Source organism: Pseudoclavibacter sp. AY1H1 (genome assembly GCF_002931055.1).
Lineage (GTDB): Bacteria > Actinomycetota > Actinomycetes > Actinomycetales > Microbacteriaceae > Pseudoclavibacter.
The window spans coordinates 56,908-113,627 of sequence record NZ_PSXX01000007.1; the positions used below are offsets into that span (position 1 = coordinate 56,908).

Consider the following 56,720-nt stretch of genomic DNA (forward strand, 5'->3'; position numbering starts at 1 on the left):
AGACCCTCCCAGTCATAGTCCCAAGCCTCTCGACGTTCCGGCCGAACCCTCGGCCGCCACAGTCTGGAGGCACCACGCATGAACGAATGGGTGATGCTCGGCATCGGCCTCGTTCTCACAGTAGGAACCGGGTTGTTCGTCGCGAGTGAATTCGCGCTCGTCAACCTCGACCGAAACGAACTCGAAAAACGGCAAAGCCGCGGAGAGAAGCGACTCGGGCCCACCATCAAGGCCCTGAAGATCACGTCGACGCACCTCTCCAGCGCGCAGCTCGGGATCACGCTCACGACCCTGCTCACGGGATACACGTTCGAGCCGGCCGTCAGCTCCCTCCTCGAGGAACCCTTCACCGGTTTCGGCGTTCCCGCGGGCCTCGTGCCCGTAGCGGGAGCCATCGTCGGCATCATCCTCGCGACGCTGTTCTCGATGATCATCGGCGAGCTCGTCCCGAAGAACTTCGCACTCGCCCTCCCCAGGGCGACCGCGAAGGTCGTCATCCCGTTCCAGGCGCTCTTCACGACGGTGTTCAAGCCCGTGATCCTGCTCCTGAACAACACCGCGAACGCCATCATCCGCTCCATGGGCATCGAGCCCAAGGAGGAGCTCTCCGGTGCCAGAAGCGCCGACGAGCTGTCGTACCTCATCCGCCACTCCGCGCTCTCCGGCCTGCTCGAGGAAGACGACGCGGCCCTGCTGCGACGCACCCTCAAGTTCGCCGAGCACGACGCGTCCGACGTCATGACGCCCCGCGTGCGCATGGCGAGCGTGGAGGTCGACGACACGGCGCAGGCGATCATCGCCCTCGCCATCGAGACCGGCTACTCCCGGTTCCCGGTCGTCGACGGCACCCCGGACAACATCACGGGGTTCGTGCACGCCAAGCAGGCGTTCGCGGTCGCCGTGGAGCGCCAGACCGAGGTCACCGCCGGAGAGCTGCAGACCGAGGCGCTCCGCGTGCCGGAGTCGATGGGCGCATCCGCCCTGCTGACCCTCCTGCGCGCCGAACGCCACCAGGTTGCCGTCGTCGTGGATGAGCACGGCGGCACCGCTGGCATCGTCACGCTCGAAGACCTCGTCGAGGAGATCGTCGGGGAGCTCGAGGACGAACACGACCGACACCAGACCGGGTTCATCCGGCGCGGCCGGTCCGTCACGTTCGACGCCTCCTGGCGCCCGGACGAAGTCCTCGACCGCCTCGCCATCGAGGTGCCGGAGGACGGCGACTACGACACCGTCGGCGGATTCATCACCGACACCCTCGAGCGTCTCCCCGAACTGGGCGACGAGGTCGCCATCGAGTCGGGCATGCTGCGCGTCGAGCGCATCGACGGCACGCGCATCGTGCGGGTCCGCTACCTGCCCGACGAACCGGACGGCGACCAGAGCCTCATGACGAACCAGGAGCTCGCGCTCGACAGAGCCCACGACCGAGTCAAGGAGGTGATGACCAATGAGTGAGTACCTGCCAGGAATCCTGTGGCTGTTCGTCCTCCTCATCGGCAACGCCTTCTTCGTCGGCGCCGAGTTCGCCGTCATCTCGGCGAAGCGATCCCAGATCGAGCCCCTCGCCGAGCGGGGCAGCCGCGCCGCGAAGACCACCCTGTGGGCGATGGAGCACGCGACGCTCATGCTGGCGACGAGCCAGCTCGGCATCACCGTCTGCTCGCTGCTCATCCTGAACGTCTCCGAGCCGGCCATCCACCACCTGCTCGAGATCCCGCTCGGGCTCACCGCGCTGTCGGCCGAGGCCATCAGCGTGATCGCGTTCGCGGTCGCGCTCGTGCTGGTCACGTTCCTGCACGTCGTGTTCGGCGAGATGATCCCCAAGAACCTCGCGTTCTCGGTGCCTGACCGCGCGTCGCTCCTTCTCGCCCCGCCGCTCGTCGTGGTCTCCAAGATCTTCAACCCGATCATCTGGAGCCTCAACACGATTGCGAACGGCGTGCTGCGGCTCTTCAAGGTCGAGCCGAAGGACGAGGCGACGAGCACGTACACGCTCGAGGAGGTGGCCGGAATCGTCGAGCAGTCGACCCGAGAGGGAACGCTGAGCGACACGTCCGGCACGCTCGCTGGCGCGTTCGAGTTCACCGAGAAGAAGGTCAGCGACGTGGATGTGCCCATCGCCGAGATGGTGCTCCTGCCGGCAGGCGCGCGCCCCATCGACGTGCAGAAGGCCGTCGCCGAGCACGGCTTCTCCCGCTACGTCGTCACCGACGAGCGAGGAGAGCCGACGAGCTACATCCACATGAAGGACGTCATGGACCTCATGGGTGCTGACGCCTTCACATCGCCCATCCCGCAGAAGCGACTGCGGAGCCTCGTCTCCGTGTCGCGCGACGCGGAACTCGAGGACGCCATGGCGGTGCTCCGCGACCGCGGCGCGCACGTCGCCAAGGCGCTCGACACCGACGGCAGGGTGACGGGTCTCCTGTTCCTCGAGGACGTCCTCGAGGTGCTCGTCGGCGAGGTGAACGCGACCAGCGCGGCCGAGTAGCCCACCGCTTCGATCCCGCAGAAGGGATGCTCCCGCTCGGAAACGGGCGGGAGCATCCCTTTTCCGCATCCGCTGCCGCATCCACCGCCGCTTCTCGCCGCGTTGCTCGCGTTTCTTTGACAGGACGCGTTCGGTGACGCCAGGCTGGAACGGTGCAGACGACAACGCCGACCAGACCGTCCACCCGTGACAAGCTCTCCGCCGGGGTCTTCCTTGCGTTGGCGTTCGGCCTCTCCTGGCTGGTCGCGCTCCCCCTCTGGCTCGGCGATGGGCTCGCCAACCCCTGGTTCCCCGTCATCTCGATCGCCATGATGCTGACCCCGGCCATCGCCGCCCTCGTCACGGTGTTCGCCATCGAGCGCCCTGCACGGCCGTGGCGCGCGCTCGGCCTCGTGCCGCTGAAGCCGGCGGGCAGACTCATCGCGTATCTGGCGCTCGCCGTCGTCGTCCCGGTCGCCCTCATCTTCGCCGCCCTGCCCATCGGCGCCCTCTTCGGCGTCTACTCCATGGACCTCGTGAACTTCTCCGGCTTCCAGGCGATGCTCGACGAGCAGCTCGCCGCCGAAGGCGTCGGCAACCTCGAGCTCCCCCTCCCGGTTGTCGTGCTCGTGCTGCTGCAGCTCGTGAGCATCCCCGTCGGCGCGTTCCTCAACCTCATCCCCGCCCTCGGCGAGGAGCTGGGGTGGCGCGGCTGGCTGCTCCCGAAGCTCCTGAGGCTCGGCACCGTCCCCGCGCTGCTCATCTCGGGCCTCATCTGGGGCCTCTGGCACGCACCGCTGATCCTCCTCGGCTACAACTACGTGGATGCGCCAGGCTGGCTCGGGCTGACCATGATGACGGGGATGTGCATCCTCGTCGGGGCCGTGTTCGCGTGGCTGCGCATCCGCTCGGAATCGGTGTGGCCGGCCGCGCTCGCGCACGGTGCCTTCAACGCCGCAGCCGGCTCGTACCTGCTGTTCGCCGCGGCCGGCGAGCGGGTCGACACGACGCAGGCCACGATCCTCGGCTGGACCGGATGGATCGTGCCGCTGATCTTCGTGGCCGTGCTCCTCGCGACGAAGCAGTTCGCGCCGTCCAAGCCCGCGCCGACGCAGGTGGCGCCGCAGCTGCACCAAGGCAACCCGCAGGTGCACCCGTAGCGGAGGGCGCAGACTTGGCGGATGCAGACTTCACCGCCAGCAGACCACCGACCGGCCGGCTCCAGCGCGCCACAGGACGCGCGCACGACGCACGCGGGGCGCACGCCCCGGACCTCGGTGGCGCGGACGATCGCGCGCGTGGTGCTCGGCGGATTCCTGCTGTTCGCGGGGGCCGCGCACCTGTCGTTCGCACGCGCCGAGTTTCAGGCGCAGGTGCCGACGTGGCTGCCGCTCGACGCGGACTTCGTCGTGCTCGCCTCCGGCGTCGTCGAGGTGCTGCTGGGGCTGGCGCTCATCGCGGCGGGCCGCTGGCGGGTCGCCGTCGGCTTCGTCGTCGCCGCGTTCTTCCTGGCGGTCTTCCCCGGCAACATCTCCCAGTACGTCACGGGGAGGGATGCGTTCGGCCTGGATACCGACGCGGCCCGGCTCATCCGCCTGCCGTTCCAGGTGCTGCTCATCGCGCTGGCGCTCTGGTCGACCGCCGCGTGGCGCGACCGACGCGAGCTGCTCACCCCGTTCCGGCGCGACGACGCTCGGGGCCAGCGCTGAACCACGCCGTCGTGGGCGATCGAGCGAGCCGATGCTCTAGATTCCATGTATGACTGATTCCGGCAGCGCAGCCCCGCCAGCCACCGGAAACTCGGGCGTCGCTCCGCTGCTGGTGCTCGGCAAGATCACGGACATCCTCGACAGCTTCACGCTTGAGTCGCCCTCACTGTCGCTCGCGGAGATCCGCACGAAGACCGGTCTCCCCACCTCCACGACGCAGCGCCTCGTGACGAACCTCGTCGCGCAGGGCTTCCTCGACCGCGACGACGACCGGTTCCGGATCGGGCTGCGGATGGCGTATTGGTCTGCGCCAGCCGTTCGCGGCATCAAGGCGATCGACCTGCTCGCGCCGCTCCTACGCGAGCTGCGTCAGGCGACCGGCGAGAGCGCGACTCTCTTCCGCGCCGACGACGACTACCGCGTCTGCATCGCCGTCGACGAGACGCGGCATGAGCTGAAGCAGGATGTCCACGTCGGCAAGGTCGCGCCGCTCACGGTCGGTTCCGCGGGGCGGGTCCTGCTCGCCTGGAACGCTGACCTCCGCGAGAGCATCCTCGCCGGGCCGATCCCCGACCTCGCGGCGAGCACCATCACCGACCCGGTCGAGCTGCGAGCCGTGCTCGAGCAGACCAGGGAAGACGGGTTCGCGATCACCCGCAACGAGCGCATCGACGGCCTCGTCGGGGTGGCAGCCCCGGTGTTCGAGCCGAGCGGACGGGTGCGGATGGCGCTGGGAGTGAGCGGGCCGGCCGCCCGCATCCAGCCGAAGATGCTCGAGGACTGGGCTCCGATGCTCGTCGAGACGGCCGAACGCGCGACGCGCCTCATCGGCGGTCGCGCTCCCGCCGAGTAGCGGCGCAGCCTACGCCGGCACGACCCATTCGAACGTGGGGGCCTTGGAGCGAGCGCCCTGGCGGGCCTTCGATCGGTTCGGCTCTTCGAGGTCGACGAGCAGCGCCTCCGATTCGCGGACGATCTGGGCGAACGCCGCCGGAGTGAGCCACTCGGGGCGCATCGCGAAGAGCAGGTCCTCCGTGGCCGTGTTGCCGCTGGCCCCCGGAGCGAACGGGCATCCGCCGAGCCCTCCGAGCGCGCCGTCGACGACGCTCGCACCCGCGAGGACCGCCGCGATCGAGTTCGTGACGCCCGCACCCCAGGTGTCGTGGCCGTGGAACACGATCTCCCGCTTCGGCGACTCGGCGACGACCCTGGAGATGAGCGAGGACACCTGTCCGGGGTGCGCCTGGCCCAGGGTGTCGCAGATGACGATGTCCTCAGCGCCCTCGGCCCTGGGGTCGTTGGCGATCCGGATGACCCGGTCCGGGTCGACCTGCCCGTCGAAGGGGCACGTGAAGGAGGTCGCGAGGCACAGCTGGATGCGCCCGCCGGCCTGATGGGTCAGGGCGACGGCGTCCGGCATGGCCGCGAGGCTCGTGTCGGTGGTCCGCCCGATGTTCGCCTGGTTGTGGGCGTCGGAGACCGAGAAGCAGTACTGGAAGTTCTTCGCCCCGGCGGCCGCGGCCTTCTCGATGTGCCGCGGGGTCGCGACCCACACCCAGCTGTGCTCGAGCTCCTCCGGGGTGAGCGCCTCGATGACCTCGAGCGTGTTGGCCATGGGCGGGACGAGGTCGCCGCGCGCCATCGAGCCGATCTCGAGCTCTGGCACCCCGGCCGAGAAGAGCTCGCGCGCGAGCTCGACCTTGCGCTGGGTCGACAGCAGCTTGCCGGTGAGCTGCAGGCCGTCGCGCAGGGTGACGTCGCGCAGACGCGCGGAGGTGATCGGGTTCTGGCTCATCGTGCGTCCACCTTGCTGTTGTCGTCGGTCTGAGTCTGCCCGCTGCGGCCCGCGTAGGCCGCGAGCACCGCCTCGGTGTCCTGGCCGAGCCCGGGGGCGAGCGTGCGAATCGGCAGGGAGGCGCCGCCGAGGACCGGGACGATGCCGGGGAAGCCGACACCCTCGACGGTGGTGTCTCCGTCGGTCACATCGAACTTCTGGATCATGTCGCGGGCCGCGTACTGCGGGCTCGCGCTGATGTCCTCGGCAGTGTAGATCGGGCCGGAGGGGACGCCGGCGTCGTCGAGGATGTCGAGCACCTCCTCGGCGGGGAGCGTCGCCGTCCACGCGCCGATCGCGGCGTCGAGCTCGTCGCGCCGGTCCCAGCGGAGATTGTTGGTCGCGAGGCCCGGGTCGCGGGCGAGGTCGTCTCTCCCGATGATGCCCATGAAGCGCACGAAGATCGCGTCGGCGTTGCCCGCGATCACGACGCTCTTCGCATCCCCGCACACGTACGCATTGGTGGGGGCGATGCCCTCCATCCGCCCGCCGACCCGCTCGCGCACCACCCCGTGCGCCTGGTAGTCGGGGATGAGCGACTCCATCATCGAGAACATGGCCTCGTTGAGGGCGACGTCGATGACCCGCTCCTCCAGTGGAGCCGGCTCGAGGCCGGCGCCGCGGCGCTGCTCACGCTGGAACATCGCCATCATCACGCCGTAGGCGGTGTACACGCCCGCGATGGAGTCGCCGATCGAGACGCCCACGCGGACCGGGGCGCGGTCGGGGTCGCCGACGAGGTTCCTGAACCCGCCCATGGCTTCCGCGACGGCGGCGAACCCCGGCCGGCTCGAGAGGGGCCCCGTCTGCCCGAAAGCGGAGATACGGCCGATGACGATTTCCGGGTTAATCTCGTTGAGCACGTCCGGCCCGATCCCCCACCGCTCGATGGTGCCCGGACGGAAGTTCTCGAGGACCACGTCGCAGTCGGCGGCAAGCGCGCGCACCGCATCCCGCCCCTCCTCGGTCCGGAGATCGAGGGTGATCGACTTCTTGTTGCGGTTGATGGTGTGGAACAGCATGGACGTCGTCGCACCGGGATGCAGGCGCCACGAGCGCAGCTCGTCTCCCGTTCCGGGCCGCTCGACCTTGATGACCTCGGCGCCGAAGTCGGCGAGCATCCGCCCTGCCGTCGGGGCTGCGATGAAGTTCCCGAGCTCGAGCACGCGGACTCCCGCGAGCGGGGCGATCTTGGCGTTGGTGTGCATGTCGGTCCTTTCCGGACGTGATCGGTCGGTGCGTGCGGGTCAGATGAAGATGCTGAGGACAAGGGTCACGAGCAACGCGACCACCGAGGCGACGGACACACCGACGGTGCATGTCTTGAGCGTGCCCCGTGTCGTCTGTCCGAGCAACGACTGCAGGAGCCAGAACGTGTTGCTGGTGACGTGCACAGCGAAGAGCGAGCCGGCTCCCGCCGCGAGGGCGATGAGGATCGGGTCGAGGCCGATGACGGACGCGATGGGCGCGAGGATGCCTGCGGCGGTGATCGCCGAGATCGTCACCGAGCCGACGGCGATGTGCAGCACGGCCGCGATGGCCCAGACGATGAGGAGTGGCGCGAAGCTGTTGGCGCTGAACGCCTGCCCGAGGATGTCGCCGAGGCCGGTCGCCGCGACGGTCGCCGCGAGCGAACCGCCCACACCCGTGAGGATGAGGATCTGACCGCTTTCGCGGAAGCCCGCGACAACCGACTTCTCGACCGCCTTGCCGCCGACCGTGAGCCTGCCGATGATGCTCGTGCCGAGCACGGCGAGGAGCAGCGCGAAGACGGGGTCGGTCACGAGGACAAGCGCGTCGATCTCGACGCCGACGATCTGCAGGATCGCGCCCGTCGCGATGAGGCCCAGGCAGAGCAGGAGCGGCGCGAAGAGCAGGATGAGCTTCGGCTCGGAGGTCGTGGTGCGCTCGGCGACGGCGACGCCGCGGGGGACGCCGCCGACCTTGCTGAGTCGATCGTTGACTGGGATGCTCTCGGTCTTGAGGGGCTCGACGGGCTCTGGGGAGGCGTCGATGCTGTCGTCCGCTCCGTCCTCACCTTCGACGGGCTGCGTCTCGTCCAGCTTCTCCTTCCAGAAGCCGATGCGGAACAGCAGCGTCATGATGAAGATCGAGATGACGATGGTCGGCACGATCACGATGAGGCCGAAGAGCAGCATCTGTCCGAGGGGAACGCCGAGCACGCCCGCGAGCGCGAGGGCTGCGACGCCGGGCACCATGAAGACGATCCCGCATTCGAGGCCGATGGCGAGGGCCGTCGCGATGCGTGGCGTGCCGTGCTTGCCGATGAGCGGCGCCATCTTGCGAGCGAGCGGCGCGGAGATCACGAGGAGCACGTCGAGGAAGATCGACTGGAGCACGGTGCCGATCGTGAGCCCCATCGCATACGGCAGCCCCTTGGGGCCGAAGATGCGCAGCAGATGCGAGACGAGTCGCTGGATGGCGTTCATCTCGCTGAGCATCGAGCCGAGCAGCACGCCGAAGGTGATGAGGAGGCCGACCTCGGCCATGATCTCCCCGAAGCCGCCGGTGATCGTGCCGATGGTCTCGGTCGGCGGATGCCCCGTGGCGAGTCCCAGGTAGAGGGAGCCGATCACGAGGGCGACGGCGGGGTTCAGCCGGAAGCGCGTGATGAGCACGACGACGCCGAGGATGGCGATCGCCGTGTGGATGATCGTGATGATCTCTGACGTCATTGTCGTCCAATCGAGGTGGGGTCTCGCGCGGTCTGGGCCTCACTGGTGGAGAACAGGAGTTGCTTGGCTTGAGACCGCGTCTGGCTTACATTATGTGCATGAACTCAGTATGTAAGCAAGAGCCCGTATCGTGACCCGCAGCGAACAGCTCCTCGTCTCGGTGCCGACCCCCGCCCTCGCGGCCTCGATCACGCAGCTCGAGATCGCCGCCAGCCTCGAGTGCATCACCTGGGATCTGACGACGCCGTCACCCGCCCCGCACATCGACCTCGTCGTGCTCCCCTATCAGCAGGACCCGAGCCTCACCGCGAGCCTCGGGCGCACGACGACGCGACTCGTCCAGGCCCAGACGATCGGGCACGAGGACGTGCTCGCCCACCTGCCCGCTGGTCACACGGTTGCCAACGCGCGCTCCGTGCACGAGGCCTCGACGGCCGAGCTCGCACTCGGGCTCACGCTCGCGTCGCTCCGCCGCATCCCCGAGTACACGACGGCGGGGCAGCGGCACGTGTGGCACCAGCAGCCCGGCCAGAGCCTCGCCGACCGCACGGTGGCCATCGTCGGATACGGCGGCGTCGGCAAGGCCATCGAGCATCGACTGAGCGGCTTCGAGGCGAACGTGCTCCGGTTCGCGCGCTCCGCCCGCGCAGCCGATGGCGGGCCCGACCGCGTGCATCCCATCTCGAGCCTCGAGGCGCTGCTCCCCGGGATCGACGTGGTGATCCTCACGGTGCCGCTGACCGACGAGACCAGACACCTCGTCGATGCGAGCTTCCTCGCCGCGATGCGACAGGGGTCGCTCCTCGTGAACGTCGCGCGCGGACCAGTCATCGACACGGAGGCGCTCATCGCCGCGCTCGAGGCCGGCCGCATCCGGGCCGCCCTCGACGTCACCGACCCCGAGCCGCTGCCGCCGGGGCACCGGCTCTGGGATCTCGACGGCGCACTCATCACCCCGCACGTCGGGGGCGCTTCCTCGGCGATGCATCCGCGCATGGTCGCACTCATCGACCGCCAGCTGCGCGCGCTTCTGGCCGGCGAGGCGCCGGAGAACGTCGTGGCGCACCCATGACGGCGGGAAGCGAGCACGCTCGGCGTCGCCGGCCCGGCTGACCTCCTATCGCCAGCGCGGCTCGAGGAAGCCGAGCGCCACGAGCTCGCGCACGTCGGGCACGAGGCTCGCGCGCAGGGCCTCTTCCTCGACGTCGACGAGCGATGCGATGGCGGTGACGATCTGCGACCCGACGAGCTCCCCGTCGCACACCGACACGAAGCCGGTGAGTTCCGTCGACATCGACATGGTGCGGCGGAACCCCGCGCCCTGGCGGAGCATGATGATGCTCGGGTCCTCGTCGCCTGGCCGCGAGTGGCGCTCCTCGGTCACGTCGGCGGCCACGACGAGCGGCTCGTCGAAGAGCTCGTCGTCGTCGACCCCGCGCAGCCAGGTGATGGCCTCGAAGCCGTCGCGGATGTGCGCGGCGAGCGGGTGGCCGAGCGCGTGCGTGAGGTGCTCGAAGCGGCGCAGCGGACCGCCGACGGCGCCCTCGTGGGTGCGGCGGAGGAAGAACATGCCCATGCCGATGCGCTCGACATCGCGGCTCGCGAAGTCCTGCAGGTAGCGGCGGAATGCGTGCTGCCAGCTCGAGAGCTCGGCGTTCTCAGCCGCATCCTTCAACCACATGTCGGCGTACTCCACCGGTGTCGCGTCCTCGCGCTGCACGACCCACAGGTCGACATCGTTCGCGGGCCACGTCTCGAGGCGCGAGTGCCAGTTGGCGTCGCCCTCCCGCACCTCCCAGTTGCCGAGCATGCAGGCGACGCCGCCCGGAGCGAGCACCGTGCCGAGGTCGCGCACGAGCCCCTCGACGATGCTGTCACCCGGCTTGCCACCGTCACGGTACGTGTACTGGTCGCTTCCGCCTTCGCCCTCGCGTCGGGGCGTGATGACAAACGGCGGATTCGACACGAACAGGTCGAAGTGCTCGCCGGCGACGGGCTCGAGCATGTTTCCGAGGCGCAGGCTCACGCGGTCCTCGAGGCCACCGGCGGCGATGCCGAGCGCCTCGGCGTTGAGCAGCAGGTTGAACTTCGCGAACGCGAGGGCGCGCTCCGAGATGTCGGTCGCGACGACGTGCCTGGTGTGGGCGAGCAGGTGCATGGTCTGCACGCCCATGCCGACCCCGAGGTCAAGCGCGCGGGCGACGGGTTCCCGCGGGGTGAGCTGGGCGAGCAGCGTCGTCGCCGGCCCGATGCCGACGACGTGGTCGCGGCGCAGCGGCTGGTCGCGGCCCAGCTGCACACCGCCGAGGTCGGAGGCGACCCACATCTCGACGCTGCCGTTGACGCCCTCGCTCGCGTACGGGCGCACGTCGACGAGTGCGACCACGAGCTCGTCCACGAGCTCCTCGGCGCTGGCCTCCTGAGCCGATTCCGTGGGGCTCAGGCGCGGGACGCGAGCAACGAGGCGGGCCGCGAGCAACTCGTCGAGTGCCGGGACATCGCCCGCCTCGACGGTCTCCGCGAGCACGAACAGGCGGATGAGCGCGGAGAGCGCGTCGTCCGGCTCACGCGAGAGGGCGAACGACGCGGGCTCGAGCAGGTCACGGTGCAGCGCATCCGCCGCTTCGGCCCCCAGACGCGACTCGACCCCGTCGACGGTGAAGCCAGCGCCGGCGAACGTCACCGCGAGCGCGCGGAGCAGCGCCTCGTCGGTGCTGTCGGGGGCGTCGCTCGGGTCGTCGAACGTGAAGTCGTCAGGAGTGGAGGCGGAAGAGGCATGGCGCGCGTGGGAAGTCACCCGTCAATTATGCGGATGTGCACCGACAGTCGCGCGCGGCTCCCAGGCTGCCGGGTCGCGCAGCTCCGCGAGCGCCTCGATCGTGCGGATGCGCACCTCCACGTCGTGCGTCGTGGCGGCGAGGATCACCTCGTCGGCCCCCGTGCGCTCGATGAGGCGGTCGATGCCGTCGGCGACCATCTCGGGGGTCCCGACGAGCTGCGTGCCGGTCGTCGCGTCGTAGAGGGAGCGGTCCTGCATCCGGTCCGCGTACGCGGCGGCGCCCTCTGGCGAGAGGACCCTCGTAGGGCGGCCGAACCGGATCTGGTGCATGGCCGCCCTGCTGGGGAGCGCGAGGCGGGTGGCCTCATCGACCGTCTCCGCGGCGATCGCAGAGACCGACACCATGAAGTGCGGTTCGGCGAGCACGGGCGACGGCACGAAGTGGTCGCGGTAGTGGTCGGCGGCGGCTTTCGGGTCAGCGTGCATCGCGAAGTGGTGCGCGAAGGTGTACGGCAGGCCGAAGGCGGCGGCCAGCTCTGCCCCGTAGAGGCTCGAACCGAGGAGCCAGATCTGGGGATTCGTCTTCGCCCCCGGGCTGACTCGGAGGCGATTGAGCACCTCGCGGTCGTGCTCCGCCCTCACATCGCCCAGGTAGCCCATGAGCTCGAGCACGTCGTTGGGGAACTCGTCGACGCGATCACGGGAGAGATCGCGACGCATCGCGGCGGCGGTGAACGGGTCGGTGCCGGGCGCGCGGCCCAGTCCGAGGTCGATGCGCCCGGGGTAGAGCGACTCGAGGGTCGCGAACTGCTCGGCGATGACGAAGGGTGCGTGGTTCGGCAGCATGACGCCGCCCGAGCCGAGGCGGATACGCTGCGTTCCCGCGCCGAGAGCCGCGAGCAGCACGGGCGGTGTCGTCGAGGCGACGAGTTCGGTGTTGTGGTGCTCGGCGACCCAGTAGCGGTGGTACCCGAGCTCGTCGGCTCGCCGCACCAGGCGGGCGGATGCGGCCACGGCGTCGGCACTCGACTGCCCTTCGGCGACGGGGATGAGGTCGAGCACGGAGAGCGTGGGCGTTCCTGGCATGGTCGGGGCAACGCGCACCATCCCGCCGCTATTCCTGGATGGCCTCGGCAGCCTCACGGGGAGAAGTCCCCACCACCGGGGTTTTCGGCAGGTTCGCGGCCTGAGTGTCGGTGGCTCTGCGTAGCATGACAACGAACGGCATACCCAGCGTGCCGAAGGAGACCCCATGACCCGACACCGTCGCCGACCACGGGCTCTGCTCGCGAGCATCGGCGCGCTCGCTGCGGTCGCCTTGCTCGCGGGGTGCTCGGTGAGCGCGACGGCGACTCCCTCGGCAAATGGGTACGACGCCGTCGACGCGCCCATCGAGGGCGGCACGGTCAGCCTGCGCGACTCGTTCGAGTCCTCGGCGCAGGAATCGCACGACTTCTGGTCAGACCCCGACATGTTCAAGAACGCCGAGGGCTTCGACTACACGGCACCAGACAACGGCATCACGGTCGGCGTCGGCGACCCGGCGACCGGCGCGTTCGTCCCGCCGACCACCCCGGTGCCCGCTGCCGAGTCGGCGAACGGCTACGGAGATGTCTCGGAGGCGGTGCCCTACGACCGTGCCGGGCTCGGCGCATCCACCTTCGGTCGCCTGTACATGTCGTTCGCGAGCGGTCTCGCGGTGTGCTCGGCGACGGTCGTGAACTCCGGCGAGCGCAACATCGTCGTCACGGCGGCGCACTGCCTCGTCGACTTCGAGAGCAACAAGGCCATCGCGAGCAACGTCGTCTTCATCCCTGGCGACCGCGGCGACGGGGCCGAGCAGCCGTACGGTCGCTGGGCAGCCACCGACTACAGCATCCCGCAGCACTTCCTCGACAACGCCAACTACGGCGACCAGGGCGTGTACGGGGAGGGCTGGAACAACGACTTCGCGTTCCTCGTGATGGAGGAGAAAGACGGCAAGCGCATCCAGGACGTGACGGGCGGGCAGGGCATCGCCTTTGGGGTCCCGGCCAAGGCGATCACGCAGGTCGGCTATCCGAGTGCAAGCCCCTACGACGGCTCTGAGGAGTACATGTGCGCCTCCAGCCAGTGGCGGGAGGGCTCTGCAGGCGGATACACCCACATGTGCAGCATGACGCCCGGAGGCTCGGGTGGGGCCTGGCTCGTCTACTACGACACGGCGATCGGGGCCGGCTACGTCGCCGCAACCTCGTCGACCGTCCTCTCGTCGGCGAACCCGCCGTTCCGGTGGGAGGGCTCGGTGCTCGGCCAGACCGCGCTGTCGCTGTACAACGAGCTCGGGGGGTCCTGATGCGCACCCAACGCCTCATCGCAGGTACGACCGCGCTGCTCGTCGGGCTCGTGCTCTCCGGATGCGCGACGACGACCCCGACAGCGGTCGCGAACCACGAGGCGAAGCTCGAGTACCACGCCGACACCGGCGCGGAGCTGCTCGGCGACTCCCTCGTCGAGGGCCTCGCCAAGGTCGAAAATTTCTCCGCCACCGCCTACACGCACGGCAAGGCCTCGACCGGGGCGACGCTCAGCACACAGCACGAGACGAGCGTGGTCGGCGCGTCCTACGTCACGAAGGAGTCGACCGCCGAGGCGGGAACCTCCATCGACGAGGTCCACATCGCTGGCAGCGACTACACCTACTACCTCTTCGGCAGCGCGTACACGACGGTCGTCTCGACCCCGTGGGCGCGCCTGCCGATGGGCGACCTCGACCGCGCGAACGACCCGCAGCGCACGTGCATCCTCGGCACCGTCATCTACATGTGCAATCTGGTGAAGGCATGGCAGCTGTCGAAGGAGAGCAACGGCGAGGAGCTTCCCGAGAAGCTCGAGGTCTCGGCAGATGGCAGCAAGCACTTCACGTCGGCGGTCACGTTCGACTCGCTCGAGGAGGCCGGGCTGTACACGCTGGGCGACGACCTCCGCTCGCAGCTCAGCGACGACGAGCTCGGCACGCTGCTCCCCCTGCACGTGTGGGTCGGCACGGATGGCATCGTGCAGAAGATCGAGGTGAACGGCACGATGGATGCGGCATCGCTCGATGTCGAGGTGCAGTTCGGATTCGAGATCACGGGCACGCCGACTGCCGACGATCTGCCGGATGACCCCGCGTCGCTCGCGCCCCAGTACGTGACCAATGTGACTGCAGATCAGGCGAGCGCGTTCTGGGATGCGATCGGGAACGCGAGAACCGGCTAGGCCGGGCCCGCTCATGCACGTCGCAGCAAGCAAGCTGGAGGAACCACGATGACCTTCCCACCGCAGGGCGGCCCGCAGAGGCCGCGCGACCCCAACGATCCGCGCGACCCGCAGCAGGGGCGGCAGGAGCAGCAGGGGCAGCAGGCTCATCGACCGCACGGGCCCGGCCAGGGGTCGGGGCCGGAACAGCACTACGGTCAGAACCAGAACCAGGGCCAGGGCCAGAACCAGAACCAGAACCAGCAATATGCGCCGCGCCAGCAGGGTCAGCAGGGTCAGGGTCAGCAGGGTCAGGGCCAGCAGCCGGCACAGCATCAGCAGCCTTCCCAGTACGGCCAGCCGTACCCCCAGCCCGGGTACCCGGCCGCATCGGCGACGCCAGGTGCGAGTAACGCCGGTCAGGCCGGCCAGACCAGCCAGACCAGCCAGTTCGGGACGGCGTCAGGCGCGAGGTCAACCCCCAGCGCGTACGGCTCCGGCGCTCACACGGCATCGGCGTCCGGCTTCGGGCCTGGAGCCGGCTCCGGGTCTGGCTCCGGGTACGACTCCGGGTATGGCTCCGGGTATGCGACCCCGAACGCCGCCTACGGTGTTCCGAGCGCCACCTACGGGGCGCCAGCTCCCGCATCCTCGACACAGCAGGGCTTCGGCTACCAGCAGCCGCCGGTTGGCTACCCAGGCTCAGTCACCCAGGGGCCCGGCGTCCAAGGCCAGCAGTTCGGGCCAGGGCCAGGGTTGGCTCCGGCAGGCAAGCCGAAGCGCAACTCTCGTCTGCTCCTGATCCTCGCGATTCCCGCGGCGGCGCTCATCGCAGGTCTCGGTGGCTACTTCATCGGACAGAGCAACGGCAGCGTGCTCGCCGCGGAGCCGCTGCAGGCTGAGGTCACGCGCGTGCTGCAAGACGATTTCGGTCTCGTCGAGGTGACCGACGTCGTCTGCCCAGAGCAGGTCAAGGCCGATCAAGGCGCCGAGTTCCAATGCACGTTCACGTACGCCGAGCAGGAGCAGTCCGTGACCGTCACCGTCTCGTCAGCCGACGGCCAGGTCGTCGTCGGCGCCCCGGAGTAGCCCGGGAGGGGAAACTCCACCCGCACCCCGCACTCACTCGGACGCGCGCGCCAGGACGAGCACCGGCGACCGGTGCCAGCACGCCTACCGAGAGCCTCCGGGTCCGACGATCGGCAGCGGCACCCCGTCCACGAGCAGCTCGCACTCGGGCCGGTCCGCGACGGCGACGGCCACACGGGAGGCGAGATGCTCGGGCATCTCGGGCAGGGCATCCACGGGGAACCAGGCGACATCCACCGACTCGTCGTCGCCGACCGCCGCCTCCCCGGACACCCAGGAGCAGCGGAACACCAGGTCGCAGTACTGGGCGCGGTCACCCGTCGCGTGCACGATCTTCGGCGAGACGCTGAGGCGCACGAGCCGCTCGACGCGGACTTCGACCATCGCCTCCTCGAGGCTCTCCCGCACGGCAGCCGTCGCCGGATGCTCGCCCGGGTCGACGATGCCCGTCACCGGGCTCCACACCCCATTGTCGGAACGCCGCACGAGCAGCACCTCCTCACCGCTGGCAGCGGACACACCAGCGGGTGCCATCGCGGGGCGGATGATGACGGCAGTCGAACCAGCAAGCCAGAGCGGATGCTCCGGCCCGATCTTGGCGCGCAGCTCGGCGACGAACTCAGGAATGGGCATGGGCCCTATCCAACCGCAACTCCGAAGACGAGGCCGAGCACGTACGTCACGGCCGCGGCCCCGAAGCCGATGAGCAGCTGGCGTCCGGCGCGACGCCACGGCGGACCGCCAGACAGCACGCCGACGATGGCGCCCGTCGAGAGAAGCGCGACTCCGACGACCGCCGCGGACACCACCACGGCGGCGATCCCGCTCATTCCGAAGATGTAGGGAAGCACCGGGAGGAGCGCGCCGCCGGCGAAGAAGCAGAAGCTGGAGAGGGCCGCGGTCCATGCGGTACCGAGCTCCTCGTGCTCTTCCTCGGCGGACTGCAGCGAGATCGGGCCGGATTCCGGGTCGGCGCCCTGCAGCGCGAACACGCGGTGCGCGTAGCTGCGAGCCTCGTCCTCGCCCATGCCGCGGGCACGGTAGACGAGCTCCAGCTCGTTCGCGTTCACGTCGAGCCGCTGGATGGTCTGGGGAGTATCCGGGCTTGGCGTCGACGCCTCAAGGAGCTCACGCTGCGAACGGACGGACACGTACTCGCCCGCCGCCATCGACAACGCTCCGGCGAGGAGCCCGGAGAGGCCCGTCGCGAGGATGATCACCGTGGGCGCACCGGTCGCGCCGATGCCGAGCACGAGGGCGAGGTTCGAGACGAGCCCGTCGTTGGCGCCGAACACCGCCGCCCGGAAACCGCCAGACATGCGGGAGCGGCTGCGCATTGCCAGGCCCCGCACGACCTCCTCGTGGATGCGCTCGTCTGCCGCCATCTCGGGGGTCGCGTCCGCTTCGCGCTCGTACGGCGAACGTGACTCTGCTCGCTGGATGAGCGCCAGCACGAAGAGAGAGCCGAAGCGGCGCGCGAACCAGCCGAAGAGGCGCGTGCCGAGTTGTGCGCGCACCCCGCCGTCGCCCGCCGGGCCGAGGAGGCTCAGCCAGTGCTCCTCGTGCCGCACCTCGGCGCTCGCGAGACCCAGCAGGATCTCACGCTCCTCGCCCTCGCGCTTCGCCGCGAGGTCTCGGTACACGGACCCTTCGGCGCGCTCATCGGCGAGGTAGCGGCGCCAGCGGCGAATGTCGGCAGCGCTCGGCTCGCGAGAGAGATCCCCGGTTCCGGGCCCGCGCTGCGGCTGCGGGGGTGGTGTCTGCGGCATGGGCCATGCATCCTTCGTGGGGACGCCTCGAGCCCGAATGGAGCACGGGCATCGTTGACAACGTTGCCCCAACGCTACGTGCGCACGCCCCGGTTTCCGCAACCTCGCAGAGAAGTTCGGCGCACCGGAGCGGAGCGCCTCGCCGCCCCTCTCGAGCTACTCGCCGGCCGCGCCCGCCTCGGTGACCGAGACGTCGGCACGGGTGAAGTTCATGAACGACCTCGAAGCGGTCGGGCCGCGCTGCCCGAGGTAGCGGGAGCTGTAGATCGCGGAGCCGTAGGGGTGCTCCGCGGCACTCGAGAGCTGGAAGAAGCAGAGCTGGCCGATCTTCATGCCGGGCCAGAGCTTGATGGGGAGCGTCGCGACGTTCGACAGCTCCAACGTGACGTGCCCCGTGAAGCCGGGGTCGATGAATCCGGCTGTCGAGTGCGTGAGCAGCCCGAGCCTGCCGAGCGAGCTCTTGCCTTCGAGCCGAGCAGCGACATCGTCGCCGAGGGTGACGCGTTCGAACGTGGAGGCGAGCACGAACTCGCCTGGGTGCAGCACGAACGGCTCGTCTGGCTTCGACGTGACCAGCCTCGTCAGCTCCGGCTGCTCCTCTGCCGGGTCGATGAACGGGTACCTGTGGTTGTCGAACAGCCGGAAGTACCTGTCGAGGCGCACGTCGATGCTCGAGGGCTGCACGAGCCCGGGCTCGTACGGCTCGAGGCCGATACGGCCCGCTTCGACGCCCTGCTTGATGTCGCGATCGCTGAGAAGCACGTCGTCAGCCTAGTTGGTCGGCGGATGCGCGAGGCTAGGCTGATGACGTGAGCAGAAACGTGTGGACCGTCATCGGCGTCATCGTGGCCGTCGTGATCGCGTGGTGGCTCGTCGACGTGCTCTTCCACTTGGCCTGGATGGTGGCTCGACTGAGCATCGTCGCCGTGGTTGCCGTCATCGTGTTCTTCGTCATCCGCGCGCTCGTCGCCAAACGCGACTGAACCCGACCGGCGCGGTGCCGGTCGGGTTCAGAGTGTCAGCGCAGACCCGCGCGCTCGGGAGCGCAGCCTCAGGCTGGGATGACGTTCGCCTCGAGCTCCTCGGCCGCCCCGTCAGGCGCGGTGAACGCGCGACGCTCGCGAGGATTGGTGGGAGTGTTCGGCATGTTCGGTGGGGTGTTGTCGTTGAGCGGCGTGTACACGTTCGTGCCGATCTTCCGCCGGAACGCGAGCTCGACGCCATCCACCGTCACGTATCTGTCGACGTAGAGGGAGGGCGCCCGGCCGTCGAGCTGAGCGAAGCCGCTGAAGTACATGTCGCTGACGAGGTTCGTGACACCCTCCGTCGGCACGATGGTGCGCAGGTAGGTCATCTGGTAGCTCACGTGCCTGCCCTCAGGGAAGTCGTGTGTGCCGATCGGGTCGAGATTGCTCCAGGATGAGGAGATGCCCGGCGACCATGAGCTCGGACCGGGAAGATAGTGCACCACGATTCGCGTGCCCGTGATGACAGAACTGCTTGTCGTGTGCGTCACCCAGAGCCCGTACGCCCCGTACTCGTGATCCCTACCAGGGTTTCCCGTGATGGTGTATTGCTCTATACCGGAGCCCGGTAGGCCGAAGGCGATCCACCCGTTCAGACCCGGCGGCTGCGCCGGTATCCCTGAGCTCGCCTGGGCTGGAGCGGAGACCGCGATGGCGATCGTCGGCAGCGCCCACGCCGCCGCGGATGCGACCGCCCGTCGACTCGGCCCCTGTTTTTCGGCGCGCAGAATATCGCTCATGTTTCCCCCTGGAAGTATCAAGCAGTGAACCGACATTCCCCCACGTCGGTCCCACTGCAGCGTGCGGTCCACAATGACAGATCTGAAATTGGACCGCAACATTTCGGCGAGTCCGACAGGTACCCGAGGCGAGCCCTCACGGCCGCGCCGCCACCACCCCCAGGTGGCTTCGTTGTACGATGGTGGAGTTCATCGCCCCGGGGTGCTGAATACGCGGATGTAGTTCAATGGCAGAACTTCAGCTTCCCAAGCTGATAGCGCGGGTTCGATTCCCGTCATCCGCTCCACGAAAAAGGCCAGGCCGGTCGCTGGACGCGACCTGGCCTGGCCTTTTCTCTTGCCGCGGTCAGCTCTCGCCGCGACCCGTCTTCTGCTGGAGGCGGTCGATATGCTCCGACGCCTCGGCCTTCGTGATGTCCGCAGGGATCTCTTCGCCAGCCTCGCGGGCAAGCGTGTCGAGGTAGCTGCGCTGCGCGCCGGTCATCGGCTCGTCGCCGGTGACCCAGTTCGAGGGGTCCTTCTCCGTGCCGTTCTCATCGGGCTCGGTTGCTCCGAGCATTTCACCTTCGTGTGTCTCTGCCATACCGGCGAGAGTAGGCGGCTCGCCTGGCTGGCGACCCGACGAATCCTGGGAAGATGTGTTCGAACCCGAGCGCCCTCGATGCCACACGGTGGTAGGTATCAGAAGTCGGCGATGACCAGCTTCTTCATCTGCATCATGTGCTCGTAGCCATCCGGTTTCGCCATGAGCTCCCCCATGTTCGTGGGCACGATCTGCCAGCTCACTCCGAACCTGTCCACCAGCCAGCCGCATTGCTCGGCTTCCGGGACGGCGCTCATCGCGCTCCAGTAGTGGTCGATCTCCGCCTGGTCGGCGCAGTCGACCTCGAGTGAGACGCCGCAGTCGAAGCCGAACTCCTGGCCGGCCCCGTTGTCCATCGCGACGAACCATTGCCCGGCGAGCTGGAAGTCGGCGTACATGACGGCACCCGCCGGAGCGGGACCCGAAGGCGCCGGGTACTCGGCGATCGTGCCGATGCGCGCATCCGGGAACAGGGAGACGTAGAAGTCGATGGCCTCGCGCGCCCTGTTCTGCGCCGCTCCGCCGAAGAGCAGACTCGGCACGATGAACGGCCGGGCCTCGTCGGCCGTGCTCAGCCCGGCGGGATCGACGAACATGAGCTGCCAGCTCACGCCGTAGCGGTCCTCGACCCAGCCGTAGTGCGGGCTGAAGGGGTACTCCTGCAGCGGCATGAGCACCTTGCCGCCATCGCTGAGCGCAGTCCAGAGCTTGTCGAGGCTCGCTCGCACCGACGCCGCGTCGCCGCCGAGCACGCGCGGGTCGAAGTTGAGCATGAACGAGACCGACGGGTTCGGCCTGAACTGGTCGCCGGCGTTGATGAGCGTGAACCGGTACTCGTCGATCTCCACGCCCACGACGAGCGGCAGGCCCGCGAAGTCCTTCTGGAAGTCGAGGAGGTCGGTCTCGGGGTATCGGGCTTCCACGGACGTCGTCGTCTTGGGGAAGCTGGAAGCGTAGAACTCGCCGGCCTCTTCGGCATTCTTGTTGAACCAAAGGTTCGGGATGATCTTCTGCATGACTCGCTGCTCCTGCACGCGTCGGTCGATCTGAGCCCGGTCGGGCCCACTCGCAAAATTACTCCCGACCCCCGACAACGGCGGCGAGCCTCGTGCTCGAGTGGGAGCGAACACCCAGGGTTCGGCTACTGCAGACCCGCGGTGAGTCTCGCAAGATTGTCGAGGACGGTCGAGCGCAGCGGCTGCTTCCGCCACTCGAACATCGTCAGCTCTCGTGACTGCTCGCGGTAGTCCTGCTGCACCTCTCGGAGGTCCTCCACGAAGTCCGAGCTGCGCACCATGAGCGACACCTCGAAGTTCAGCGAGAAGGAGCGCATGTCCATATTGGACGACCCGATGACGGCAACCTCGTCGTCGATCGTGAAGTGCTTGGCGTGCAGGATGGTCGGCGACTTGTACATCCAGATGCGCACCCCCGCGAGCAGCAGGGCCTCGTAGTAGGAGCGCTGCGCGTGGTAGACCATGGCCTGGTCGCCGATCTCCGAGACGAACAGCTCGACGACCACCCCTCGTGCCGTCGCGGTCGTGATGGCATACAGCATCGACTCGTCCGGAACGAAGTAGGGGCTCGTGATGATGATCGACTTCTGGGCGACGTAGAGGAGGTTGAGGAAGAGGCGGAGGTTGTTCTCGCTGGGATACCCGGGGCCGCTCGGCACGATCTGGCAGTCCATCCGCGCTTCCTGCGGCATCGTCTCGACGTCGGTGAGGTCTTCCGGGATGATCGTTCCCGACTCCGAGTACCAGTCGGTGATGAAGACGGCGCTGACGGCGTGCACGGCCGGCCCCTCGAGGCGGACCATGAGGTCGTGCCAGTGGAGGCCGCGGCGGATGTTGCCGCGTTTGTTGTACGTCGAGTCGACGACATTCTGCGAGCCGAGGTAGGCGGAGTTGCCGTCGACGATGAGGAGCTTGCGGTGGTTTCGCAGGTCTGGCCGCTGGTACTCGCCGCGCCAGGGGCGGACGGGGAGCATGTAGTGCCACTCGGCGCCGGCCCGCTCGAGGGCCTTGAGCCGCGACAGCGTGTGCTTGCGGTAGCCGGGCACGCGGATGGAGGCGATGTGGTCGAGCAGGATGCGAACGCTCACGCCTCGGGCGACCGCTCGGTCGAGAGCATCGAAGATCGGCAGCGTGGTGTGGTCGCAGGCGAGGATGTAGAACTCGACATGCACCCACTTCTCTGCCGTATCGATCTCGGCGGCCATCGCGACGATGGTCTCCTCGTAGTCGCCCTGCAGGACGACCTCGTTGTCGCTGATGAGGGGGATGGCCGTGTACGTGCGGTTGAGGGCGACGACGGAGTCGAACCAGGCCGGGTCGCTGTGCTTGGTCGGCTCGACCTCGACGCTCCCGACGGCCATGTTGATGAAGGTCGTGACCTCCTGCTGGCGCTCCATGCGCTTCGTGGGGAGACGGAAGCTGCCGAGGAGCAGGAACGCGATGACGCCGACGTACGGGATGAGGAAGATCGCCATGAGCCAGGCGATGCCGACGCTCGGCTTCCGATTGCGTGGCACGACGATGATCGCGATGACTCGGATGATCAGGTCGATGATCGCGAAGATGAAGCCAGCGCTGATCGTGATGTGCGGGATCTCGGCCATCGGGTCTCCTCGGGGTACTAGGGGACAGCGTAGGCCAAGGGATGCGCGTGAGCGGGACGTGCATCCACGCCCAGAACTTGTTGCACTTTCAGCGATTAGTGCAATACTGCACTAGTGACTGATAGTGCAACGAATCTACGGGCTCGCAAAATGGCGCGGACGAGCCGCGACATCTCGTCGATGGCCCGACGCCGCGCCCTCGATGTCGGCCTTCCCGGCTTCACGATCGAGGAGCTCTGCGAGCAGGTCGGCATCTCCCGAAGGACGTTCTTCAACTACTTCGCCTCGAAGGAAGACGCCGTTCTCGGCATCTCGGCCCGACGAGACACGACCCACCTCGACGAGCGCTTCGTGGCCGGCGGCGACCCCGGGAGCGAGCAGCTGAGCCCTGACCTCCTCGAAGCGCTGACACACCTGGCACTCGAGCGGTGGCGCGAGTCCGACCCGGAGCCGAACTCGGGCGACATCCGCGAAGTCATGGCCGTCATCGACCAGGAGCCGAAGCTCTTCAAGCGGGTGCTCGAGCACATGTCGAGCGACGAGAAGCGAGACGTCGCCCTCGTCGAGCGCCGAGAGGGGCTCCCGACCGGGGACCTTCGCGCCGCCGCAGCCGTGCAGCTCCTCATGTCCATCATGCGGGCGAGTGCCTTCGAGTTCTTCACGACCGACAACACCGACGACATGGAGACGGTCGTCTCCAGACGCGTCGCCGCCATTCGCGCCGTAGTGCAGCGCTGAGGGCGGCGCCTGCCCCTTTTCTCGGGCACGCCTCCTCCCGCTCCCCAGCCTTCCTCTCTCCCCCACCCTTCTCTCCCTCCCCTCTTCTTCCCGCACCGCACTCCTCGAACGGACCCACGCATGACCACCAGTGCACCGGCGCCAGCTGCGCCGCAGTTCCTGCTCACGAAGCGCAGGATCTGGACCATCTTCGGCGCCCTCATCGCCGGCATGCTCCTCTCGAGCCTCGACCAGACGATCGTCTCGACGGCGATGCCGACGATCGTGGGCGAGCTCGGCGGGGTCGACCACCAGGTGTGGATAACGACCGCCTACCTCCTCGCGACGACCATCGTCATGCCGATCTACGGCAAGTTCGGTGACGTGCTCGGGCGACGGAACCTCTTCCTCATCGCGATCGCGATCTTCACGCTCGCGTCGGTGGGCTGCGCCTTCGCGGACAGCTTCTGGGCGTTCGTGGTGTTCCGCGCCATCCAGGGCCTCGGCGGCGGCGGGCTCATCATCCTGTCGCAGGCGATCATCGCCGACATCGTGCCGGCCAGCGAACGCGGCAAGTACCTGGGCCCGCTCGGTGCGGTCTTCGGGCTCTCGGCCGTCGGTGGCCCACTGCTGGGTGGCTACTTCGTCGACCACCTGACGTGGCAGTGGGCGTTCTACATCAACATCCCGGTCGGCATCGCGGCGTTTGTCATCGCCGTGGTGGCGCTGAAGCTGCCGAGCAAGAAGGCGACGAAGCGCATCGACTACCTCGGCGTGCTCTTCTTGTCTGCTGCGACGACCTGTCTCATCTTCTTCACCGACTTCGGTGCGGATGCGCAGCACGGGTGGGCGTCGATGGTCACGTGGGCGTGGGGCCTCGGCCTCCTCGTGGCGGCGGCGATGTTCGTCTTCGTCGAGTCGCGCGCGGAGGATCCGATCATCCCGCTGGGTCTCTTCAAGAACCCGATCTTCGTGAACGCGACGGCCATCGGCCTGACGCTCGGCATCGGCATGTTCGCGGCGATCGGCTTCGTCCCGACGTTCTTGCAGATGTCGTCTGGCACGTCGGCCGCAGCCTCTGGACTGCTCATGCTTCCGATGATGGCGGGCCTCATGGGCACGTCCATCGCTTCGGGAATCCTCATCTCGAAGACGGGGCGGTACCGCATCTACCCGATCGTGGGCACGGTGCTGACCGGTCTCGCGATGGTTGCGATGACCACGTTGACGGCGGATACGCCCATCTGGCTCATCTGCGTGTTCCTGTTCTTCTTCGGGGCGGGTCTCGGGCTCATCATGCAGGTTGTCGTCCTGGTCGTTCAGAACGCGGTGCCAGCGGCCGAGATCGGCACGGCGACGAGTACGAACAACTACTTCCGTGAGGTTGGGGCAGCACTCGGCACGGCGGTGTTCGGCGCGATCTTCACGACGCGACTGACGGAGAACCTCACCTCGGTCTTCACGGCGAGCGGCGCCAGCCCGGCTGACGCGGCGACGGCGACCTCGACGATCGACCCGCAGACGCTCTCGCAGCTGCCGGACGAGGTACGGGACGGGATCGTCACGGCCTACGCCGACGCTCTGGCCCCCGTCTTCTGGTACCTGGTGCCGTTCATCGCACTCGCGTTCCTGCTCTCGCTCTTCCTGAAGCAGATCCCCCTCTCTGATGTTGCCGGGCTTGTGGCTCGTGGCGAGGCGGTCGGCGGGGAAGAGGCGGAACAGCTCGACGCGGCGGCTCGGGAGAGCCGCGAGGCGGGAGATGGTGCCACCCCGAGCGTGGATTCGACGCGGCTCAACTTAAACGGGCCGAGGAGCCGCGACTAGCGGGGTGCCGTCGAGAACGCGCGCGCCGCGCGGAGGGCCGCCTCGACGTGCATCCCCTCGAAGGGGATGACCGCAGTGAGCGCCTCTGCGGTGAGGTCCGGGCCCAGCTCGGCGCCTCGCCGGACGGCTTCCGCGTCGACCTGCTCGGGGGCTGATTCCGGGTCGTCGAGGTCCATGACGGCACCCTCGAACCAGTCGGCGGCGGCGGCGAGCATCTGCTCCTCGCCGAGCACGGGGAGCAGGTGCCGGTCGAGTCCGTCGGCGACGCCGTGGTCAACGGTGCGCCAGGCGTCCCCCGCGTTCTCGTGCCAGTAGACGAATCCGAGCCAGGGCTGCTCCCCGCCTGCCACCCAGCGGCGTCCCGATTCCGAGCTGATGGCGGCTTCGGCGCGTGCCACTCCCCACTCGGGCATGCCGGTGATGAGGTCGAAGCCCCGCCTGTACGTCTCGGAGTGGTCGCGGTCGATGCCGGCAAGGACGGCCCGGCCGTCGGGGAGCGGGGTGAGCCGAGCCCAGCTGCCACCCCCGTCGGAGTAGAACCAGCCGTGCTCGTCGGCGCGGGAGTTGTCGCCACCCTCGCCGAGGATCGCGGTCTCGATGGCCGCAGCGAGCGCCCAACGCCCCCTGATTACCTCGATGGTGGGGAACTGCCGAGTTCGGAATGCTGTCATGCGCTCATCTTTCCAAGCGCCTCCTCGGCGCTGCTGGGTGTTACTTGGAACTGGACCGCGCGCGGCGTCTCGCGGATGCGCGTGCGAGCCACCCTGGGGCCGGTTGCGGGTTCGACCTTCCACGTCCGGCTCTGCGCGGGCGAGATGGTGAGCCGACCCAGGTGCACTTCGTGGTGATGGAAGGTGCAGAGCGCGATGCCGTTGCTCGTGTCGGTGCGTCCACCTCTCGACCACGGGGTGACATGGTGGATCTCGACGGTGTCGAAAGGGAGCTCGCACGCGGGCGCTCTGCACCCGCCGTCTCGGGCGAAGACCGCTCTCCGTTGAGCCGGGCTGAAGAGTCTTCGCTTGCGGCCGAGCTTGAGGACTTCGCCGTCGTCGTCGACGAGCGCAACCCGGATGATGCCATCGCAGAGGATGCGCAGGGCCGCCTCGACCGGGACAGCCTCGCCGCTGTGCTCGAGCCGCGAGATGTCCGCCGGCGTCTCGGCGGCTCCCGCGAGACCGGCCCGCGTGACGGTCATGACCAGGGTGGGCGCTTCGCCGCCGGTCCGGGGCGCGCGTGGGGACTCGGCATGCTGAGCGAAGACCGAGACGAGCGCGTCGATGCGTCGCTGAGAGAAGCTGCGATCGTCCCGGATCTGCGGCTCCTCCTGAGGAGCGAGGGTGCCGCTGGGCTCGTCGCCTGCTTCGCACGCGTGGTCGCGCCGCGGCGAGAGATACGCGTCGAGGACGCGCATGATGGTCTCGCCCTGCTCCGGGGTCGCGAGGAGCCTGCCCTGCACCATGCCGTCAGCGCGACGGGTGAAGGAGAGTCCTCGCTTCGCGGCTTGACGTTCCGCGTTGGGCTCCGCGCCGTCTGGGTCGAGGAAGGCCACCCACACGGCGGCCTGCTTGGCCAGACGCTCCGGCGACGCCGGCTCGTCGTCCTCCTGGGTGAGCCCGCACGCGGCCTGGACGAGCTCGTACTCTGCGCGATCGAGGTCGGCGATATCGACGCTGCCGCCCGCCTCGCGCAGCCCTGCGACGATCGCCGACGCCTGCGAGAGCGTCACCAGCCCTTCCGCGACCGCGACTGCGACCTGGCTCCGTGTGGGCCGAAGCGCCTCGCCCGTCATGCTGATGCGCTCGCGCGTCGCCTCGGCGACCTCGCGAAGCTTGGCCGCCTCGGCTCGGCGAAGGCCGAAGGTCTGCCGCACGGCCTCGTGCACGGACCGGTACCCACCCCGACGCACCAGAGAACCAGAGAAGGCCACCGGCGTGATCTCGTCTCGCCCGAGCAGCTCGGCCGTCATCTCCAAGATCGTCGCGTCGAGCATCCGCTTGCGAGCGGCCAGCTCTTCGAACGCGGCGAAGAACTCGGCGTCGAGCACCGACGAGACGGGCTGTCGCCCGTCGACGAGCGCCGTGACGACGGCCGTGGCTGCGATGACGGACTCTCGCTCGACAGCAGCAACGCTCGCCGGTAGACCCGCGAGGACTCCAGCCCCTGCCCCAGCACCAGCACCAGCACCAGCACCAGCACCAGCACCAGATACTCCACCCGATGCGTGTTCGTCGTCGCCCATCGAATCCCCCCCTCATTGTGCCGGCACCCTCCACCCAAGGCATTTCTGCCTGCGGATTCACGTGCCGAGCTGGCTTCCCCCGAAGCCAATCCCAGCCTACCGTGTATCGAATGTATATTCGAGCCCTGTGAAGAAATCCCACGTCACAGAACAGTAACCGCACGCTGGAATCACCAGCCACGCAGGCGAGCCCGCGCGCCTCCCAGCACACCTTCGACGCTACTTCTGGCAGCCGACATTCGGCGGGCGAGAGCACCCCGCGGGTACCCCGTCCAAGCTGTGTTCCTCCCAGGGCGCGCGCGGGATACTCTTTCGATCACCTCTGCTTCACTTACCGCCCCTGCATCTCAGCGACTGGACGCATCCTTCCGTGGCTCCCACACTCTTCCCCTGGCTCGACCCTGAAACGATCATTCACGGTGCGGGCCCCTGGGCGCTTCTTGTCGTGTGCCTCATCGTGTTCTCGGAGACCGGCCTCCTCGTCGGCTTCCTGCTGCCCGGCGACACGCTGTTGCTCATCACGGGCCTGCTCGCCTTCTACCCGGGCATCGGCTTCGACATCTGGTGGGTGTGCCTCGCCATCGGATTCGCCGCGTTCCTCGGCGGCGAGGTCGGCTACCTGATAGGGCGAAAAGCGGGGCCGAGGATCTTCGAGCGCAAGGAGAGCGGCCTCTTCAGCGTGAAGAACGTCGAACGGACCAACGCGTTCTTCGAGCGCTTCGGCGGCCTCGCGGTCATCATCGCCCGCTTCGTTCCTGTCGTGCGCACCTTCGCTCCGGTGGCCGCGGGCGTCGGCAAGATGGACTACCGGAAGTACACGATCTACAACCTCATCGGCGCGCTCATCTGGGGCGCCGGCCTCACCTTCGCCGGCTACCTCCTCGGCTATGTGCCGGTACTCGGCGACTTCATCCGCGAGTACATCGACGTGATCCTGATCGTCGCGGTGCTCGCGACCGTGGTGCCCACGAGCATCCACTACCTCCTGAACTCGCGGAAGTCCCGCCGCGAGGCCGAGCAGCGCAACCGCGATGAAGCGAAGAACCTCTCGCTTGCACCGAAGGACTTCGACCAGAAGCTCGGCGACTGAACGTCGGAATTCCGGCACCAGCTGCCCAGGCGCGCGGTGGACTCCGCCGCCCCGCGAACCGCCGGTAACAAGGCATGCCACCCTCCCGCGAGACTCGATTCCGCGCGCTGACGGGCGCCTCGAACGCGACGTAGGCTTGCCTGCGCGGCATGCTCTGCCGCGTCTCTCGACGGCGTTGCAGTGAGGAGTTCGGTTCACGGATGAGCGGCATCTGGCGGTACCAGTCGACCTCGATCCCCCTCCGACTGGCGAACGCCGGAGCAGTTGTCGCCCTTCCCCTGCTTGCCGTCGAGCAGCTCGGGGACGTCGCCGTCGGCGGTTTCCTCGTCGCCGTCGCCCTCTTCCCGAGCGTCATCGCGGCACCGCTCGTTGGCGCCCTCCTCGACCGGATGCGCCGCCCGAAGCTGCTCCTCATCATCGGGGGGACGATCACGGCGGCCGCCTACCTCTTCGCCTCACAGCTGGGCACACTGCCGATCGGCGTCATCGCCGTCATCCTCGCGGTCGCCGGGTTCGTGACTCCCGCCTACATGGGCGGCCTCTCGAGTTTCGCGACCGACAACATCGAGCCGGCCAGGAAGGCCTACGCGCAGGACGCGCTCTCCTACACGATCGCCTCGGTGGGTGGTCCGGCGCTGGCGGCGCTCGCGATCCCACTGGCGGGCTCAGCACGACTCGCGATGGTGCTCCTCGCGAGCCTCGCCCTCATCGGGGCGGTGGCCGGGTTCGGCATCCGGATGCACGCGAAGAACGGCCCGGTGGAAGGCCTCGGGCGGACGATCGCTCGCGGCATGACGTACCTCGTCAAGCACAAGCCGATCGCGATCGTCACGATCGCCGGCACCGTCAGCCAGGTCGCCGGTGGCGCGCTCGGCATCGCCGCCATCGCCATCTCCCTGGAGCGGACCGGCTCCGAGGCGTCCGCCGCCTGGCTCGTCACCGCCTACGCGATCGGCGGCCTCGCCGGCGCCCTCTTCATGGCGGTCAGGACCTGGACCACCCGAGGCCCGGTCTGGGTCATGGGGATGGGCTTCGTCGCGACGGGCGTCTTCCTGCTCATCGCGGTGCCGGCGCTCCCGATCGGGTTCGCGTTCGCCGCTGTCCTCATCTCGGGTCTCTTCGCGGCACCGGCAAACGCCGCCATGATGCTGCTCCGCGACAAGGAGAGCAAGCCGAACGTGCGCTCGCAGGTCTTCACGATCGGCGCCGGCCTGCGGGTCACGGCGGCCGCCGTCGGCGCGGCCATCGCCGGGCTCATCGCGGGCTTCGACGCAGGCTGGCTGATCACCGGGATGGCCATCATCTGGATCCTCTCCGGCTCCATCCTCTGGTTCTTCCCGAACCCGCCGGCGCGCACGGGCATCATCCCCGTGCAGAAGGGCCCGCAGGCGCCGTAGCGCGGGCCAGCAGGCCAACCGCCGCCACCTGAGGCGAGTCCGATGCCACGTCCGCGCAGGCAAACGCTGCCAGCCAAGTGGCCAGCAACACGCCCGGTGGAAGGGGCACTTGGCTGGCAGCGTTGGCACTCAGGCCCTGACGACCGCTTGGCCGCCACGGGCCAGCGAGGATGAGCGAGGAGCGAGCAGCGAGCGCTTCCCCGGCCGGCGTGGGAGACTCCCCGGAAGACGCGCGTGCGGCGCCTGAGCGAGCGGAGCATCCCATGACCGAGAACCCCGCCCTGGTGGTTGCCGTCATCGCGCTGGGCTTCGCGGCGGTCACGTTCCTCCTGGTGTGGATGCTGCACGCGGCCCCTCGCCCACCGCGCGACTCCGAGCTCTCCCCAGACGAACGGCGCCGACGAGCCGAGAACCCGGGTCCGGCGCCGACGAGCATCCGCTTCGATCACGGCAACAACTCGAGCTACTGACGCGAGAGACCTCAGCGCGGACGCCAAACGCTGCCAGCCGATGTGCCCCTTCCCGAACTCGGTGAAGGGCACATCGGCTGGCAGCGATCGCGGTGGGGCTGCGGAAGCCGTCGCTAGGCGACGCCCACGAGCAGCCAGACGACGAAGCAGAGCAGGAAGCCGACGAGGCCAAGCACCGTCGTGAGGACGGTCCACGTGCGGAGGCCGTCCGCGACGCCGAGGCCGAGGTACCGGGTGACGACCCAGAAGCCGGAGTCGTTGACGTGTGACAGGCCGAGTGCGCCAAACGCGATGGCGAGGGCGAGCAGCGCGACCTGGATCGTCGAGTACCCGCCGCCGAGGATCGACGCGCTGAGGAGGCCAGCCGTCGTGAGGATCGCGACCGTGGCCGACCCCTGCGCCGCGCGGAGGGCGAGCGAGATGAGGTACGCCATGATCATGAGCGGCATGCCGGTGGCGAGCAGCGTCTCGCTGAGTGCCGCGCCGATTCCGCTCTCGGTGAGGACGCGGGCGAACGCGCCGCCTCCGCCCGTGACGAGGATGACGACCGCGACCGGTGGGAGCGCCGCTTCGACGACGTCGCCGAGCTGCGATGCGCTCCAGCCTCGGCGGATGCCGAGGAAGAAGCTCGCGAGGAGGACCGTCACGAGGAGCGCGAACAGCGGGGCGCCGATGAACGCGAGCACGTTGCGGATGGGGTCGCCGGCCGGCAGCAGCGTGGCGCCGACCGTGCCGAGGGCGATCATGATGAGCGGCGTGACGATGAGCGTCATGACCATGCCTGCGCTCGGCGGCGCGACCGTGCGCGCCTTGGTGGCGGTGCCGGACGCGCCGCCCTCCGAGCCGGACGCGCCTTCGGCGTCGGCGTCGGCGTCGGCGACGATCGCATCCGCCTTCTCCGTGCCGAACTCGGCGAACGACTTCGCCGTGGTCGAGAGCATCGTGAAGTTCTTGCGGTTGAGCCACTTCGAGAAGAAGTGCGAGACGACGGCGAGGACGAGGCAGACGGGGAGGCCGATCATGGTCACCCAGCCGAGGTCGGCGCCGAGGATTCCGGCGCCTCCTACGATTCCGGGGTGCGGGGGCATCGCGACGTGCACGGCGAGCATGATGCCGCCGACGGGCAGCCCGAACTTCACGGGGTCGACGCCTGCCGCCTTGCAGAAGCCGTAGATGATCGGCACGAGGATGATGAACCCGACGTCGAAGAACACGGGGATCGCGAGCACGAGGGCGGCGGCTGTGAGGGCACCGGCGACGCGCTTCGGCCCGAGCAGCTTCGTGAAGCGCCGGGCGAGGCTGGAGGCACCGCCGGAGATCTCGATGATCTTCCCGAGCATCGCGCCGAGCGCGACGAGGATCGCGACCGACCCGAGCACACCGCCCATTCCGGCGATGATCGACTCGATGATGCCGACGCGTGCCGGTTCGAGTTCCGTCTCGGGAACGGTCACGAGCGGCAATCCCGTCGCGAGGCCGACGAGGACGCTCACGATGAGCAGCGCGAGGAAGGCGTGCACCTTGAGTTTGATGATCAGCAGCAGGAGGAGGCCGATACCTCCGGCTGCGATCGCGAGCAGTAGGAATGTGGACAAGTCCGTCTCCTTTGACGAGGGCGCCGACGAGAGCGCTGACGAGGACGCTGACGAGAGCGTTGTTTGGGTGAGAGCGGGGGCTCTTGCTTACGAGTCGGTGGTCTTCGGGGCGAGGGCGAGGATGACGGCTGAGTCGTCGGACGCACCGAGTCCCTGTGCCTGGCCAAGGAGGTACAGCTGCTCGGCGGCGGCGGCGACCGGCGTCGGGAGCCCGACGGCGCGGCTCGCCTTGCCGACGATGCCCATGTCCTTCACGAAGATATCGAGGCGGCTGAGCACTTCGGCGCCGTCCTCGTCGTAGGCCTCGAGGATGCGGGGGCCGCGGTTCGCGAGCATGAATGAGCCCGCTGCTCCGGCGCCGAGCGTCTCGAGGGTCTTGGCCGGGTCGAGCCCGAGGCGCTCGGCGAGTGCAAGCGCTTCCGCTGCGGCCGCGATGTGCACGCCGCAGAGCAGCTGGTTGACGGTCTTCAGCGCCTGACCGTCGCCGGGGCGGTCGCCGACCACGGTGAGGGTGGATGCGAGGAGGCCGAGCACGGGCTGCGCCTTCTCTCGCGCTGCCGGCGTCGCACCGACGACGATGAGCAGGTCGCCCTCGCCCGCGCGGACGGGGCCGCCGGAGAGGGGCGCATCCACGAGCTCGACCGAGTGCTGCTCGAGGCGAGCGACGACGTCGGCGATGCCGTCGGTTCCGACGGTGCTCGTGAGGATCACGACTGCGCCCTCGTCGAGCTTGTCGGCGATGCCGTTCTCTCCGAACAGCACTTCATGCAGCTGCTCGCCGTTGCGGACGGCGAGGAGGACCGCGTCGACGCCGGCGACCGCGCTGGCCGCGGAGGCGTGCGGCACGATGCCCGCGGCGGCCGCGAGGTCGAGGCGCGGCTGCGCGATGTCGAAGCCGTTGACCGTGAGCTGGCTGCTGAGGCGGGTCGCCATCGGCAGGCCCATCGCGCCGAGCCCGAGGACGGCGACGGAGTAGGTGGAGGAGGTCATGGTTGCTCGTTTCTCGGTGCGTGTTGAGATCTCAGCGCTGTTGCTGATCAGTTGGATGCGGGAATGGGTGCGGATGCAGGTGCGTCGACGCCGACAGCGGCGCTCACGTGGAACTTCTCGACGACCCGCGCGAGCGAGTCCTCGTCGCCGACGTTGCCGGCGAACACGACGTAGGGGATGCCGTCGGCCGGTCCCCCGACCGCCTGCCAGAGGGAGACGATGCCGGGCAGCATGGGGCCGCGGACGACGGCGTGACGGATCTCGAGGCCGTTCGTGGCGACGTCGCTCGAGGTGATCCCGCCCTTGGCGATGACGAAGCTCGGCGGCGTCACGCGGAGCGCGTGCGCGACGACCTCGCAGACGGCGGCAGAGACGTCTCTGGAGATCGCGAGGGAAGCGTCCGCGTCGTCGGTCTTCACGAGCTCGCGGCTCGTGTGGAGGATCACGTCGCCGTTCGCGAGCGCTTCGACGACGCGAGTCTTCGCCTCGCCGATGTGCGCGGCTCGGGCGTCCGCGTCGATGATCGCCGAGACGGAGAGCTCGACGGTCGGCAGGTGGGGATGCTCGGTCCGGAGGGCTGCGAGCTGCCGTGTCGTGAGGTCGACGTGCGAGCCGACGACGATCAGGCCGCCGGCAGCGGACTGGGCCACCCCGTCGCGCGCCAGCTGCGCCGGGGTGAGTGGGGAGGCGATCTCCTGCCCGATTCGGGCTCGCACGAACGGCGGCCCGACGCGGTAGAGGAACTGCTTGCCGTCGGCCTCCGCGAGCTCGAGCCCGAGGGCGACGATGCGGATGTCGTCCTCGATGACCACGTCGACGACGATCGGCTGACCGTCGCGCGCATCCTGCAGCACGCTTGCGACCGCTTCTGGGCCGCGACGGATGATATCGAGCGAGAGCACCGTCACATCTGCGGCGGCCCAGCGACCCTTCGTCTTCTCCTCGACCCATTCGGGGAGCGCGGAGCTGCGGAAGCCGAACGTCGCATCCTTCGCGAACTCCGTCTCGGCGACCGGCACGAGCTCGCCGTTCTGCCGGTAGTAGTGGATGCCCCCGATCGTGACCCTTCCAGCGTCGGGAAATGCGGGAACGATGAGGACGCCGTCCGGCACCGGGCCGCCGAGCTCGGCGAGCGTTGCCGCGATGACGTCGGTCTCGAGGGGGAAGTGGCCGCGCAGCGTGCTGTCGCCGCGGCTCACGAAGGCGATTCGGCGCTCGAGGCGCTCCGCCGCGGCGAGGGCTGCCGTCACGATCTCGCGGTTGCGTGCGGCGGCGGATTCGGCGTCGAGGCTGCGCGTGTTCGTGAGGACGTACACGGCGTCGCGGCCCTGTTCGAGGGCCCAGACGAGGTCGTCCTGCTCCCAGCGGGTGAGGACGGGAAGATCGGCGACGGACTGCGTCCCGGTGGGATCGTCGTCGAGCACGATGAGGGTCACTCCGGATTCGCGGACCCGGTCGGCGACCTCCGCAGCGTCGACGCGCACCGGGGCGGGGTACTGCTCGAGCAGTCGGCTTTCATCCATCAGAGAACTCCCTTGTAATCGGATATCAGATATCTTGCGCCCACCGAAGGGGGTTGTCAAGGAGATATCTGATATCTCGAGGGGGGGGAACCGGGTGACGCCTGCGACGCACCGCCGCCGGAAGGAAGTGCGGCGATCAGGCTCGAGGCGTGAGCACGTACTCCTGCAGGTCGTCCGCCGTCTGCTGCATGTGCGACTCCATCGCCGCGCGCGCGGCTGGGCCATCGCCGGAGCGCAGCGCCTCGAGGATCCCCGCATGCTCGCGGATGGCATTCACCTGCACCTGCGGCACCGCGGAGGTCTCGTAGCGGCGCTCGTACATGAACTTCCCGAGCGGCTCGAGCAGCACGCGCAGGAACGGGTTGCCGCTCGCCCGCAGCACGACATCGTGGAACGCGATGTCGGCGGTGACGAAGGTGTGCACGTCGTTCGCGGCGCTCGCCGCGCGCATCTCCTCGAGGTACCCCTCGAGCTTCTCGAGGTCGTCGGCGGTGCGCAGCGGGGCAGCGAGCTCGCAGGCACCCGTCTCGATCATTCGTCGAAGCTGGACGAGCTGCACCGAGGCCTGCGCCTTGCCGCCGGTCGACGTCGCGGCGCGCAGGAGCGGCTCGATGCCGGTCCAGTCCTCCATGGGAAGCACGCGACCGCGAGTCCCGGGAACCGGCTGAACGACTCCCTGCGCCTGCAGCGTCTTGAGGGCCTCGCGCAGCGTGAGGCGGTTCACGCCGAGCCGCTCGGCGAGGTCGATCTCACGCGGCAGCGGCGCCCCCTGGGGCAGCGCCCCCGAGATGATGTCATCGAGGAGCCGGTCGCTGACCGACTGAACAAGCGACGCTCTCGCCATGGTGACCTCCGAACTCGCAATGCTAGTGGGCGCGTCCGGACACCGGCTCACGCGAGCGTCACCGCAGCGTGACGGCGACCTCCACGACGACGTCGTTCGCATCCTCTCCGATGACACGCTGGCGCACCTCGGGCGATGTGAGCGCCACCCCGCGCTCCGCGAGCGCGTCGAAGAGGGCCACGACGGCCGGATGCACGGACCCCTCCGGCAGATCGGCACCGTGCGAGCGCCACACGGCCACGAGGTCGGTTCGCGGCGGCAGCTCATCCGCGAGGATGCGCCCGTCGTGCCACGACTCGTCGTCGGCTTCCGGGAGGCGCGCGACCGGCCAGCAGAAGAGCATCTGCAGCTCGGATGCTCGTGCCGTGCTGCCGGGGGCCTCCCGGAAGGACGTCCAGAACCCGGGCCCCGGCTCGAGCCCAGCCTCGACGCCGCGCCGATGCAGTTCGGCGAATTCCCGGTTCGCGTCCTCATCGCTCGGCGCCGCACCGGCACCGTCCCCGCGGGCGACGCCCCCACCGGCCGCATCGAGGTCAGCGGGCAGCGGGATGACGCGCGCGACGAACGGCGTGGCCCCGAGTCGCCGCTCCTCGACGAGAACCGGGCGCGCGAATGCGGTGAGCACGGCGTCCGCAGCCGTCATGGCTGCATCCTCGACGTCACGTTTCCGCACCACTTCGGCACGATGGTGACGCAGCACGTCGGCTGCGTCTCCGTCTCGGAGCGCCCTCGCGGCGGAGGGCAGCGGCACGCCGGCCGCCCGCAGCGCCTGCAGGAGGGCGCCGTCGCGCACCTGCGACTCGGCGTACCTGCGGTACCCGGTCACCGCATCCACCTCGTACGGGACGAGCGCCTTCGTCTCGTCGTAGTGACGCAGCGCCTTCACGCTGATGCCGGTCGTGTTCGCGAATTCCCCGATGGTGAGCATGCCTCAAGCCTGCCGCCTCCCGTAGGAGGAGAGTCAAGCGGGGCACTCCGCAGACCTGCCCGGCTGGACCAGACGCCTCGAGCTCGCCGGCATGCGCCTCGAGGCGCGAGGCCCGATCAGGCCGCCGCCATCTCGAGCGCCTCCTCCGCACGCTCCGCGCTGCCCTCCGCGAGGCCGCGCTTGAGGGCCGGAGCCAACGCGACACACAGGACCACCCCGACAGCGAGCACCGCGACCTCGGTGACGGTGAGCGCCCAGATGATGCCGGGCAGGCCGAACCAGATGCTCCCCGCGATCACCACGGGGATGAACAGCACCCCTTGGGCGGCCGACATGATGGTCGCGGGAAGGGCACGGCCGGTTGCCTGGAACAGCGACGTGATGAGGCCGGTGAAGCCGTTCGCGATCATCGCGATGAGCTGCGCCGCGAGCACCACGACGCCGATCGCGAGCACGGATGCGTCGGCCACGAAGAGCGCGAACACCTGCTCTCGGAAGCACAGCAGGAGGATGGCCGCGAGCGCGGCGACCCCGCCGACCGTGATGGCGGATGCGCGCAGCGCCGACCCGAAGCGTGCGCCGTCGCCCTTGCCGTACGAGTAGGCCAGGAGCGGCAGCACGCCGAGGGTGACACCCATGATGAGGAACTCGGGCACTTGGGCGATACGCACGGCGACGCCCATCGCCGCGAGCGGCCCCTCGCCGTAGGCCGCGGCGAGGTTGTTGAGCACCAGCGCCGTGACGATGAGGAACGCCGACTGCAGCAGCGTGCCGATGCCGACGCCGAGGACCGGCTTCTGCACGGAGCCCGCGAGGGTGAACCAGCGAGGAGAGAGGCTCACGTGCTCGCTGTTGCGCGTGAGCCAGAGAACGAAGTACGCGACGACGACGAGGTTCGCGAGACCCGTGGCCACGGCCGCCCCCGCCACGCCCCAGTTGAGCACCAGGATGAACAGCGCGTCGAAGGCGAGGTTCACGACGGCGGAGAGCACGAGCGCGACCATGACCTGCTTCGCCGCGCCTTCCGCCCGGACGAGCTGCTCGAGGCAGACCGCCGCGGCGAGGACGGGCACGAAGCCGAGCAGCACCCCGACGAAGGCAGCCGTGGGCGCCGCGACGGATGCGTCGGCGCCGAGCAGCGAGACGAGCGGCGAGAGGAACACGAGCCCGATGGCGGCGACCACGGCCCCCACGACCACCGACCCCCAGAGCGAGTAGGACGCGACCCGCTTGATGGTCGCCGCCTTCGAGGGGTCGCGTTCGGCCCCGCCGAGGAGGCGCGACACGAGCGCCCCTCCCCCGACCCCGAAGACGTTCCCGACCCCCATGACGAGGATGAGGACCGGCGAGCCCAGGGTGATGGCGGCCAGCAGGGCCGTGTCCCCGAGCGAGCCGATGAACCCCGCATTGGTGAGGTTGTAGATCGCTCCGACGATCATCGCGGCCGCCATGGGCACGCAGAGGTGCAGGAGTGCGGTGATGATCGGTGCCGACGAGAGGTACCAGCGGTTCGTGTGCACCGCATCCGGGGCGGCCTCACGGGCTGTCGACAGATCGGCCGTGGTTTGTGCTTCTGGTGGTGTGCTCATGGTTGCTTCTTTCTGGGCAGGACGGAGCGCGCGCCGACACTCGTCGGCACGTGAGGGGATGCGCGACTCGGTCGCGCGCCTCGGAGGGCTAGTCGCGCACTGGCTGCGGGAGCTGAGCCGTGATCTTGGCGAGGAGCGCCTGGAACGCGACTCGTTCATCGGCATCGAGCGGCGCGAGGATCGTCTCGTCTGCGGCGATCATGGCCTCCTCGAAGCCCGCGATGAGCTCGGCCCCGGCGGGCGTGGCGTAGACGCGCTTGGTGCGCTCGTCGCCACCCTCGGTTCGGCGTTCGATGAGCCCTCGCCCCTCGAGGCCGCGGAGCAGACTCGAGACGCTCGCCGGGGTTGTGCGACTCATTCGAGCGAGCTCCGATTGGCTCGCCCCTGGGCTCTGCACGAGGTAGCCGAGCACGAAGCTCTGCGGCCGGGTGAGCTCGCGCTCACGTGTCCAGTCTTCCCCGGCCTTCATCTGCGCCCAGCTGATCCATCGGACGAACTCGAGGGGCGTGCGTGGGGCTGGGGCTGTATCCGACATAGTTAGAACTATGACAGTTAGAGTTCTAACTGTCAAGATAGCCCAGCCCGTGCCCCGCGCCGCACGCGTAGACTGGGCGGATTCACCGGGAGGAGCAACGATGCCCGAACCGAAGCATCCAGAGAAGCGCGCGAAGCCGGAAGCCGGCGTGGCGCGCATCGTCGAGAACATCGACGAGACCGCGGCCATGTTCTCCGAGCCGAAGATCACCGCAGTCGGCATCCCCGCAGTGCTCAACTCGCTCAAGGTGACGACGGCGCAGATGGGCCCAGCCCGCACAGCCCGCACCCTGCTGCGCATCAACCAGAAGGACGGCTTCGACTGCCCCGGATGCGCGTGGCCGGAGGGCAAGCACCGCAGCCCGGCCGAGTTCTGCGAGAACGGCGCGAAGGCCGTCGCCGAGGAGGCCACGAAACGGCGCGTTCCCCCGAGCTTCTTCGCCGAGCACTCCATCGAGGAGCTGCGCACCTGGGACGACTACTCGCTCGGCCAGCAGGGCCGCCTCACGCATCCGATGCTCCTCGAGGAGGGCGGCACGCACTACCGGGCCGTGAGCTGGGACGACGCGTTCGACATCATCGCCGACGAGTTCGCGCAGATGTCGAGCCCAGACGAGGCGATCTTCTACACCTCCGGCCGCACCTCGAACGAGGCGGCGTTCGTGTACCAGCTGTTCGTGCGCGGCCTCGGCACGAACAACCTCCCCGACTGCTCCAACATGTGCCACGAGTCGAGCGGCTCCGCACTCGGCGAGACGCTCGGCATCGGCAAGGGCTCGGTGAGTCTCGAGGACCTCCACGAGGCCGACCTCATCATCATCGCCGGCCAGAACCCCGGCACCAACCACCCGCGCATGCTCACCGCCCTCGAGAAGGCGAAGCTCAACGGCGGCAAGATCATCGCCGTGAACCCGCTGCCCGAGGCGGCGCTCATGCGGTACGAGAATCCGCAGACCGTGCGCGGCATGGTGCTCGGCGGCACCGCCCTCAACGACCTGTTCCTGCAGATCAAGCTGGGCGGCGACCAGGCTCTGTTTCAGGCGCTCGGCCGCATCCTGCTCGACGCCGAGGAGGCGAACCCCGGCACCGTCTTCGACCACGACTTCATCGCCGCGAAGACGTCGGGGGTGGATGCGTACCTCGAGTCCCTCCGCACGCTCGACTGGGCCGAGGTCGAGACCGCGACCGGCCTGAGCGAGGCGGAGATCCGCGAGGCCGGTGAGCTGCTGCTCGCTTCGAAATCGACGATCGTCTGCTGGGCGATGGGCCTCACCCAGCACAAGCACTCCGTGCCGACACTGCGCGACTGCGTCAACCTGCTGCTCCTGCAGGGCAACATCGGCAAGCCCGGCGCGGGCGTCTGCCCCGTGCGCGGGCACTCGAACGTGCAGGGCGACCGCACGATGGGCATCTTCGAGCGGATGCCGGAGTCGTTCCACGACAAGCTCGACGCCGAGTTCTCGTTCGCGTCTCCCCGCGAGCACGGCTACGACACGGTCGAGGCGATCCGCGCCATGCGCGACGGCAAGGCCCGCGTCTTCATGGCCATGGGCGGCAACTTCTCCAGGGCGACACCCGACACGGCAGTGACGGAGGCGGCCATGGAGTCGCTTGCCCTCACGGTGCAGGTATCGACGAAGCTGAACCGCTCGCACGTCGCAACGGGGCGCCGAGCGCTCATCCTCCCCACCCTCGGCCGCACGGAACGCGACCGGCAGGCGGGCGGCACGCAGCGCGTGACCGTCGAGGACTCCATGAGCGCCGTGCATGCCTCCCACGGGCGGCTCGAGCCGGCAAGCGACGAACTGCTCAGCGAGGTCGCCATCGTGACGATGCTCGCCGAACGGGTCCTCACCCGCTCGCGCCCGAACGTGCCGCAGGTGAACTGGGCCGAGCTCCGCGCCGACTACGCGAACGTGCGCGCATCCATCTCCCGGGTCATTCCCGGGTTCGAGGACTTCGAGGCGAAGATCGACGAGCCCGGCGGGTTCGTCCTGCCGAACGGGCCGCGCGACGGCCGCGACTTCTCGAGCATCGGCGGCACCGCGAAGTTCACGGCCAACGAGCTCGAGTACCCGAAGGTCCCCGAGGGGCGCCTGCTGCTGCAGACGCTGCGCTCGCACGACCAGTTCAACACCACCATCTACGGCAAGGACGACCGGTACCGGGGCGTGAAGAGCGCCAGGAGGGTCGTCTTCGTCAACGAGGCGGATGCACGGGACCGCGGCCTCGCCGACGGCGACCACGTCGACATCGTATCGGAGTGGCCCGGCCGCGACGGTTCGCTCGAAGAGCGCCGCAGCGAGCGCCACCGCATCGTCGTCTACTCCACCCCGCGCGGCTGCGTCGCCGCGTACTACCCGGAGACGAACGTGCTCGTGCCGCTCGACTCGACCGCCGATGTCAGCAACACGCCGACCTCGAAGTCGATCGTCGTTCGACTGGAGCGAGCTGCGGCCGAAACGCGCTGAGGAAACTGGCTCTCAGCGCTTGACCCTGGGCGCAGTGCGGATTTCCCGAGGCGAGCGGTTGAAGATGTCGCGGAGGGCGCGTCTCATCGTCTCCTTCGACGGGAAGCCACTGGTCACCCAGACCTCTTCGATCGACAGCTGGCGTTGCGTCTGCAGGAGAGTCTTCGCCGTGTGCGCACGCTCCGAACGGATGAGCTGCGCAAGGCTCACATCGCCGGAGTCCGACATCACCCGGTCAGCCGTTCTCCGCGAAATGCTCAACCCCAGGGCTATCGAGTGTGGAGTGAGCGCGGGATCCTGATGCCGGAGACGCACGATCGCACGAATCTCGCCGGCCAGGTCCCTGGAGACGTGGTTGCCAGTCTCGAGGAGCTCCAACACGAGCGACCGCGCCATCGATCGGAGGAGACTCCGCATGTTGTGGATCGTCAGGACATCGTCCACGCGCGGATACCGAACGAAGGACTCGAGCATCGGCCGCATCATGTCGAGGATCGGCGACCCAAGCTCCCTCTTCCCCGGCCGGATGGAGGCCGCCAGAGAGGGCAGCACCTCGCGAGCATCGAAGGCGAAGAAGATTCCCTCGAAGTGGTTGTCGCTGCTCATGAGCACTGGAGTGCTGCCCGGGAGTACGAGCCAGACTCGATCTTGTATCTTCAGCGTGTTCGAGGGGCCCGACTCCACGTTCAGCACGCCCGATCGAGGGAAGATCATCAGCACTCGCCTCCGAGCAGACGCCCGCGCCCTTGTCCAGGAGACAGCGAATGCAGTCGTGGTGACCTCTGCAGCGAAGTAGTTCTCCATGGTCAGAAGCTGCACGTCAGAGATCAGAGGGGCCGAGTACCGAACGATTTCCACACCGATCGACTCGAGGCCCCACGTCTGCGGCGAACCCCTGAACCGAAGGACGCTCCTCTTGTACCCTGACGGATGTTCCACGTCCTGGCGTGCGTCTCGTCGAGAGGAATTGACGTTCACGGTCACCGAATCTTTACTCACATGAAGAGAGCCGTGGAAACCCTCGACCCACCATCTCGCTCCGACCAGAGTCGGCGGTGAACTGACCGCTCGACAGAGAGCGAACAGGGTTGCCGCCACTCGGCTGCAGGACTGCTCGGACGACCCAGAGGAACAACCTCATCGAGCCTGCCGTGAGCACGCCAGGACCAACCCACGCCCTTCATAGCCTTTCCGAGTCCGAGTCCGAGTCCGCGTCCGAGTCCGCGTCCGCGTCCGCGAACGACCCTCGAGGCTCGCCCCCAGCGCTAGTTCGTTGTCATGGTGGTGCACGAGGTGGCGAAGACACCGCTTCGCTGTGCGCACTGACCGGCGACGAAGTCGTTCTCACCTGCCCAGCAGATCTGGACGCCGTTGTACTGCTGGTAGTTGTTCACCTGGAACTCATGCCCCTGGCTCGGGTAGATCCGACCGCCGGACGACACAAAAGTCCCGGTGAAGGTGGTTTTGAAGGCGTAGTAGAGCTGCCCCCCGATGACCCGAGTCTCGCCCGTCGGCTGGAGGTTGGTCCAGCTGGAGCTGCCGGTGTTCGTGAAGGTCAGACCCGGCACGGTCCACCAGTAGATGATCGAGAAGCTCTTGACGTCGCCGGGCGTGACGCCACCTCCACCTACTCCTCCGGTCTGGGTGTTGGTGGCACTCACCGTGTACCTTCGAGGATTGCTTGTCTGCTGCAAGCGGATTCCCGTGCTTCCACCGCGCACTTGGCTGCAGTTCACCGACGCGCTCGCACTGGGAGCCTGTACCGCGAGTGCGAGCACCGGCACCGTCCAGGCGGCACCTTGCACGATCTTCCGCCGGGAGACACGGTCGCTTTCGCCCGCACCGCCGCGGGAAATCGACTGGCCATGCTTATCGAGCGTGTTCTTAGGGAGAGATTTCACCTTCACATCATGCTGTTCCGGTCAGTCGCTCATGTCGTCCTGGCTGAGATTGCGCGACACCTGGCCGAAATTGTGCCGATTATCCCCGAACGGGTACCAACAGCACGAGGGAATGCCACCGCATCGTGGCCACTTCCACCCTGGGCGGTGAGGGCCTCAGGCTCGGCGGCGGATGCGGATCGGCCCCTTCGCCGAGGCGCCGTCGACGACTTCGCCGCCCTGGGTGATGTCGACGTCGCCGGCCGCCACGAGGCGCAGCGCGGCTGCCCTCGCCGCGTCCATCTCGCCGCGCCACTCGTCTCCCCCGACGGCTCGCGCCGCCTCGGACGGACAGATGGTGGCCCCTTCGGCCCGCTTGGCGAGCAGCTCGAGGATCACACGCTCGAGCTGCTGATCGCGCTGCGAGGCCGGGGTCACAGCAGCCGCTCCGCGAGGACCTTCGCCGTCGCCTCGGGATGCACGCGGTGCCCGACCGACTCGGCGACCTCGACGAGCTCCGACCCCGGCAGCGTCTCAGCCAGCCGCCTCGCGGCGCTCGCGAGGAACGGGAACGTGTCGCCGCCCACGACGATCGTCACGGGCACCTGCACGTCGACCATCGCCGCCGTCGGCGTCGACACCTGCCGCACGAGCTGCGCGTCGTAGACCGTCGACTGCGCGAGCGGCATGAGGCCGGGGAAGATCGGGCTCTGCCGAATCTGCTCGACGAGGGCAGGGTCGAGTCCAACCCCCTCGAGCTGGAACGTCGAGACCGCGGTAGCCGCCTCGCCCTCATCGACGAGCCGCTGTAGGCGCTCGGCGAGGTCGGGCGCCGGCTCGTGCTGCCCGAACCGGAACGGAGGCTCCGACAGGAACAGGTGCTGCACGGGAACGCCGAGGGAGGCGGCGAAGAGCGCGAGCACGGCCCCGGAGGAATGCCCGACGACGCTCACCTGGCCGCCGACCGCGCCGATGACGGCCGCCAGATCTTCTGCTTCACGCTCTGGCGCCGACGGCTTCGTATCACCGCTGTCGCCGCGGGCGCGGCGATCATAGGCGACGGCCGCGAAACCGGCCCTGACGAGTGCCAGCGCGAACTCCGTCACGTCTCGCGCCGTCGAGAACGCACCGTTCACGATGAGCACCACGGGCCCCGAGCCGCGGATCTCGTAGGCGATGCGCGTTCCATCCGCCGACAGGACCGTCTCGCGATCGACGCGAACCCCGCCCGTGCCCGGCTCTTCTGCTGCGACCATGTTCCTGCTCCCTCACCCTTGAGCACTGCCGTCGGCCCTCCAGCGAATGCGGGCCGCGAGGCAAGTCTGCACCCTCGCGGCCCGTCTGAGGCGTTTCCTCCTCGCCTCGTTACCGAGCGGCAGCCAGTTCCTCGTCTGGGTGCTCACGCGCGTAGTTGGAACCAGCGTGGCCCGTGCTCAACCGCTTCCTGAGCACCAGCAGCCACCAGAGGAATGCCAGCCCGAGAGCTCCTGCGAACACGAAGCCGTTGCCAGCGAACGCGGGGAGGAACAGCAGTGCGATCTCGACGATCAGGAACACCACGAGACTGATGATGAGCAGCGGTCGCCTGGCGCGCCCGAGATCGAAGGTGCCCGGTTCTGGCGCCGGGATACGGCCCTTGTACGACGCGATCAGCAGACCGATCGTCTGCAGGACGTAGGTGCTGAAGAACGCAAGCGTCGCGATGCCGAGGAAGTAGTTGAAGGCGGCGGGACTGACGAGCGCAGACAGGAGCAGGAGCACCGAGACCACCCCGAGCGTGAGCACTGCTGTGGATGGGGTCTTGCGGGTGGGGCTGACGTGGCGGAGCGCTTTCGAGAACGGCATCATGTTGTCCCGCGACATCGAGTAGAGCAGCCGGGTGCCGACCAAGACGTTGGCGAGCAGGCACACGAGGATGTTGGTGAGCGCGATGGCGATGACGATCTTCGAGACGACGGGGCCGAGCTGCTGCGAGATGATCTCGTCGATGGGCGCCGAGGAGGCGAGCACTCCCGCAGGGTCCTTGATCGCGAGCGTGTACACGAGGTACATGGCGAACTCGATGATGCAGGACGCCGCGAACGCGTAGAACATGGTGCGGGGGATGACACGGCGCGCGTCCTTCGTCTCCTCCGCCACGTCGGCGACCGCTTCCACCCCGACGAGTCCGAAGAACGGCCCGAGGGATGCGGCGAGCCATGCCAGCAGGTACGGAGTCGCGTCATCGGGGCTGTTGCCCTCGAACAGCGACGAGAACGGCTGCGCGTTGCCAGGGATGACGAAGGCCACGAACGCGATCACGAGTGTGACGCCGATGGTGACGACGAACTCCAGGCCCACCCCGATGTTGTTGATGAGCGTCGCGAGCCGGACTCGGTAGGCGTTGATGAGCACGCACACGACGACGACCGCGATGGCGAGGAAGATCTGATTCGGCTGCGAGAGCTCCCAGCCGAAGACGCTGCCGAGATAGCCGGCGAAAACGTAGCCGAGGCTGGTCATGCCGCTGGTCCAGCCGATGAGCGCCGCGAAGCCGGTGAACCAGCCGAAGACCGGCCCGTTCAGTCGGCTTGTCCACTGGTAGGCGTAGCCGGCGAGGGGGATCTTGGCCGAGATGTCAGCCGCGATGAGCGTCCAGAGCAGGAATACCGGGATCGCGATGAACAGGGTCCAGATGAATGGAGCTCCCGCATTCGAATAGCCGGCCGCGAATCCGGAGAAGACCGCCGTGGTCGCGCTGATCGTCGAGAATCCGATGGCGAAAGACGCGATCTTCCCGACGGATCTATCGAGTTTCTGGTCATACCCGAATTCCGCGAGCCGGGCATCCTCGTCCGTACCTGAACTCGATGGTTCAGGCAGAGGATCACGCCTGGACCTTTTCAGTGGATTTATCACTGCATCTCCTCGCCTCTTTGCGTGGAACGACCATGATCCGGCCGTGTCCTTGGAGACAGTGAACCCAGTGGCCCAGCACTCTGGAAGTCCGGTCCTCTTATGGATTGATAACTCTGGTCTATCGGTCCGAGTCCGATTGCCGCACCTGCGCCCGGTCGAGCATGCGCTGGACGAGTCTTCGCGCAGAGGGTGACACCCGGTCGGGGTGCCAAGCGAGCGCGGAGTAGCTGACGGGTCTGTCCACGATGGGGACGAACGTGATGCCCGGCCGGTCGTAGAGCCTGGTCATCGACGAGGTCGTGAAGCTCACGCCGATGCCGCGCGAGACCATCGTCGTCTCAGTCTCGTAGGTCGCAGCCTCACCGGCGATCAACGCTGGCTTGCCGTGTCGCGCGTCGGCAGCCATCCAGTAGTCTCGCCAGGCTCCTGCCGATTCGGGGGCAACGATCAGCGGCTCGTCGAGGAGCTCCTCGATCCGCAGCTCGCTCTTGCCCGCGAGCCGGTGCGCCCTTGGCAGACAGGCCACCCAGGTCTCCTCCTCCACCACTGCGATCTCCAGCCCGAACGCCCCGACAGGAGGGCGGATGAGCGCGATGTCGGACTTCCCACTCGCGAGCCCGGCCGTCGGGTCGGCGAAGTCGTATTCCGTCATCTCGATCGTGATGCCCGGCAGGTCCCGCTCCACGTCTTCGAGCAGGGTGAAGAGGAGATCCGCTCCCGTCCCGATGAGGTACCCGATGCGCACTTCGGCGTGATCGATGAGCGTCGAGGCGATGTCGAGGGTCTCGTCCACAGCGCGCAGCGCCGCACGCACATGGGGGAGCCACTCGCGTCCGAATGCGGTCAGCGTGACGGACCGGGTGTCGCGGTCGAAGACCTTCGCGCCCAGCTGCTCCTCCAGTTGACGGATGGCGGAGGAGAGGGCGGGCTGGGTGATGAAGAGCTTCTCGGCAGCTCGCCGATAGTTCAGGTCCGCTGCGACCGCGTTGACGTAGCGAAGCTGCCGCAGGGTCACGTCTCCGGTCATCGCTCCTCCAAGAGTCAGTGATAGATGCAGCTTATGAACTCATCGTAGCTTCGTCTTTCCGCTCGGAGAGATTCGAGATCAGGATGAAGTCACTCACACGACTTCATTTGAGGAGCAGAACATGGGCGTTCACAGCGGGTCGCATTCGATCGACACACCCGCGCGGCAGGAGTTCTTCGACATCACCGACGAGGCGCAGACGTTCCTCGCCGAGCTCGGTGCCAGAAATGGACTCCTCACCGCCTACACGGCGCATACGAGCTGCACGGTCTTCCTCCAGGAGGAGTCCGAAGACGTGACGTATTACGGCACGCAGCTGATTCTGCAGGACACACTCAACGTCCTCGCGAAGATCGCTCCCCCTACTCGCCATGAGGGCCAGTACCTGCATCCGGGGCCAATCCACATCGAGAACGCCGCCGCGCTGCGGGATGAGCTGCCCGAATGGGGCCTCAACACCGACGGTCACATCATCTCGTCGATCCTCGGCCGTTCCGAGGTCATTCCCGTCGTCGATGGCGCGGCCGTACTCGGTGAGTTCGGACGCATCTACTTCGGCGATCTCGACGGTGTGCGCCCGCGCACACGCGTCGTGCACTTCCAGTTCATGGGTGAATGACGATGCTCGTCTACGCCATCGACGTCGGCACCACCAACCTCAAGGTCGTGCTCTATGACGAGCGGCTCGCGGTTCTTGCGAGCGCATCCGGGCCCGTGAGCTACGAAAGGTCAGGCGACCGCGTCGAGTTCGATGCCGAAGCGCTGTTCCAGACCATCCTGGCGCTCGTGGCGGATTGCGCGCGGCGCGCGGCGGTGACGACTCGTGAGCACGACGCAGTACTCGCGTTCACGGGACAGGCGGAGTCGCTGGTTCTCGTGGATGCCTCCGGTCGTCCCGTACGTCCAGCCCTCTCCTGGCTGGATAGCAGAGCCGGTGTCGAGGCCGAGCTCATGGCTGCGTCGTTCTCAGCTGACGCCGCGTTCGAGACCAGCGGGCAGCCATTCGCGTCAGCTGCCTGGCCCGCGGCCAAACTGCGCTGGCTCCGAGCGCACGAGCCGGAGACGATGGCGGGAACCCACGAGGTGCTGATGGTGAAGGACTATCTCATCCGCTGCTTCACTGGTCGCAGCGTCGGCGAGGTCTCGACACGTGGTTTCACGTACCTGTGGGATGTCCGACGATCCGAGTACTGGGCAGAGATGCTCGAGTTCTGCGGCATCACCTCGGACCAACTGCCGGAGGTCGCCGCTGCCGGCTCCGACGTCGGCCCAGTCATGCCGGATGTCGTCGCTCAGCTGCCGGAAGCTGTCGCGTATCGGGTGAACGTGGGGGCGCTCGACCACTTCTGTGCGATGGCAGGAACCGGCTCCTACCGGGCTGGCACCATCAGCGAATCAGCCGGAACGGTGCTCTCGCTCTCGATGCTCGCGAGCGACTGGCGCTTCGATCCCAGCCGCAGGATCTCGTTCCACACCGGGCTCCACCCCGACGACATCGTCCTCTTCAACGGCGCAGACAGCGGAGGGGTTGTTCTCGAGTGGTTCAGAAGGGAAGGTCTCCAGAACCTCTCCCATGCAGAGCTCGAACGCGAGCTCACCTCCCGATCGGCGTTGGGCGTGCCCGTCTTCCTGCCCTACCTGACAGGCCTGAATCCGCCCGATTACCTTCCGGATGCTCGCGGAGCTTTCGTGGGCATCTCTCTCAGCCATGACCGCTTCGACCTCGCCTACGCGGTCGAAGAAGGCCTCGCCCACCTGTTGAAACGCAACATCGACTCTTTCACTGGAGCGCGTGCGCAGCAGATCGTGTCCACCGGCGGTGGCACTGCATCGACCTTCAGGAACCAGCTCAAGGCGGACGTCTGCGAGGTGGACGTCGTCGTCCCCAACGAGCGGGAGGCGACCTGCAGAGGCGCCGCGGTGCTCGCCCTCGTCGCGGCAGGAGAGCTCGCGAGCATCCACGACGCGGCGAAACTCAACCCACCGCTGACCGCGCGCTACCAGCCGTCTCACGGGCGGTCCAGGACCGAACTCGTCAACCGTGCCGAGCGCTACGCGCTGTTCGAAGACTCCCTGCAGCGCCTCTACGCGACCTGACACCTGCACCAGCGTGCAGACGACGACCTGAAAACCACCTCACACGAGGTCGAGAAAAATGGAGTGAAGATGAAACTGTGCTGCTCGTCGCCGATGGTTCCCGGCGCGACTCTCACGGAGAAGGCGGAACGCCTCTCGGCCTGGGGGTACGACACGATCGCGGTCTTCCAGCCGTTCGCCGATTGGAACGACGGCGTCCGGTCGGAGCTCGGCGAGCTCGAGTCGCGAACCGGGGTACGTCCAGTCGAGTTCGTGCTCACCGACGACGTCTACGGCAACGCCATGTCCCCAGACGCGGATCTCCGGGACCGATGCCGAGGGATGTACCTGGAGGCGGCATCGGTCTGCGCTGAGCTTGGCCTCGTCACCGAGATCGAGTTCGAGTACGGCGCCCAGAATCCCTTGCCCCTCTTCGACCCGTTCCTGCAGCTCGACTCCCGCCAGCAGGAGGGCTTCCTGAACTTCTACGCCCAGATGCTCGACGTCGTTGACGGGACCGCCGGGCGCGTGCTCCTCGAACCGCTCAACCGGTACGAGAGCCGGTACCTCAACCGCGCCTCTGACAACATCCACCTCCTCGAGATGATCGACCATCCGAGCGCCGGCCTCCTCCCGGACACGTTCCACATGTCGATCGAGGAAGCGGACATCGCCGCGACGCTGCGTCAGTGCGGTGGCCACGTCAAGCAGGTGCACCTCGGGGAGAACAACCGACTCCTTCCAGGTCATGGCTCACTCGACTGGCCCTCGATCATCGGAGCCCTCCGAGACATCGGATACACGGGCTCGCTGAATCTCGAATGCTCCACTCACGGTGATCCGGAGCGGAGCCTGCCGGAGACAGCCCGCTTCCTGCGGGCACTGATCGACGCATGAACAGGCTCCTCACTCCGCCGTTCTTCGAGATCGGACCGAAGAACCTGCTGCGTCAGACCGAGATCGAGGCGCTGGCCGTCGCAGCGGGAGCGGCGGGGGCCGAACACGACGTCGACGTCGTCCTGACCGTCCCGAACGCACTCGTCACGCGAACCGCAGAGCTCGATTCAGGCGTGCTCGTCTTCGCGCAGGCCATGGACGCGGACACGATCGGCGCCACCTTCGGTTCCACGACCGCGGAGGCGCTCGTCGACGCGGGCGCCGACGGCGTCATGCTCAATCACGAGAGCCGCCAACTCGACCCAGGAACACTCGCCGAAACCGTGTCCCGTGCTCACGAGGTTGGGCTGCTCACCATCGTCTGCGCTGGCACGATCGGCGATGCCGTTCGCTTGTCGCTCCTGAACCCGACGGCGATCCTCTTCGAACCGCCCGCACTCATCGGGACCTCGGGTGCTGTCAGCCGCTCCTGGATCCCCGAAGCGAATACGGCGGTCCGCGACACCGGCGGGGCAGTTCTCATGATGCACGCGGGAGGCGTCGCCTCCCCCACCATCGCCAGGCACATCATGGCCGCCGGCGCGGACGGCACGGGATCGACGAGTGGCGTGCTCGGTGCGCACGACCGGTCGGACGCAGCTCGCACGTTCATCGCATCCACCAGACAGGGGTTCGACGAGGCACTCGCCTCTCCCCAGCACGTCCACCACAACGAAGGAGACAGAACATGAGCAGAGAACTTGCAGGCAGGACCGCAGTCGTCACGGGTGGCGGCCGAGGGATCGGGCTCACCGTCGCCCGTTCACTTGCCGAGAACGGCGCCGACGTCGCGCTCCTCGATCTTCTCGACAGCGTCGAGGACACCGCAGCACAGCTCGCAGACGAGTTCGGTGTCAAGGCCGTCGGGCGGAGACTCGATGTCGTCGATCAGGACGCGACAGCGGCCGTCTTCGCGGAGATCACGGAACTGCTGGGCACCCCGCAGATCCTCCTCACAGCGGCCGGCATCGAGATCAACGGCGACTCGATCGACGTCACCGCAGCCCAGTGGCGGAAGGTCATCGATGTGAACCTGACGGGGACGTTCTTCTCCGCGCAGGCCTTCGGCGCGGGTCTCCTGAAGTCAGGGCTTCCGGGGAGCGCCGTCCTCATCGCATCCATGTCGGGCTCCATCGTCAACGTGCCGCAGTGGGCCGCCTCCTACAACTCGTCGAAGGCAGCAGTCGCCCATCTCGGAAAATCCCTGGCTGTCGAATGGGCCAGTGCAGGCATCCGCGTCAACTCGATCGCGCCCGGCTACGTCCTCACCGACCTCACCCAGCAGATCATCGACCGCGAGCCGGAACTCCTCGAGGACTGGGTCTCCCGCATCCCGCTCGGCCGCATGGCCACCCCCGCAGACCTCACCGGCCTCGTTCGCTTCCTTGCCTCGGACGCGTCGAGCTACCTCACCGCGCAGCAGATCGTCATCGACGGCGGGTACACGGCGATCTGACCGATCTCGTGTGCTGGCAACCCCACGCACACGGCGGGCCCCACGCTGCAGTCCTCCCTGCAGCATGGGGCCCGCCGCCCTCCACGCTCTGTCGCGGTCTGATGTACCCCCGCGCCGGGCTACTTCACGTAGCCGTTGGGGTTGAGCACGTACTTCTTCGGCGCGCCCGCATCGAAGTCGGCGTAGCCCTTCGGAGCCTCGTCGAGCGTGATCGGCGTCGCCTGCACGGCGTCGGCGATCTTCACCTTGTCGAAGAGGATCGCCTGCATGAGCTGCCGGTTGTACTTCATGACCGGGCACTGTCCGGTCGTGAACGACAGCGACTTGGCCCAGCCGAGGCCGAGCCGGATCGACAGCGAGCCGACCTTCGCCGCCTCGTCCACTCCGCCCGGGTCACCCGTCACATACAGGCCGGGAATACCGAGGGCACCACCAGCCTCCGTCACCGTCATGAGCGAGTTCAGCACCGTCGCCGGCGCCTCGTGCCCCGCATCGGAACCGTGCCCGCGAGCCTCGAAGCCCACAGCGTCCACACCGCATTCGACCTCCGGCACGCCGAGGATCTGCTCGATCTGCTCACCGGGGTCGCCCTTCGAGACATCCACCGTCTCGCAGCCGAACGACCGCGCCTGCGCGAGGCGCTCTTCGTTGAGGTCGCCGACGATGACGCACGCGGCGCCGAGCAGCTGCGCGCTGACTGCCGCAGCGAGTCCCACCGGACCGGCGCCGGCGATGTAGACCGTCGACCCTGGGCCGACCCCTGCGGTGTAGGCACCGTGGAAGCCCGTCGGGAAGATGTCGGAGAGCATCGTCAGATCGAGGATCTTCTCGAGTGCCTGGTCACGGTCCGGGAACTTCAGGAGGTTCCAGTCGGCGTACGGCACCAGCACGTACTCCGCCTGCCCGCCGACCCAGCCGCCCATGTCGACGTAGCCGTACGCGCTGCCGGGGCGGTCCGGGTTCACGTTGAGGCAGATGCCCGTCTTGCCCGACTTGCAGTTGCGACACCGCCCGCACGCGATGTTGAACGGAACCGACACGATGTCGCCGACCTTGATGAACTCGACGTCCGGGCCGACCTCGATAACCTCACCCGTGATCTCGTGACCGAGCACGAGGTCGACCGGAGCGGTCGTGCGACCGCGCACCATGTGCTGGTCGGACCCGCAGATGTTCGTCGTCACGGTGCGCAGGATGGCCCCGTGCCGCACCTGGCGACCCACGTTCGCCGGGTTCACGCCCGGTCCATCCTTCAGCTCGAACTCGGGATACGGGATGTCGATGACCTCGACCTCGTTCGGCCCCTTGTACGCGACGGCTCTGTTACTCGCCATGATCTCTCCTTTGAGTTGAGCGGGTTCTGCATGCGGTGCACACGACGGTGCAACCCTGCGAACGTCTCTGTTACGCAGTGTTTCGAGGCTATTGGCCGCCCTCAGGGCACGCCAGGATTCGGGGCAGATGACCAGCGGATGCACAGACTCAGGCCCGGGTGATCTGCTCCGTCGACTTCCCAGCGCGTTCGGAATACGCCGGATACCCCATCGGTTGTTGTAGCTGCAAGCATCCACTTCTCGGAAGGAACAGCAAGCATGGCAATCGTCATCACCGGCGCGACCGGACAGCTCGGAACCCTCGTCATCGACAGCCTCCTCGAGCGCGGCGCGACCCCCACCGAGATCGTCGCCGGCGGCCGCAACGCCGAGCGACTCGCGCAGCTCGCAGCGAAGGGCGTTCGCACCGCCACCATCGACTACTCGCAGCCCGACACCGCGACCGCCGCCATCAACGAAGGCGACACCGTCGTGCTCATCTCCAGCAGTGAAGTGGGCACCCGCGTCGCGCAGCACGAAGCGGTCATCGACGCGGCGAAGGCCAAGGGCGCGGCCCGCATCGTCTACACGAGCGTCCTCGGCGGCGACCCGGATGCCCTCATCCTCGCGCCTGAGCACGTCGCGACCGAGTCGCTCATCCGCGAATCCGGCCTTCCCTCCACCATCGCGCGCAACGGCTGGTACACGGAGAACTACGTCGCCGACATCGCCCAGGGCGAGACGACGGGGGTCATCGTCAACAGCGCAGGCAAGGGCCGCGTCGCCAGCGCCTCCCGCGCCGACTACGCCGCCGGCATCGCCGCGATCGCGCTCGAAGACGGCCACGAAGGCAAGGTCTACGAGTTCTCCGGCGACAAGGCCTGGGACTTCGAGGAGTTCGCGAAGACCCTCGCCGACGCGATCGGCCGCGACGTCGAGTACCGCGCCCTCACCACGGAGGAGCACAAGGCCGCCCTCACCTCGAACGGGCTCGACGAAGGCACCATCGGCTTCATCACGGGCCTCGACGCGAACATCCGCGACGGAGGGCTCGCCCTGACCACCGGCGACCTCTCCCGAGTGTCCGGACGCCCCACGACGACGCTCGCCGAGACGCTCCGCACCCTCACCGCGTAGGCGGCGCCACCTGAGCAGCTTCACCCGCGGCATGGCCGACGGTCTGACCGACGGTCCGGCTCACGCCACGACGACCCTCGCTTTCGGGATGGGTTTCGCGCCTGCGGATGGCTTGCAGAGCATCCGCAGGCGCGAAACCCACCCGGAGACGGTTGCGGGTTGCGGGTCCGACGCCCCGCGACGGATGCGCACGGTCGCTACCGGAGCGGCTGCGGGGCGAGCGAGCGCGGTCGGCTGATCGAGAACAGCTCGGGAGCTGCACCGGCACCGTTCTCGGCGAGGTCGGCCCCGAGGCGGCCGATCGAGGGAACGAACTTGAACCCCTCCCCCGCGAAGCCAGCGAGCACCACGATGCGGCCGACCCGGTCGATCACGAACCTGGCGTCGTCGGTCGTCGTGTAGGTGCAGCTGATCGGGTCGGCGCTGTCCGCGTCGACGCCGGGCAGCCAGTCCCGCGCGTACTGCCTGATGCCGTCGAGCTGCGCGGACACCGGCAGGAAGTCCCGCGAGTCCGGATCGACGACTGGCCCGACCCCGTGCCATCCCGCCTTGATCCCCTCGCCGGGGGTGAGCATCCCATACACGGGCGAGAGCCACCCCTCGTAGCCGGGCCTCCCGAGCGCCGGCAGGTGGTTGAAGCTCGGCCAGTCGACGTACCCGTTGAACTCGCGGAAGTGCACGGGCGCCTCCTGCGTGACGCGCAGGCGCGGCAGCTCGACGGCCCCGCCGAGCAGCGTGCGGGTCCACGCGTTCACCGCAGAGACGACGACCTTCGCCGTGATCGTCTCGCGCGCGTGACCGCGATGCTCTGCCTCCTCACCCCAGGAGTGCGCCTCGACGACCACGTGTTCGGCCTGCTCGACGACGTTCACTGCTCGCATGCCCCAGCTCAGCTCCGCGCCGCTCGCAGCGGCCAGCTCGGCCATGCTCGTGAGCGCATCCGCGGCCCGCACGCGTCCCGCCCTCGGGAGGTGCAGCACCTCGGTGTCGAAGCGGATGCCAGGCCACCGTTCGCCCGCATCCTGCGTCGAGAGCAGCTCGGCCGGTTCGCCGCTCGCGGAGATCGCGCCGTGCACCTCGGGGCTCGCCGCCCCCGGTCCGTGGTTCACGAGACCAACGAGGTCGAGGATCTGGCGGCCCGAGTCGAGCTCGAGCTCGCCCCACAGCGCCCGAGACTCGTGCAGCATCGCGACGAGATCCGGCTGCGTGTACGACGTGTTGAAGTTGCGGGTCGCCCCGTGGGATGCGCCCATGTGGTGACCGGGCTGGAACTGCTCGAGCAGGCGCACGCGCCTGCCGCGCCTCGCCAGCTGCCACGCGGTCGACAGGCCCATCGCGCCGCCGCCGATGATGAGCACGTCAACGTCAGTCATGACCCCACGCTACCCGCACTCAACTCGGGCGCTTTCCTCGGTACCATGGCGGAATGCTCACCGTCTCCGGTCAGCGGGAGAAGATCCTCACCGCGTATATGAACCTGCTCGTCGACTCCGGCGTGCGCGGGACGACTCTCGAGGCCGTTGGCACCACCTGCAAGCTCTCCAAGGCCGGGGTGCTGCACCATTTCTCGTCGAAGCAGGCGCTCGGGGATGCGCTCCTCGAAGAGCTGCGGGGGCAGGCACGCGTCGACGCCGACAACATGCTCGCCGACCTCGACAACGCCGTCTCGTACTACATCGTCTCGTCGCAGGATCGGGACAGCCTCCTCGAACGGCTCGTGGAAGCGGTGTACCGCCTCGCGCAGACCGGTGACAAGGACGCGCTCGACGTGCTCCGCCAGTGCCGCGCGGGCTGGTTCGACGCCCTGGTTCGGGCTATCGGCGACGCCTCGGTCGCTCGGCTCGTGCTGTTCGTCGGTGACGGCATGAACCACAACGCGCTGCTCAGCGTGGGCTCGGAGAACGAGAAGTTCATCAACGCGGAGTCGACAGCCGAGATCATGGACGCGATCGCGCAGCTGCGCGCCTAGGGCCAGCAGCAGCGCAGCCTGCGGGGCGGGTCGGGTCCCTCGCTCACGCCGACTGCAGCGCCTGCGCGGAAACACAACCGTTACGACGGGATGCGGGAAAACTCTCGGCGCATCACCGACCAAATGGTAAGTTCGTGCTCACTCCGCGAACGCGGCAGGCCCTTTGATGCGGGAGACAACGATGACCAACGCACAGCCTGGCCCCATTACCGAGGCCCTCGCCACCCAGACGCCCATCGGCAAGGGGCTCGCCCCAGCACGACTCGGCATCTGGGGGTCGACCGTCATCGGCCTCGCCTCGACGGCGCCCCTCTTCTCCCTCGCCGCGACCCTCGGCTTCGTCGTGATCGCCGTCGGCGAGCAGGCTCCCATCGCGTTCATCCTCGCGTTCATCCCGATGATGTTCACGGCCTTCGCGTACCGCGAGCTCAACAACGAGCTCAACGACTGCGGCACCGTCTTCACCTGGGCGGCCAAGGCCTTCGGCCCTCGCACCGGCTGGATGTCGGGCTGGGCCCTCGCGGTCGCCGGGATCCTGGTCATGGCGAACCTCGCGGAGATCGCCTCCGTCTACATCCTGCTGCTCGTCGGAGACGGATCGCTCGCCGAGAACCGGGTCGTCGTGACGCTCTTCGGCGCCGTCATCATCGCCGTCATGACGTGGATCTCCATGCGCGGCATCGAGCTGGGCGAGAAGATGCAGGTCGTCCTGCTCGTCATCCAGTACGCGGCCATGGCGGCGTTTGTCGTCGGCTGCCTCGTCGGCTACTTCAACGGCACGGCGCCCGACCCGACGCCCGTCAGCATCGACTGGTTCAACCCGTTCCTCGCGGACGGCACCGGCATGGTGCAGGCGATCATCCTCGCTCTCTTCATCTACTGGGGCTGGGACACCTGCCTCGCCCTGACCGAGGAGACGAAGGACCCGAAGAAGACCCCGGGCCGCGCAGCCGTGCTCTCGACCGTGCTGCTGCTCATCACGTACGTCGGCATCACGATCGTCGTCATGATGTACGCCGGCCTCGGCGAGACCGGCACGGGCCTCGCCAACGAGGAGAACGCGGACGACGTCTTCTCGGTGCTCACCGACCTCGCGATGGGCCCGTGGGGCTGGTTCCTCGTGCTCGCCGTCGCCGTCTCTTCGCTGTCGTCATCGCAGACCACGATCCTGCCCACCGCCCGCGGCACCTTCGCGATGGGCGTGTACAAGGCGCTCCCGAAGCGCTTCGCCGTGGTGAGCGAGAAGTCGAAGACCCCGACGTTCTCGACGCTCCTCATGGG

The 56,720-nt window shown here is 68.1% G+C and carries 53 protein-coding genes and 1 tRNA gene (1 of these 54 running past the window's edge); 25 read left to right on the plus strand and 29 right to left on the minus strand.

What is annotated here, in order from left to right; genetic code table 11:
* The first annotated feature begins 78 nt into the window (after positions 1-78).
* The 5 genes from C5E05_RS11995 to C5E05_RS12015 all read left to right on the plus strand — a co-directional run bounded on the left by C5E05_RS11995 (position 79) and on the right by C5E05_RS12015 (position 5,035).
* Positions 79-1,458, plus strand: a complete 1,380-nt coding sequence (locus tag C5E05_RS11995) for a hemolysin family protein (RefSeq protein ID WP_104342063.1) — start codon at positions 79-81, stop codon at positions 1,456-1,458.
* Positions 1,451-2,494, plus strand: a complete 1,044-nt coding sequence (locus C5E05_RS12000; RefSeq protein WP_104342064.1) for a hemolysin family protein — start codon at positions 1,451-1,453, stop codon at positions 2,492-2,494. Before C5E05_RS11995 ends, C5E05_RS12000 begins: the two co-directional genes overlap by 8 nt.
* Positions 2,495-2,646: 152 nt before the next feature.
* Positions 2,647-3,633 (plus strand): CPBP family intramembrane glutamic endopeptidase, encoded by a 987-nt coding sequence (locus tag C5E05_RS12005; protein ID WP_104342065.1) that lies wholly within the window; start codon positions 2,647-2,649, stop codon positions 3,631-3,633.
* A gap of 21 nt (positions 3,634-3,654) precedes the next feature.
* A complete protein-coding gene (locus tag C5E05_RS12010) occupies positions 3,655-4,182 on the plus strand; it encodes a hypothetical protein (protein ID WP_258064857.1) in 528 nt (175 codons plus the stop codon).
* A 49-nt stretch (positions 4,183-4,231) separates the two neighbouring features.
* A complete protein-coding gene (locus tag C5E05_RS12015) occupies positions 4,232-5,035 on the plus strand; it encodes an IclR family transcriptional regulator (protein WP_104307475.1) in 804 nt (267 codons plus the stop codon).
* Between the two features lie 9 nt (positions 5,036-5,044).
* On the opposite strand, the gene C5E05_RS12020 is transcribed toward C5E05_RS12015, so the two are convergent.
* From C5E05_RS12020 to C5E05_RS12030, 3 genes are read right to left on the minus strand one after another with little or no spacing between them, the layout of a single operon-like run.
* Positions 5,045-5,977, minus strand: a complete 933-nt coding sequence (locus tag C5E05_RS12020) for a hydroxymethylglutaryl-CoA lyase (RefSeq protein ID WP_104342067.1) — start codon at positions 5,975-5,977, stop codon at positions 5,045-5,047.
* Positions 5,974-7,224, minus strand: coding sequence for a CaiB/BaiF CoA-transferase family protein (locus tag C5E05_RS12025; protein WP_104342068.1), 1,251 nt, complete (start codon positions 7,222-7,224; stop codon positions 5,974-5,976). Before C5E05_RS12025 ends, C5E05_RS12020 begins: the two co-directional genes overlap by 4 nt.
* A 39-nt stretch (positions 7,225-7,263) precedes the next feature.
* A complete protein-coding gene (locus C5E05_RS12030) occupies positions 7,264-8,712 on the minus strand; it encodes a GntP family permease (RefSeq protein ID WP_104342069.1) in 1,449 nt (482 codons plus the stop codon).
* Between the two features lie 130 nt (positions 8,713-8,842).
* Between C5E05_RS12030 and C5E05_RS12035 the strand changes: the two genes are divergently transcribed.
* Positions 8,843-9,784, plus strand: a complete 942-nt coding sequence (locus C5E05_RS12035; protein ID WP_104342070.1) for a 2-hydroxyacid dehydrogenase — start codon at positions 8,843-8,845, stop codon at positions 9,782-9,784.
* A gap of 45 nt (positions 9,785-9,829) precedes the next feature.
* Here the strand turns inward: C5E05_RS12035 and C5E05_RS12040 are convergent, their stop codons facing one another.
* Both C5E05_RS12040 and C5E05_RS12045 read right to left on the minus strand, forming a co-directional pair.
* The gene (locus C5E05_RS12040; protein ID WP_104342071.1) at positions 9,830-11,509 is read right to left on the minus strand and encodes a methyltransferase; all 1,680 of its coding nucleotides are present in this window, start codon (positions 11,507-11,509) and stop codon (positions 9,830-9,832) included.
* A gap of 3 nt (positions 11,510-11,512) precedes the next feature.
* Entirely contained in the window at positions 11,513-12,598 is a 1,086-nt protein-coding gene (locus C5E05_RS12045; RefSeq protein WP_228496662.1) for an LLM class flavin-dependent oxidoreductase, read from the minus strand.
* 145 nt (positions 12,599-12,743) lie between these two features.
* Here C5E05_RS12045 and C5E05_RS12050 point away from each other — a divergent pair, with 145 nt between their 5' ends.
* The 3 genes from C5E05_RS12050 to C5E05_RS12060 are packed head-to-tail and all read left to right on the plus strand — an operon-like array spanning position 12,744 to position 15,799.
* Positions 12,744-13,826 (plus strand): serine protease, encoded by a 1,083-nt coding sequence (locus C5E05_RS12050; RefSeq protein ID WP_104243700.1) that lies wholly within the window; start codon positions 12,744-12,746, stop codon positions 13,824-13,826.
* The gene (locus C5E05_RS12055) at positions 13,826-14,731 is read left to right on the plus strand and encodes a hypothetical protein (protein WP_104342072.1); all 906 of its coding nucleotides are present in this window, start codon (positions 13,826-13,828) and stop codon (positions 14,729-14,731) included. Before C5E05_RS12050 ends, C5E05_RS12055 begins: the two co-directional genes overlap by 1 nt.
* Before the next feature lie 48 nt (positions 14,732-14,779).
* Positions 14,780-15,799, plus strand: coding sequence for a DUF4333 domain-containing protein (locus tag C5E05_RS12060; RefSeq protein WP_104342073.1), 1,020 nt, complete (start codon positions 14,780-14,782; stop codon positions 15,797-15,799).
* A gap of 84 nt (positions 15,800-15,883) precedes the next feature.
* On the opposite strand, the gene C5E05_RS12065 is transcribed toward C5E05_RS12060, so the two are convergent.
* From C5E05_RS12065 to dcd, 3 genes are all read right to left on the minus strand, one after another.
* Positions 15,884-16,432: an NUDIX domain-containing protein gene (locus C5E05_RS12065; RefSeq protein ID WP_104243706.1), complete on the minus strand. Its 549-nt coding sequence runs from the start codon at positions 16,430-16,432 to the stop codon at positions 15,884-15,886.
* A 5-nt stretch (positions 16,433-16,437) separates the two neighbouring features.
* A complete protein-coding gene (locus C5E05_RS12070) occupies positions 16,438-17,568 on the minus strand; it encodes a VIT1/CCC1 transporter family protein (RefSeq protein WP_181058050.1) in 1,131 nt (376 codons plus the stop codon).
* A 156-nt stretch (positions 17,569-17,724) separates the two neighbouring features.
* On the minus strand, positions 17,725-18,330 hold the full coding sequence (gene dcd / locus C5E05_RS12075; RefSeq protein WP_104300105.1) for a dCTP deaminase: 606 nt from the start codon (positions 18,328-18,330) through the stop codon (positions 17,725-17,727).
* A gap of 47 nt (positions 18,331-18,377) precedes the next feature.
* Between dcd and C5E05_RS20180 the strand changes: the two genes are divergently transcribed.
* On the plus strand, positions 18,378-18,551 hold the full coding sequence (locus C5E05_RS20180) for a hypothetical protein (RefSeq protein WP_181058052.1): 174 nt from the start codon (positions 18,378-18,380) through the stop codon (positions 18,549-18,551).
* Between the two features lie 68 nt (positions 18,552-18,619).
* Here the strand turns inward: C5E05_RS20180 and C5E05_RS12080 are convergent, their stop codons facing one another.
* Positions 18,620-19,333, minus strand: a complete 714-nt coding sequence (locus tag C5E05_RS12080) for a hypothetical protein (RefSeq protein WP_146081107.1) — start codon at positions 19,331-19,333, stop codon at positions 18,620-18,622.
* Positions 19,334-19,546: 213 nt separating this feature from the next.
* Here C5E05_RS12080 and C5E05_RS12085 point away from each other — a divergent pair.
* Positions 19,547-19,620 (plus strand) — tRNA-Gly (locus C5E05_RS12085).
* Between the two features lie 59 nt (positions 19,621-19,679).
* Here C5E05_RS12085 and C5E05_RS12090 read toward each other — a convergent pair.
* From C5E05_RS12090 to cls, 3 genes are all read right to left on the minus strand, one after another.
* The gene (locus tag C5E05_RS12090) at positions 19,680-19,916 is read right to left on the minus strand and encodes a DUF3072 domain-containing protein (protein ID WP_104243732.1); all 237 of its coding nucleotides are present in this window, start codon (positions 19,914-19,916) and stop codon (positions 19,680-19,682) included.
* Positions 19,917-20,014: 98 nt separating this feature from the next.
* Positions 20,015-20,932 (minus strand): VOC family protein, encoded by a 918-nt coding sequence (locus C5E05_RS12095; RefSeq protein ID WP_104244151.1) that lies wholly within the window; start codon positions 20,930-20,932, stop codon positions 20,015-20,017.
* Between the two features lie 125 nt (positions 20,933-21,057).
* Positions 21,058-22,536, minus strand: a complete 1,479-nt coding sequence (gene cls / locus C5E05_RS12100; protein ID WP_104243733.1) for a cardiolipin synthase — start codon at positions 22,534-22,536, stop codon at positions 21,058-21,060.
* Positions 22,537-22,686: 150 nt separating this feature from the next.
* On the opposite strand from cls, the gene C5E05_RS12105 reads away from it, so the two are divergent.
* Together C5E05_RS12105 and C5E05_RS12110 are read left to right on the plus strand one after the other, a co-directional pair.
* Positions 22,687-23,274: a TetR/AcrR family transcriptional regulator gene (locus C5E05_RS12105; protein WP_104342074.1), complete on the plus strand. Its 588-nt coding sequence runs from the start codon at positions 22,687-22,689 to the stop codon at positions 23,272-23,274.
* A 120-nt stretch (positions 23,275-23,394) separates the two neighbouring features.
* On the plus strand, positions 23,395-25,077 hold the full coding sequence (locus tag C5E05_RS12110; protein ID WP_104342075.1) for an MDR family MFS transporter: 1,683 nt from the start codon (positions 23,395-23,397) through the stop codon (positions 25,075-25,077).
* On the opposite strand, the gene C5E05_RS12115 is transcribed toward C5E05_RS12110, so the two are convergent.
* Entirely contained in the window at positions 25,074-25,748 is a 675-nt protein-coding gene (locus C5E05_RS12115; RefSeq protein WP_104342076.1) for a hypothetical protein, read from the minus strand. The two genes, C5E05_RS12110 and C5E05_RS12115, sit on opposite strands and share 4 nt — an antisense overlap.
* Positions 25,745-27,316, minus strand: coding sequence for an HNH endonuclease signature motif containing protein (locus C5E05_RS12120; protein ID WP_104342077.1), 1,572 nt, complete (start codon positions 27,314-27,316; stop codon positions 25,745-25,747). Before C5E05_RS12120 ends, C5E05_RS12115 begins: the two co-directional genes overlap by 4 nt.
* A gap of 370 nt (positions 27,317-27,686) precedes the next feature.
* Between C5E05_RS12120 and C5E05_RS12125 the strand changes: the two genes are divergently transcribed.
* The 3 genes from C5E05_RS12125 to C5E05_RS12135 all read left to right on the plus strand — a co-directional run bounded on the left by C5E05_RS12125 (position 27,687) and on the right by C5E05_RS12135 (position 30,273).
* The gene (locus C5E05_RS12125; protein ID WP_104300119.1) at positions 27,687-28,406 is read left to right on the plus strand and encodes a DedA family protein; all 720 of its coding nucleotides are present in this window, start codon (positions 27,687-27,689) and stop codon (positions 28,404-28,406) included.
* A 200-nt stretch (positions 28,407-28,606) separates the two neighbouring features.
* Entirely contained in the window at positions 28,607-29,803 is a 1,197-nt protein-coding gene (locus C5E05_RS12130; RefSeq protein ID WP_104307484.1) for an MFS transporter, read from the plus strand.
* A 263-nt stretch (positions 29,804-30,066) separates the two neighbouring features.
* Complete coding sequence (locus tag C5E05_RS12135; protein WP_104243746.1) at positions 30,067-30,273, plus strand: hypothetical protein; 207 nt, start codon at positions 30,067-30,069, stop codon at positions 30,271-30,273.
* A 113-nt stretch (positions 30,274-30,386) separates the two neighbouring features.
* Here C5E05_RS12135 and C5E05_RS12140 read toward each other — a convergent pair whose 3' ends face one another.
* The 7 genes from C5E05_RS12140 to C5E05_RS12170 form a co-directional block, all read right to left on the minus strand.
* On the minus strand, positions 30,387-31,868 hold the full coding sequence (locus C5E05_RS12140; protein ID WP_104342078.1) for a GntP family transporter: 1,482 nt from the start codon (positions 31,866-31,868) through the stop codon (positions 30,387-30,389).
* Positions 31,869-31,955: 87 nt separating this feature from the next.
* The gene (locus C5E05_RS12145; RefSeq protein ID WP_104243750.1) at positions 31,956-32,858 is read right to left on the minus strand and encodes an NAD(P)-dependent oxidoreductase; all 903 of its coding nucleotides are present in this window, start codon (positions 32,856-32,858) and stop codon (positions 31,956-31,958) included.
* Positions 32,859-32,905: 47 nt separating this feature from the next.
* Positions 32,906-34,384, minus strand: coding sequence for a four-carbon acid sugar kinase family protein (locus C5E05_RS12150; RefSeq protein WP_104342114.1), 1,479 nt, complete (start codon positions 34,382-34,384; stop codon positions 32,906-32,908).
* A 133-nt stretch (positions 34,385-34,517) separates the two neighbouring features.
* On the minus strand, positions 34,518-35,225 hold the full coding sequence (locus C5E05_RS12155) for a FadR/GntR family transcriptional regulator (protein WP_104300127.1): 708 nt from the start codon (positions 35,223-35,225) through the stop codon (positions 34,518-34,520).
* 58 nt (positions 35,226-35,283) lie between these two features.
* Positions 35,284-36,153, minus strand: a complete 870-nt coding sequence (locus C5E05_RS12160; RefSeq protein WP_104307488.1) for a MerR family transcriptional regulator — start codon at positions 36,151-36,153, stop codon at positions 35,284-35,286.
* Positions 36,154-36,269: 116 nt separating this feature from the next.
* A complete protein-coding gene (locus C5E05_RS12165; protein WP_104342079.1) occupies positions 36,270-37,742 on the minus strand; it encodes an MATE family efflux transporter in 1,473 nt (490 codons plus the stop codon).
* An 88-nt stretch (positions 37,743-37,830) separates the two neighbouring features.
* A complete protein-coding gene (locus C5E05_RS12170; protein ID WP_104243759.1) occupies positions 37,831-38,277 on the minus strand; it encodes a MarR family winged helix-turn-helix transcriptional regulator in 447 nt (148 codons plus the stop codon).
* 187 nt (positions 38,278-38,464) lie between these two features.
* Between C5E05_RS12170 and C5E05_RS12175 the strand changes: the two genes are divergently transcribed.
* The gene (locus C5E05_RS12175; protein ID WP_104342115.1) at positions 38,465-40,747 is read left to right on the plus strand and encodes an FdhF/YdeP family oxidoreductase; all 2,283 of its coding nucleotides are present in this window, start codon (positions 38,465-38,467) and stop codon (positions 40,745-40,747) included.
* 12 nt (positions 40,748-40,759) lie between these two features.
* Here the strand turns inward: C5E05_RS12175 and C5E05_RS12180 are convergent, their stop codons facing one another.
* The 6 genes from C5E05_RS12180 to C5E05_RS12205 all read right to left on the minus strand — a co-directional run bounded on the left by C5E05_RS12180 (position 40,760) and on the right by C5E05_RS12205 (position 46,552).
* The gene (locus C5E05_RS12180; protein WP_146081109.1) at positions 40,760-41,731 is read right to left on the minus strand and encodes a helix-turn-helix domain-containing protein; all 972 of its coding nucleotides are present in this window, start codon (positions 41,729-41,731) and stop codon (positions 40,760-40,762) included.
* 281 nt (positions 41,732-42,012) lie between these two features.
* Positions 42,013-42,408 carry a hypothetical protein gene (locus C5E05_RS12185; RefSeq protein WP_104243763.1) on the minus strand — a complete coding sequence of 132 codons (396 nt, stop codon included), beginning with the start codon at positions 42,406-42,408 and terminating at the stop codon, positions 42,013-42,015.
* 396 nt (positions 42,409-42,804) lie between these two features.
* A complete protein-coding gene (locus tag C5E05_RS12190) occupies positions 42,805-43,065 on the minus strand; it encodes a DUF3253 domain-containing protein (protein ID WP_104243765.1) in 261 nt (86 codons plus the stop codon).
* The gene (locus C5E05_RS12195) at positions 43,062-43,883 is read right to left on the minus strand and encodes an alpha/beta fold hydrolase (RefSeq protein ID WP_104243767.1); all 822 of its coding nucleotides are present in this window, start codon (positions 43,881-43,883) and stop codon (positions 43,062-43,064) included. The genes C5E05_RS12190 and C5E05_RS12195 overlap by 4 nt, the downstream gene beginning before the upstream one ends.
* A 109-nt stretch (positions 43,884-43,992) precedes the next feature.
* Complete coding sequence (locus tag C5E05_RS12200; RefSeq protein ID WP_219819530.1) at positions 43,993-45,525, minus strand: APC family permease; 1,533 nt, start codon at positions 45,523-45,525, stop codon at positions 43,993-43,995.
* 118 nt (positions 45,526-45,643) lie between these two features.
* Positions 45,644-46,552, minus strand: a complete 909-nt coding sequence (locus C5E05_RS12205; RefSeq protein WP_104300139.1) for a LysR family transcriptional regulator — start codon at positions 46,550-46,552, stop codon at positions 45,644-45,646.
* Positions 46,553-46,673: 121 nt separating this feature from the next.
* Between C5E05_RS12205 and C5E05_RS12210 the strand changes: the two genes are divergently transcribed.
* The 5 genes from C5E05_RS12210 (at position 46,674) to C5E05_RS12230 (ending at position 51,020) form a co-directional block, all read left to right on the plus strand.
* Positions 46,674-47,171 carry a YjbQ family protein gene (locus C5E05_RS12210; RefSeq protein WP_104307494.1) on the plus strand — a complete coding sequence of 166 codons (498 nt, stop codon included), beginning with the start codon at positions 46,674-46,676 and terminating at the stop codon, positions 47,169-47,171.
* Positions 47,168-48,649: an L-fuculokinase gene (locus C5E05_RS12215; protein WP_104243773.1), complete on the plus strand. Its 1,482-nt coding sequence runs from the start codon at positions 47,168-47,170 to the stop codon at positions 48,647-48,649. The genes C5E05_RS12210 and C5E05_RS12215 overlap by 4 nt, the downstream gene beginning before the upstream one ends.
* A gap of 69 nt (positions 48,650-48,718) precedes the next feature.
* The gene (locus tag C5E05_RS12220) at positions 48,719-49,525 is read left to right on the plus strand and encodes a sugar phosphate isomerase/epimerase (protein WP_104243775.1); all 807 of its coding nucleotides are present in this window, start codon (positions 48,719-48,721) and stop codon (positions 49,523-49,525) included.
* Complete coding sequence (locus tag C5E05_RS12225; protein ID WP_104243777.1) at positions 49,522-50,256, plus strand: triose-phosphate isomerase; 735 nt, start codon at positions 49,522-49,524, stop codon at positions 50,254-50,256. Before C5E05_RS12220 ends, C5E05_RS12225 begins: the two co-directional genes overlap by 4 nt.
* Entirely contained in the window at positions 50,253-51,020 is a 768-nt protein-coding gene (locus tag C5E05_RS12230) for an SDR family oxidoreductase (protein ID WP_104243779.1), read from the plus strand. The genes C5E05_RS12225 and C5E05_RS12230 overlap by 4 nt, the downstream gene beginning before the upstream one ends.
* A 119-nt stretch (positions 51,021-51,139) precedes the next feature.
* On the opposite strand, the gene fdhA is transcribed toward C5E05_RS12230, so the two are convergent.
* The gene (gene fdhA, locus C5E05_RS12235; protein WP_104243781.1) at positions 51,140-52,354 is read right to left on the minus strand and encodes a formaldehyde dehydrogenase, glutathione-independent; all 1,215 of its coding nucleotides are present in this window, start codon (positions 52,352-52,354) and stop codon (positions 51,140-51,142) included.
* 258 nt (positions 52,355-52,612) lie between these two features.
* On the opposite strand from fdhA, the gene C5E05_RS12240 reads away from it, so the two are divergent.
* Complete coding sequence (locus tag C5E05_RS12240; RefSeq protein WP_104243783.1) at positions 52,613-53,470, plus strand: SDR family oxidoreductase; 858 nt, start codon at positions 52,613-52,615, stop codon at positions 53,468-53,470.
* A 197-nt stretch (positions 53,471-53,667) separates the two neighbouring features.
* Here C5E05_RS12240 and C5E05_RS12250 read toward each other — a convergent pair whose 3' ends face one another.
* Positions 53,668-54,843, minus strand: coding sequence for an FAD-dependent oxidoreductase (locus C5E05_RS12250; RefSeq protein WP_104243785.1), 1,176 nt, complete (start codon positions 54,841-54,843; stop codon positions 53,668-53,670).
* A 53-nt stretch (positions 54,844-54,896) separates the two neighbouring features.
* On the opposite strand from C5E05_RS12250, the gene C5E05_RS12255 reads away from it, so the two are divergent.
* Positions 54,897-55,439 (plus strand): TetR/AcrR family transcriptional regulator, encoded by a 543-nt coding sequence (locus tag C5E05_RS12255; protein WP_104243787.1) that lies wholly within the window; start codon positions 54,897-54,899, stop codon positions 55,437-55,439.
* 181 nt (positions 55,440-55,620) lie between these two features.
* Positions 55,621-56,720 carry the 5' portion of an APC family permease gene (locus tag C5E05_RS12260; protein WP_104342082.1) on the plus strand. The gene runs 424 nt beyond the window's last position, so the window shows 1,100 of its 1,524 coding nt (coding positions 1-1,100); the start codon lies at positions 55,621-55,623; the stop codon falls past the right edge of the window.

Coding starts and splice junctions, on each gene's coding strand:
- C5E05_RS11995 (WP_104342063.1), top strand. CDS start 79: ATGAACGAATGGGTGATGCTCGGCATCGGCCTCGTTCTCACAGTAGGA.
- C5E05_RS12000 (WP_104342064.1), top strand. CDS start 1,451: ATGAGTGAGTACCTGCCAGGAATCCTGTGGCTGTTCGTCCTCCTCATC.
- C5E05_RS12010 (WP_258064857.1), top strand. CDS start 3,655: ATGCAGACTTCACCGCCAGCAGACCACCGACCGGCCGGCTCCAGCGCG.
- C5E05_RS12015 (WP_104307475.1), top strand. CDS start 4,232: ATGACTGATTCCGGCAGCGCAGCCCCGCCAGCCACCGGAAACTCGGGC.
- C5E05_RS12020 (WP_104342067.1), bottom strand. CDS start 5,977: ATGAGCCAGAACCCGATCACCTCCGCGCGTCTGCGCGACGTCACCCTG.
- C5E05_RS12025 (WP_104342068.1), bottom strand. CDS start 7,224: ATGCACACCAACGCCAAGATCGCCCCGCTCGCGGGAGTCCGCGTGCTC.
- C5E05_RS12030 (WP_104342069.1), bottom strand. CDS start 8,712: ATGACGTCAGAGATCATCACGATCATCCACACGGCGATCGCCATCCTC.
- C5E05_RS12045 (WP_228496662.1), bottom strand. CDS start 12,598: ATGGTGCGCGTTGCCCCGACCATGCCAGGAACGCCCACGCTCTCCGTG.
- C5E05_RS12050 (WP_104243700.1), top strand. CDS start 12,744: ATGACCCGACACCGTCGCCGACCACGGGCTCTGCTCGCGAGCATCGGC.
- C5E05_RS12055 (WP_104342072.1), top strand. CDS start 13,826: ATGCGCACCCAACGCCTCATCGCAGGTACGACCGCGCTGCTCGTCGGG.
- C5E05_RS12060 (WP_104342073.1), top strand. CDS start 14,780: ATGACCTTCCCACCGCAGGGCGGCCCGCAGAGGCCGCGCGACCCCAAC.
- C5E05_RS12065 (WP_104243706.1), bottom strand. CDS start 16,432: ATGCCCATTCCTGAGTTCGTCGCCGAGCTGCGCGCCAAGATCGGGCCG.
- C5E05_RS12070 (WP_181058050.1), bottom strand. CDS start 17,568: ATGCCGCAGACACCACCCCCGCAGCCGCAGCGCGGGCCCGGAACCGGG.
- C5E05_RS12080 (WP_146081107.1), bottom strand. CDS start 19,333: ATGAGCGATATTCTGCGCGCCGAAAAACAGGGGCCGAGTCGACGGGCG.
- C5E05_RS12090 (WP_104243732.1), bottom strand. CDS start 19,916: ATGGCAGAGACACACGAAGGTGAAATGCTCGGAGCAACCGAGCCCGAT.
- C5E05_RS12095 (WP_104244151.1), bottom strand. CDS start 20,932: ATGCAGAAGATCATCCCGAACCTTTGGTTCAACAAGAATGCCGAAGAG.
- cls (WP_104243733.1), bottom strand. CDS start 22,536: ATGGCCGAGATCCCGCACATCACGATCAGCGCTGGCTTCATCTTCGCG.
- C5E05_RS12105 (WP_104342074.1), top strand. CDS start 22,687: ATGGCGCGGACGAGCCGCGACATCTCGTCGATGGCCCGACGCCGCGCC.
- C5E05_RS12110 (WP_104342075.1), top strand. CDS start 23,395: ATGACCACCAGTGCACCGGCGCCAGCTGCGCCGCAGTTCCTGCTCACG.
- C5E05_RS12115 (WP_104342076.1), bottom strand. CDS start 25,748: ATGACAGCATTCCGAACTCGGCAGTTCCCCACCATCGAGGTAATCAGG.
- C5E05_RS12120 (WP_104342077.1), bottom strand. CDS start 27,316: ATGGGCGACGACGAACACGCATCGGGTGGAGTATCTGGTGCTGGTGCT.
- C5E05_RS12130 (WP_104307484.1), top strand. CDS start 28,607: ATGAGCGGCATCTGGCGGTACCAGTCGACCTCGATCCCCCTCCGACTG.
- C5E05_RS12135 (WP_104243746.1), top strand. CDS start 30,067: ATGACCGAGAACCCCGCCCTGGTGGTTGCCGTCATCGCGCTGGGCTTC.
- C5E05_RS12145 (WP_104243750.1), bottom strand. CDS start 32,858: ATGACCTCCTCCACCTACTCCGTCGCCGTCCTCGGGCTCGGCGCGATG.
- C5E05_RS12155 (WP_104300127.1), bottom strand. CDS start 35,225: ATGGCGAGAGCGTCGCTTGTTCAGTCGGTCAGCGACCGGCTCCTCGAT.
- C5E05_RS12160 (WP_104307488.1), bottom strand. CDS start 36,153: ATGCTCACCATCGGGGAATTCGCGAACACGACCGGCATCAGCGTGAAG.
- C5E05_RS12165 (WP_104342079.1), bottom strand. CDS start 37,742: ATGAGCACACCACCAGAAGCACAAACCACGGCCGATCTGTCGACAGCC.
- C5E05_RS12170 (WP_104243759.1), bottom strand. CDS start 38,277: ATGTCGGATACAGCCCCAGCCCCACGCACGCCCCTCGAGTTCGTCCGA.
- C5E05_RS12175 (WP_104342115.1), top strand. CDS start 38,465: ATGTTCTCCGAGCCGAAGATCACCGCAGTCGGCATCCCCGCAGTGCTC.
- C5E05_RS12195 (WP_104243767.1), bottom strand. CDS start 43,883: ATGGTCGCAGCAGAAGAGCCGGGCACGGGCGGGGTTCGCGTCGATCGC.
- C5E05_RS12205 (WP_104300139.1), bottom strand. CDS start 46,552: ATGACCGGAGACGTGACCCTGCGGCAGCTTCGCTACGTCAACGCGGTC.
- C5E05_RS12210 (WP_104307494.1), top strand. CDS start 46,674: ATGGGCGTTCACAGCGGGTCGCATTCGATCGACACACCCGCGCGGCAG.
- C5E05_RS12215 (WP_104243773.1), top strand. CDS start 47,168: ATGACGATGCTCGTCTACGCCATCGACGTCGGCACCACCAACCTCAAG.
- C5E05_RS12220 (WP_104243775.1), top strand. CDS start 48,719: ATGAAACTGTGCTGCTCGTCGCCGATGGTTCCCGGCGCGACTCTCACG.
- C5E05_RS12225 (WP_104243777.1), top strand. CDS start 49,522: ATGAACAGGCTCCTCACTCCGCCGTTCTTCGAGATCGGACCGAAGAAC.
- C5E05_RS12230 (WP_104243779.1), top strand. CDS start 50,253: ATGAGCAGAGAACTTGCAGGCAGGACCGCAGTCGTCACGGGTGGCGGC.
- fdhA (WP_104243781.1), bottom strand. CDS start 52,354: ATGGCGAGTAACAGAGCCGTCGCGTACAAGGGGCCGAACGAGGTCGAG.
- C5E05_RS12240 (WP_104243783.1), top strand. CDS start 52,613: ATGGCAATCGTCATCACCGGCGCGACCGGACAGCTCGGAACCCTCGTC.
- C5E05_RS12250 (WP_104243785.1), bottom strand. CDS start 54,843: ATGACTGACGTTGACGTGCTCATCATCGGCGGCGGCGCGATGGGCCTG.
- C5E05_RS12255 (WP_104243787.1), top strand. CDS start 54,897: ATGCTCACCGTCTCCGGTCAGCGGGAGAAGATCCTCACCGCGTATATG.